Annotated in this window: 52 protein-coding genes and 2 pseudogenes (2 of these 54 cut by a window edge); 26 read left to right on the plus strand and 28 right to left on the minus strand. The window is 72.2% G+C overall.

The window, feature by feature from the left end:
* Positions 1 to 1,075 carry the 5' portion of a cytochrome P450 gene (locus AC3EUV_RS12500; RefSeq protein ID WP_435602905.1) on the minus strand. 350 nt of this gene lie to the left of the window's left edge, so 1,075 of the gene's 1,425 nt are visible here — the first part of the coding sequence; its start codon is at positions 1,073 to 1,075; its stop codon lies off the left edge, out of view.
* Between the two features lie 122 nt (positions 1,076 to 1,197).
* On the opposite strand from AC3EUV_RS12500, the gene AC3EUV_RS12505 reads away from it, so the two are divergent.
* From AC3EUV_RS12505 to AC3EUV_RS12520, 4 genes are all read left to right on the plus strand, one after another.
* Positions 1,198 to 1,599 (plus strand): (2Fe-2S) ferredoxin domain-containing protein, encoded by a 402-nt coding sequence (locus AC3EUV_RS12505; RefSeq protein WP_432144858.1) that lies wholly within the window; start codon positions 1,198 to 1,200, stop codon positions 1,597 to 1,599.
* A 130-nt stretch (positions 1,600 to 1,729) separates the two neighbouring features.
* Entirely contained in the window at positions 1,730 to 2,257 is a 528-nt protein-coding gene (locus AC3EUV_RS12510; RefSeq protein WP_435602906.1) for a DM13 domain-containing protein, read from the plus strand.
* Positions 2,241 to 3,071, plus strand: a complete 831-nt coding sequence (locus tag AC3EUV_RS12515) for a response regulator transcription factor (protein ID WP_435602907.1) — start codon at positions 2,241 to 2,243, stop codon at positions 3,069 to 3,071. The genes AC3EUV_RS12510 and AC3EUV_RS12515 overlap by 17 nt, the downstream gene beginning before the upstream one ends.
* Positions 3,068 to 4,213 carry a sensor histidine kinase gene (locus AC3EUV_RS12520; RefSeq protein ID WP_435602908.1) on the plus strand — a complete coding sequence of 382 codons (1,146 nt, stop codon included), beginning with the start codon at positions 3,068 to 3,070 and terminating at the stop codon, positions 4,211 to 4,213. Before AC3EUV_RS12515 ends, AC3EUV_RS12520 begins: the two co-directional genes overlap by 4 nt.
* Positions 4,214 to 4,236: 23 nt before the next feature.
* Here AC3EUV_RS12520 and AC3EUV_RS12525 read toward each other — a convergent pair whose 3' ends face one another.
* From AC3EUV_RS12525 to AC3EUV_RS12550, 6 genes are all read right to left on the minus strand, one after another.
* A complete protein-coding gene (locus AC3EUV_RS12525) occupies positions 4,237 to 5,538 on the minus strand; it encodes an MFS transporter (protein WP_435602909.1) in 1,302 nt (433 codons plus the stop codon).
* Positions 5,535 to 6,107 (minus strand): helix-turn-helix domain-containing protein, encoded by a 573-nt coding sequence (locus AC3EUV_RS12530; RefSeq protein WP_435602954.1) that lies wholly within the window; start codon positions 6,105 to 6,107, stop codon positions 5,535 to 5,537. The genes AC3EUV_RS12525 and AC3EUV_RS12530 overlap by 4 nt, the downstream gene beginning before the upstream one ends.
* A gap of 139 nt (positions 6,108 to 6,246) precedes the next feature.
* Positions 6,247 to 6,888 (minus strand): cytochrome b/b6 domain-containing protein, encoded by a 642-nt coding sequence (locus AC3EUV_RS12535; RefSeq protein ID WP_435602910.1) that lies wholly within the window; start codon positions 6,886 to 6,888, stop codon positions 6,247 to 6,249.
* Positions 6,872 to 7,624, minus strand: coding sequence for a molybdopterin-dependent oxidoreductase (locus tag AC3EUV_RS12540; RefSeq protein WP_435602911.1), 753 nt, complete (start codon positions 7,622 to 7,624; stop codon positions 6,872 to 6,874). Before AC3EUV_RS12540 ends, AC3EUV_RS12535 begins: the two co-directional genes overlap by 17 nt.
* A gap of 63 nt (positions 7,625 to 7,687) precedes the next feature.
* Complete coding sequence (locus AC3EUV_RS12545; RefSeq protein ID WP_435602955.1) at positions 7,688 to 8,671, minus strand: hypothetical protein; 984 nt, start codon at positions 8,669 to 8,671, stop codon at positions 7,688 to 7,690.
* A gap of 342 nt (positions 8,672 to 9,013) precedes the next feature.
* Positions 9,014 to 10,669 carry an FAD-binding dehydrogenase gene (locus AC3EUV_RS12550; RefSeq protein WP_435602912.1) on the minus strand — a complete coding sequence of 552 codons (1,656 nt, stop codon included), beginning with the start codon at positions 10,667 to 10,669 and terminating at the stop codon, positions 9,014 to 9,016.
* 210 nt (positions 10,670 to 10,879) lie between these two features.
* Between AC3EUV_RS12550 and AC3EUV_RS12555 the strand changes: the two genes are divergently transcribed.
* The 8 genes from AC3EUV_RS12555 (at position 10,880) to AC3EUV_RS12590 (ending at position 17,860) form a co-directional block, all read left to right on the plus strand.
* A complete protein-coding gene (locus tag AC3EUV_RS12555; protein ID WP_432144866.1) occupies positions 10,880 to 11,773 on the plus strand; it encodes a DMT family transporter in 894 nt (297 codons plus the stop codon).
* 187 nt (positions 11,774 to 11,960) lie between these two features.
* The gene (locus AC3EUV_RS12560; protein ID WP_432144867.1) at positions 11,961 to 12,494 is read left to right on the plus strand and encodes an NUDIX hydrolase; all 534 of its coding nucleotides are present in this window, start codon (positions 11,961 to 11,963) and stop codon (positions 12,492 to 12,494) included.
* 43 nt (positions 12,495 to 12,537) lie between these two features.
* On the plus strand, positions 12,538 to 12,948 hold the full coding sequence (locus AC3EUV_RS12565) for a YidH family protein (protein ID WP_432144868.1): 411 nt from the start codon (positions 12,538 to 12,540) through the stop codon (positions 12,946 to 12,948).
* Positions 12,949 to 12,951: 3 nt separating this feature from the next.
* On the plus strand, positions 12,952 to 13,314 hold the full coding sequence (locus tag AC3EUV_RS12570; protein ID WP_435602913.1) for a DUF202 domain-containing protein: 363 nt from the start codon (positions 12,952 to 12,954) through the stop codon (positions 13,312 to 13,314).
* Between the two features lie 122 nt (positions 13,315 to 13,436).
* Positions 13,437 to 14,465, plus strand: a complete 1,029-nt coding sequence (locus AC3EUV_RS12575; protein ID WP_435602914.1) for an MBL fold metallo-hydrolase — start codon at positions 13,437 to 13,439, stop codon at positions 14,463 to 14,465.
* 180 nt (positions 14,466 to 14,645) lie between these two features.
* The gene (locus AC3EUV_RS12580) at positions 14,646 to 15,698 is read left to right on the plus strand and encodes a phosphotransferase family protein (RefSeq protein ID WP_435602915.1); all 1,053 of its coding nucleotides are present in this window, start codon (positions 14,646 to 14,648) and stop codon (positions 15,696 to 15,698) included.
* Between the two features lie 7 nt (positions 15,699 to 15,705).
* Positions 15,706 to 16,920: an acyl-CoA dehydrogenase family protein gene (locus AC3EUV_RS12585; protein ID WP_435602916.1), complete on the plus strand. Its 1,215-nt coding sequence runs from the start codon at positions 15,706 to 15,708 to the stop codon at positions 16,918 to 16,920.
* A gap of 418 nt (positions 16,921 to 17,338) precedes the next feature.
* Entirely contained in the window at positions 17,339 to 17,860 is a 522-nt protein-coding gene (locus AC3EUV_RS12590) for an SgcJ/EcaC family oxidoreductase (protein ID WP_435602917.1), read from the plus strand.
* On the opposite strand, the gene AC3EUV_RS12595 is transcribed toward AC3EUV_RS12590, so the two are convergent.
* Together AC3EUV_RS12595 and AC3EUV_RS12600 are read right to left on the minus strand one after the other, a co-directional pair.
* Complete coding sequence (locus tag AC3EUV_RS12595) at positions 17,823 to 19,214, minus strand: HAMP domain-containing sensor histidine kinase (RefSeq protein ID WP_432144874.1); 1,392 nt, start codon at positions 19,212 to 19,214, stop codon at positions 17,823 to 17,825. The genes AC3EUV_RS12590 and AC3EUV_RS12595 overlap by 38 nt on opposite strands.
* Complete coding sequence (locus tag AC3EUV_RS12600; protein WP_432144875.1) at positions 19,211 to 19,915, minus strand: response regulator transcription factor; 705 nt, start codon at positions 19,913 to 19,915, stop codon at positions 19,211 to 19,213. The genes AC3EUV_RS12595 and AC3EUV_RS12600 overlap by 4 nt, the downstream gene beginning before the upstream one ends.
* A gap of 133 nt (positions 19,916 to 20,048) precedes the next feature.
* Between AC3EUV_RS12600 and AC3EUV_RS12605 the strand changes: the two genes are divergently transcribed.
* Positions 20,049 to 20,288, plus strand: a complete 240-nt coding sequence (locus AC3EUV_RS12605; RefSeq protein WP_488187895.1) for a hypothetical protein — start codon at positions 20,049 to 20,051, stop codon at positions 20,286 to 20,288.
* Positions 20,289 to 20,447: 159 nt separating this feature from the next.
* Here AC3EUV_RS12605 and AC3EUV_RS12610 read toward each other — a convergent pair whose 3' ends face one another.
* The 4 genes from AC3EUV_RS12610 to AC3EUV_RS12625 form a co-directional block, all read right to left on the minus strand.
* A complete protein-coding gene (locus AC3EUV_RS12610) occupies positions 20,448 to 21,068 on the minus strand; it encodes a class I SAM-dependent methyltransferase (RefSeq protein WP_432144876.1) in 621 nt (206 codons plus the stop codon).
* Positions 21,069 to 21,296: 228 nt separating this feature from the next.
* Positions 21,297 to 21,902: a TetR/AcrR family transcriptional regulator gene (locus AC3EUV_RS12615; protein ID WP_387244522.1), complete on the minus strand. Its 606-nt coding sequence runs from the start codon at positions 21,900 to 21,902 to the stop codon at positions 21,297 to 21,299.
* 26 nt (positions 21,903 to 21,928) lie between these two features.
* Positions 21,929 to 23,590 carry an AMP-binding protein gene (locus tag AC3EUV_RS12620; RefSeq protein ID WP_435602918.1) on the minus strand — a complete coding sequence of 554 codons (1,662 nt, stop codon included), beginning with the start codon at positions 23,588 to 23,590 and terminating at the stop codon, positions 21,929 to 21,931.
* A gap of 159 nt (positions 23,591 to 23,749) precedes the next feature.
* Positions 23,750 to 24,520, minus strand: a complete 771-nt coding sequence (locus AC3EUV_RS12625) for an SDR family oxidoreductase (protein WP_435602919.1) — start codon at positions 24,518 to 24,520, stop codon at positions 23,750 to 23,752.
* A gap of 183 nt (positions 24,521 to 24,703) precedes the next feature.
* On the opposite strand from AC3EUV_RS12625, the gene AC3EUV_RS12630 reads away from it, so the two are divergent.
* Positions 24,704 to 25,981 (plus strand): exo-beta-N-acetylmuramidase NamZ family protein, encoded by a 1,278-nt coding sequence (locus AC3EUV_RS12630; RefSeq protein ID WP_435602920.1) that lies wholly within the window; start codon positions 24,704 to 24,706, stop codon positions 25,979 to 25,981.
* 103 nt (positions 25,982 to 26,084) lie between these two features.
* A complete protein-coding gene (locus AC3EUV_RS12635) occupies positions 26,085 to 27,419 on the plus strand; it encodes an MFS transporter (protein WP_432146858.1) in 1,335 nt (444 codons plus the stop codon).
* Between the two features lie 7 nt (positions 27,420 to 27,426).
* Here the strand turns inward: AC3EUV_RS12635 and AC3EUV_RS12640 are convergent, their stop codons facing one another.
* Positions 27,427 to 28,449: a LysR family transcriptional regulator gene (locus AC3EUV_RS12640; RefSeq protein ID WP_432146857.1), complete on the minus strand. Its 1,023-nt coding sequence runs from the start codon at positions 28,447 to 28,449 to the stop codon at positions 27,427 to 27,429.
* A gap of 176 nt (positions 28,450 to 28,625) precedes the next feature.
* Positions 28,626 to 31,445 (minus strand): penicillin acylase family protein, encoded by a 2,820-nt coding sequence (locus AC3EUV_RS12645; protein WP_432146856.1) that lies wholly within the window; start codon positions 31,443 to 31,445, stop codon positions 28,626 to 28,628.
* A gap of 239 nt (positions 31,446 to 31,684) precedes the next feature.
* Here AC3EUV_RS12645 and AC3EUV_RS12650 point away from each other — a divergent pair, with 239 nt between their 5' ends.
* The 3 genes from AC3EUV_RS12650 (at position 31,685) to AC3EUV_RS12660 (ending at position 34,751) form a co-directional block, all read left to right on the plus strand.
* Positions 31,685 to 32,299 (plus strand): hypothetical protein, encoded by a 615-nt coding sequence (locus AC3EUV_RS12650; RefSeq protein WP_432146855.1) that lies wholly within the window; start codon positions 31,685 to 31,687, stop codon positions 32,297 to 32,299.
* A gap of 80 nt (positions 32,300 to 32,379) precedes the next feature.
* Positions 32,380 to 33,123, plus strand: coding sequence for a 3-keto-5-aminohexanoate cleavage protein (locus tag AC3EUV_RS12655; protein ID WP_432146854.1), 744 nt, complete (start codon positions 32,380 to 32,382; stop codon positions 33,121 to 33,123).
* Between the two features lie 188 nt (positions 33,124 to 33,311).
* Positions 33,312 to 34,751 carry an amidase gene (locus tag AC3EUV_RS12660; RefSeq protein WP_432146853.1) on the plus strand — a complete coding sequence of 480 codons (1,440 nt, stop codon included), beginning with the start codon at positions 33,312 to 33,314 and terminating at the stop codon, positions 34,749 to 34,751.
* A gap of 52 nt (positions 34,752 to 34,803) precedes the next feature.
* On the opposite strand, the gene soxR is transcribed toward AC3EUV_RS12660, so the two are convergent.
* A complete protein-coding gene (gene soxR / locus AC3EUV_RS12665) occupies positions 34,804 to 35,355 on the minus strand; it encodes a redox-sensitive transcriptional activator SoxR (protein WP_432146852.1) in 552 nt (183 codons plus the stop codon).
* Between the two features lie 125 nt (positions 35,356 to 35,480).
* Between soxR and AC3EUV_RS12670 the strand changes: the two genes are divergently transcribed.
* The gene (locus tag AC3EUV_RS12670) at positions 35,481 to 35,942 is read left to right on the plus strand and encodes a MaoC family dehydratase (protein WP_387244330.1); all 462 of its coding nucleotides are present in this window, start codon (positions 35,481 to 35,483) and stop codon (positions 35,940 to 35,942) included.
* A gap of 26 nt (positions 35,943 to 35,968) precedes the next feature.
* Here the strand turns inward: AC3EUV_RS12670 and AC3EUV_RS12675 are convergent, their stop codons facing one another.
* Together AC3EUV_RS12675 and AC3EUV_RS12680 are read right to left on the minus strand one after the other, a co-directional pair.
* Positions 35,969 to 36,598, minus strand: coding sequence for a TetR/AcrR family transcriptional regulator (locus AC3EUV_RS12675; protein WP_432146851.1), 630 nt, complete (start codon positions 36,596 to 36,598; stop codon positions 35,969 to 35,971).
* A 129-nt stretch (positions 36,599 to 36,727) separates the two neighbouring features.
* Positions 36,728 to 37,879, minus strand: coding sequence for an acyl-CoA dehydrogenase family protein (locus tag AC3EUV_RS12680; RefSeq protein WP_432146850.1), 1,152 nt, complete (start codon positions 37,877 to 37,879; stop codon positions 36,728 to 36,730).
* A 74-nt stretch (positions 37,880 to 37,953) separates the two neighbouring features.
* Here AC3EUV_RS12680 and AC3EUV_RS12685 point away from each other — a divergent pair, with 74 nt between their 5' ends.
* The 3 genes and pseudogenes from AC3EUV_RS12685 to AC3EUV_RS12695 all read left to right on the plus strand — a co-directional run bounded on the left by AC3EUV_RS12685 (position 37,954) and on the right by AC3EUV_RS12695 (position 39,755).
* The gene (locus tag AC3EUV_RS12685) at positions 37,954 to 38,595 is read left to right on the plus strand and encodes a TetR/AcrR family transcriptional regulator (protein WP_432146849.1); all 642 of its coding nucleotides are present in this window, start codon (positions 37,954 to 37,956) and stop codon (positions 38,593 to 38,595) included.
* A gap of 54 nt (positions 38,596 to 38,649) precedes the next feature.
* Positions 38,650 to 39,492 (plus strand): annotated as a pseudogene (locus AC3EUV_RS12690) (helix-turn-helix domain-containing protein).
* A complete protein-coding gene (locus AC3EUV_RS12695; protein ID WP_398739850.1) occupies positions 39,474 to 39,755 on the plus strand; it encodes a DUF397 domain-containing protein in 282 nt (93 codons plus the stop codon). The pseudogene AC3EUV_RS12690 and the gene AC3EUV_RS12695 overlap by 19 nt, the downstream one beginning before the upstream one ends.
* On the opposite strand, the gene AC3EUV_RS12700 is transcribed toward AC3EUV_RS12695, so the two are convergent.
* The 6 genes and pseudogenes from AC3EUV_RS12700 to AC3EUV_RS12725 all read right to left on the minus strand — a co-directional run bounded on the left by AC3EUV_RS12700 (position 39,752) and on the right by AC3EUV_RS12725 (position 46,501).
* Positions 39,752 to 40,834, minus strand: coding sequence for a Zn-dependent alcohol dehydrogenase (locus AC3EUV_RS12700; RefSeq protein ID WP_432146848.1), 1,083 nt, complete (start codon positions 40,832 to 40,834; stop codon positions 39,752 to 39,754). The two genes, AC3EUV_RS12695 and AC3EUV_RS12700, sit on opposite strands and share 4 nt — an antisense overlap.
* 77 nt (positions 40,835 to 40,911) lie before the next feature.
* Entirely contained in the window at positions 40,912 to 42,309 is a 1,398-nt protein-coding gene (locus tag AC3EUV_RS12705) for an aldehyde dehydrogenase family protein (RefSeq protein WP_432146847.1), read from the minus strand.
* Between the two features lie 127 nt (positions 42,310 to 42,436).
* Positions 42,437 to 43,336 carry an NAD(P)-dependent oxidoreductase gene (locus AC3EUV_RS12710; protein ID WP_432146846.1) on the minus strand — a complete coding sequence of 300 codons (900 nt, stop codon included), beginning with the start codon at positions 43,334 to 43,336 and terminating at the stop codon, positions 42,437 to 42,439.
* Between the two features lie 75 nt (positions 43,337 to 43,411).
* Positions 43,412 to 44,184 (minus strand): annotated as a pseudogene (locus tag AC3EUV_RS12715) (MFS transporter).
* Entirely contained in the window at positions 44,185 to 45,651 is a 1,467-nt protein-coding gene (locus AC3EUV_RS12720; protein ID WP_432146845.1) for a CitMHS family transporter, read from the minus strand.
* 193 nt (positions 45,652 to 45,844) lie between these two features.
* Positions 45,845 to 46,501 (minus strand): TetR/AcrR family transcriptional regulator, encoded by a 657-nt coding sequence (locus AC3EUV_RS12725; RefSeq protein WP_435602921.1) that lies wholly within the window; start codon positions 46,499 to 46,501, stop codon positions 45,845 to 45,847.
* Between the two features lie 137 nt (positions 46,502 to 46,638).
* Between AC3EUV_RS12725 and hmgA the strand changes: the two genes are divergently transcribed.
* Positions 46,639 to 47,964: a homogentisate 1,2-dioxygenase gene (gene hmgA, locus AC3EUV_RS12730; protein ID WP_435602922.1), complete on the plus strand. Its 1,326-nt coding sequence runs from the start codon at positions 46,639 to 46,641 to the stop codon at positions 47,962 to 47,964.
* A gap of 16 nt (positions 47,965 to 47,980) precedes the next feature.
* Positions 47,981 to 48,727, plus strand: coding sequence for a GntR family transcriptional regulator (locus tag AC3EUV_RS12735; RefSeq protein ID WP_435602923.1), 747 nt, complete (start codon positions 47,981 to 47,983; stop codon positions 48,725 to 48,727).
* 277 nt (positions 48,728 to 49,004) lie between these two features.
* Here the strand turns inward: AC3EUV_RS12735 and AC3EUV_RS12740 are convergent, their stop codons facing one another.
* Entirely contained in the window at positions 49,005 to 50,396 is a 1,392-nt protein-coding gene (locus AC3EUV_RS12740) for an MFS transporter (RefSeq protein WP_432145471.1), read from the minus strand.
* Between the two features lie 220 nt (positions 50,397 to 50,616).
* On the opposite strand from AC3EUV_RS12740, the gene AC3EUV_RS12745 reads away from it, so the two are divergent.
* Positions 50,617 to 51,867: a type ISP restriction/modification enzyme gene (locus AC3EUV_RS12745; protein WP_432145472.1), complete on the plus strand. Its 1,251-nt coding sequence runs from the start codon at positions 50,617 to 50,619 to the stop codon at positions 51,865 to 51,867.
* A gap of 292 nt (positions 51,868 to 52,159) precedes the next feature.
* Here the strand turns inward: AC3EUV_RS12745 and AC3EUV_RS12750 are convergent, their stop codons facing one another.
* From AC3EUV_RS12750 to AC3EUV_RS12760, 3 genes are all read right to left on the minus strand, one after another.
* On the minus strand, positions 52,160 to 52,423 hold the full coding sequence (locus tag AC3EUV_RS12750) for a hypothetical protein (protein ID WP_432145473.1): 264 nt from the start codon (positions 52,421 to 52,423) through the stop codon (positions 52,160 to 52,162).
* 271 nt (positions 52,424 to 52,694) lie between these two features.
* Positions 52,695 to 53,501: an SGNH/GDSL hydrolase family protein gene (locus AC3EUV_RS12755; protein WP_435602924.1), complete on the minus strand. Its 807-nt coding sequence runs from the start codon at positions 53,499 to 53,501 to the stop codon at positions 52,695 to 52,697.
* Between the two features lie 255 nt (positions 53,502 to 53,756).
* Complete coding sequence (locus AC3EUV_RS12760) at positions 53,757 to 54,467, minus strand: YoaK family protein (RefSeq protein ID WP_432145475.1); 711 nt, start codon at positions 54,465 to 54,467, stop codon at positions 53,757 to 53,759.
* Positions 54,468 to 54,693: 226 nt separating this feature from the next.
* On the opposite strand from AC3EUV_RS12760, the gene AC3EUV_RS12765 reads away from it, so the two are divergent.
* Positions 54,694 to 55,664: the 5' portion of a DUF5925 domain-containing protein gene (locus AC3EUV_RS12765; RefSeq protein WP_435602925.1), read on the plus strand. Its footprint extends 142 nt past the window's final position; only the first 971 of its 1,113 coding nucleotides appear in the window; its start codon is at positions 54,694 to 54,696; the stop codon falls past the right edge of the window.

Raw genomic sequence — 55,664 nt, forward strand, 5'->3', positions numbered from 1 at the left:
TCTCGGTGGCCGCCACGGCCCGGCGGCTGATGACCGGCGCCGCCGGATACAGCCGCATGGACTCCTTCAGCGCCTGCGTCAGATACGGCAGGCGGTCCAGGTCGGCGGCCGTGGGGGTGCGGTCGCCCAGGACGCGGTCGAGCTCGTCGCGGACCCGCGTCTGTTCCTCCGGGTGCCGGGCCAGGAGGTGGAGGGTGAAGGCGAGGGAGGTCGCGGTGGTCTCGTGCCCGGCCAGCAGGAAGATCAGGACCTGTTCGCGGACCTCGGTCGCATCCAGCGAGCCGTCCTCGTCATTGCCGGCCGCGGCGAGCAGGGACAGCAGGTCCTCACCCGCGCCGTCCGCGTCCCCGGCGCTCTCGTGCGAGGACCGCCTTTCCGCCACGATGCGGTCGCACAGCGCGTTCAGCTCATCGGTGGCGGCCCGGGCCCGCTGGTTCCCGGGGGTGGGCCACTCGCGGGGGATCTTCACGGGGACGTAGGCGCGCCGGACGACATAGGCGTTGATGACCGGGGCGCAGCGGTGGATGGCGTCCACCGCCGCCTCCGCGTCCAGACCGAACAGGATCCGGGAGACGGTGCGCAGCGCCAGCCGGTTCATCTCGGGGACCAGGTCGACGGTGCCGCCGTCCGTGGTCCGCCAGCGGTCGGCGAGGCCGGCGGCCTCGGTGGTCACCGCCGAGGCGTAGCCGTCGACCCGGCGCTTGGTGAACAGCGGCTGCACCAGTCGGCGCTGTCGGAGGTAGTCGGCGTCCTGGCTGGTCAGCAGGCCGTTGCCGAATGCCTGCCGGACCTCCTCGTAAAGCGGGTGGTCCTTACGGAAGTTGGCGGCCTGGGAGGCGAGGATCTGCTGTACGCCCTCGGGCGCGAAGACCGCGTGGAAGACGCTGCGCAGGCCGGGCGGCCCGGCCTCCAGACGGACCACATCGCCGTGCTCCCGCTGGGCCCGTAAGAACGTGCTGAGCGAGTCGCGCCGGAGGTCGAGCATCGAGCCGAGCACGGGAAGTCCGGCCGGGCCGGGGATCGCACGCTCCGGGGCGGAACCGGGCTGAGGGGGAGGGGATTCGGTCAGGGGCATGCCCGATGTCTATCCCGGTGAGGCCGGTGTCTATCCCGGTGGGGCGGCCGGGTTTCTCTCGCGTCGGGCCGGGTTCCTCTCCCGCCGTCGGGCGCCGTCAACGGCCCACGTAGCATGAATCGGTGATCAACAAGCCTGCCGGACGGACCGCCACCGCAGCCCCGTGCCGGGTCACCGTATGCCGCGGCTGCTGCTGCGGCGACGCGGCCAAGATCCCGGGCGTCGACCACACCGGGCAGATACCCCGCCTGCGCGCGGCGCTCGGCGGCGCGGCGCCGGTGCGTGCCTCGGAGTGTCTGGACGTCTGCGACCAGGCGAATGTGGTCGTGGTCCAGCCGTCGGCCGCGGGCCGGGCGGCCGGCGGACGGCCCGTCTGGCTGGGGCTGGTCAACGACGACGAGGCGCTGGCCGACATCGCCGCCTGGATCCGCGCAGGCGGACCGGGGCTCGCCGAACCGCCGGGCGTGCTGGACCTGTACGCCTTCACGGTGTCGCGGCGGGTGCGTGAGGCGCTGGAGGACTGAGGGGCCAGGCGCACCGGCGGCAGAACCCGGCCCTCCCCTCCCGGTACCCCGCCCCGGTACTGATTACCGGAGCCTTACGGAACCCGTCCGCGGCGCGCGCGACGGGCGCCCACCGGGGTTCGCTGGGGACATGAAGATCTCATTGACCCGCCGCACGGTCATCCCGGCCCTTCTGGTCCTCGCTCTGGCCGCCGCGTTCGCGCTCTACCTCTTCCAGCCGTGGCGGGCGTTCACGACCACCACCGTGAACGAGTCACTGCCCTCGGCCGGGTCCGCCGCCTCGGCCCCCGCTGCCAAGACGGACGCGGGCGACAAGGAGCTGGCCCGCGGCCACTTCGTCTCCCACGAGCACGACACCAGCGGCACGGCCCGCACCCTGGGGCTCGCCGACGGCTCGCGGGTGCTGCGGCTGGAGGGCCTCAAGACCTCCGAGGGCCCGGACGTTCGCGTCTATCTGTCGACCCGCAGCGCCGCCGGGGCCGAGCAGGGGCTCGGGGACGGGGCCGTGGAGCTGGGCAAGCTCAAGGGCAACGAGGGCAATCAGAACTACGCCGTCGCCTCCGGTACCGACCTGTCCCGGTTCCACAGCGCCGTGGTGTGGTGCAAGCGGTTCTCCGTCTCCTTCGGTGCCGCGGACCTCGATGCGATGGCACGCTGATCCCGTGCACCGAACCACGCCCCACCCGCCGCCCCCGTCCGCCGCGCCCCGCCGCGTCCTGGTCGTCGAGGACGATCCGACCGTCGCCGAGGTCGTCACCGGGTATCTCTCCCGGGCCGGATACGCGACCGGCCACGCCGCCGACGGCTTCGCCGCCCTGGACCTCGCCGCGTCCTTCCGCCCGCATCTGATCGTGCTGGACCTGATGCTGCCGGGCCTGGACGGTCTGGAGGTGTGCCGCAGACTGCGCCGCCACGAGGCGGGGTCTTCGGTTCCGGTGGTGATGCTCACCGCGCGCGGCGAGGAGGCGGACCGGATCGCCGGACTGGAGATGGGCGCCGACGACTATGTCACCAAGCCCTTCAGCCCGCGTGAGCTGGTGCTGCGCATCGGGTCCGTACTGCGCAGGGCCGAGGCCCCGCCGCCGGCCGCCGCCCCGGCGCAGATTCTGCGGGCCGGCGACCTGAGCGCGGACCCGGGCGGCCGGCGCGCGATCCGGGCGGGCCGTGAACTGACCCTGACGGCCCGGGAGTTCGATCTCCTGCTGCACTTCATGCGGCACCCCGGGCGGGTCTTCTCCCGGGAGGAGCTGCTGCACCGGGTCTGGGGCTGGGAGTTCGGCGATCTGTCGACGGTGACCGTGCACGTACGGCGGCTGCGCGAGAAGATCGAGGCGGATCCGGCGGCACCACGGCTGGTGACCACGGTCTGGGGCGCCGGCTACCGCTTCGACCCCATGGAGGACGAGCCGCCGCCGGAGGACGGGCGGCTGCCGGAGGACGGGCCGCTGCCCGGAGGGGAACTGCGCTCATGACGGACTTCCTGGTCATCGTGGCGCTGGCGGCGCTCGGCGCGGCGCTGGCGGGGCTGCTCGCCGCGCCCGCGGTACGGGCGTTGCGGCGGCGCTCGGTCGCGCTGTCGCTGTTCGCGGTGGCGGCACTGGCGGTGGCCGCGATGGCGGCGGGGACGGTGGCGGTCGCCAAGGCGATGTTTCTGTCCGGGCACGACCTGGGCGTGGTGATGGCCGTGGTGGCCGTCTCCGGGGTGGTGTCGCTGGCGGCGGCGCTGCTCTTCGGGCGGCGGATCGCGGCGGGCAGCCGGGAGCTGGCGCGCTCGGCCCGTACGGTCGGCAGCGAGGGCGGCTTCGTGGCGCCCGCCGAACCGCCCACGGCCGAACTGGCCGCGCTGTCACGGGCGTTGGAGGAGACCAGTGGGCGGCTCGCCGAGGCGCGGGAGCGGGAACGGGCGCTGGATGCCTCCCGGCGCGAGCTGATCGCCGGGATCTCGCACGATCTGCGCACTCCGCTCGCCGGGCTGCGGGCGATGGCCGAAGCGCTGGAGGACGGGGTCGCCGAGGACACCGCGCGCTATCACGCACGGATGCGGATCGAGGTGGACCGACTGGCCGCGATGGTCGACGACCTCTTCGAACTGTCCCGTATCCAGGCCGGGGCGCTGGCCCTGACGCTGTCGCGGGTGTCGGTCTACGACCTGGTGGACGAGGCCCTCGCCGGAGCCGGGCCGCTGGCGCGGGCGAGCGGGGTGCGGCTGGTGGACGGCGGGGTGGTACCGCTGCCGGTGCGGGTGGACGCCCAGCAGATCACCCGGGTCCTGGGCAATCTGCTGGTCAACGCGATCCGCGCCACCCCCGCCGACGGCACCGTCGCGGTCAGCGCCCGGCACGAGGAGGGCCGGGTGGTGCTCGCGGTCGAGGACGCCTGTGGCGGCATCCCGCCGGAGGATCTGCCGCGGGTCTTCGACACCGGCTGGCGCGGCGGTGCGGCGCGCACCCCGCGGGCGGACGGCAAGGGCGGCGCCGGGCTGGGCCTGGCAATCGTCCGCGGCATCGTGGCGGCCCATGAGGGCCGGGCGACGGTACGGAACACCGGGGCGGGCTGCCGCTTCGAGGTCGAACTGCCGGCCGCGGAGGCACCGGCGGAGTCGCCCGCGGCCTGAGCGTACGGGCGCCCGGCGTCGCCTCAGCGGTGCGCGGGCGCCCCGTCCCGCTCCGCCGCCCCGGGGCCGGGTCCGCCGGGCTCCTGCTCCGCCGGGCGCACCGGCAGGTCGCGGACCGTCCGGACCGGCGAGCAGAGCAGGATCAGGGCGGCCAGCGGCACCCCGGCCGTCATGATCCACATCGCGGTGCGGACGCCCAGTGCGGAGCCGAGCGCACCGCCGAGCAGCGCACCCAGCGGCAGGGTGCCGTAGTTGAGGAACGCGCTGCTGGCGACCAGCCGGCCGAGCAGCGGCGGCGGGCAGTAGCCCTGCTGGAAGCCCGCCTTGAGGATGTTGCCGGCCACCACGCCCGCGCTGACGCCGAAGCTGCCCGCCACGTAGAGCAGCGCCCCGGCGCCCGGGAAGGTGAGCGGGATGAGCAACGCCGCGCTGGGGACGCCGAGTTCGAAGAGCAGCATGGCGCGGGCGGTGCCGAGCCGGCCGGCGGTACGGCGCACCACGAAGGCGCCCGCGATACCGCCCGTACTCGCCAGCGCCAGCAGCCCGCCGACCGCGCCGGGCGGCAGACCGACCTCGCGGACCAGGAAGACCGCCGTGAGGGACTGGTACCCCATCAGCGCGAGGTTGGAGGCGGCGGCGAAGAACGTGAGCGTACGGAACCAGCGGTCGCCGACGACCAGCCGCAGCCCCTCGGCGACCTCCCCGGTCAGCGACCGCGACGCGTCCTGCCGGCCCGCCGGGCGGGGTTCGCGGTGCCGGATGCCGAGCAGGCACAGCAGCGCGACGAGGAAGGTCGCGGCATGGGCGAACAGCCCGTTGACGGCGCCCGCCAGTTGGGCGATGAGGCCGCCCGTCCCCTGCCCGGCGATCTGGGCCGCGGAGGCGCTGCCGTGCAGCGTGGCGTTGCCCTCGGCCTGGTCGGCCGGGGCGAGCAGGGTGGGGAGGTAGGCGCTGTACGCGGTCTGGAACAGCACCGCCGAGCCGCCGGTCAGCAGGGCCACGGCGATCAGCAGTCCGAGCGTGAGCCCGCCGGCCCGGGCCAGGACCGGTACGGCGGCGAAGAGCGCCATCGAGCTCCCCGCGGCGGCCAGCATCAGCGGGCGGCGGCGCAGCCGGTCCACCCACACCCCGACGGGGAGGCCGATCAGCAGCCAGGGCAGCCAGCCGCAGGCGCTGATCAGTGCGACCTCGAAGGTGGTGGCGTGCAGGGTGGAGACGGCCACCAGCGGCATCGACACCGTGCTGACCGCCGCTCCGAATTTGCCCGCCGTCTCCCCGCACCACAGCAGCCGGAAGTCCCGGTGGCGGCGCAGCAGTCCGCTCATCGCTCGTCCCGCTCCTTCCGGGGGAAGGACTGGAGCTGGACGATCACGGGCCGGGCCTCCTCGGCACCCGGCGCCGCCCCGTCCCCGTCCCCGGCGGCCGCCGCGCGGTGCCGGACGACCACCGCCTCCAACTCGGCGTTCAGTGCGGCCAGTTGGTCCGGAGTCAGGCGCAGGTCCGGCCAGCGCGAGAGCGTCCCGGCGTCCCGCCACTCCGCGGCCCAGTCCTCGGCGAGGTAGGTGGTGACCTGGCCGAAGTCCCGGTGGACGGTTTCGTGCAGATAGACCGCCAGGGCGCCCCGGCTGTCGGGGTCGTCGCGGAAGTCGTTGGTGTCGAGGCGACGGGCCACCCGCACCGCCCGCCACCAGCGCTCCCGGCGGGTGCCCCGGCCGGTCTCCTCCTCGATGAAGCCGTGGTCGGCGAGGTGGCGCAGATGCCAGCTGACCGTGCCGGTGTTCTCGCCGAGGCGGCGGCCGAGCCCGGTGGCGGTGTCCGGGCCGTCGAGGGCCAGCAGATCCAGGATGCGCATCCGCAGGGGGTGGGCCAGACCGCGCAGACTGCGGGCGTCCATCCGGCGCACCGGAGGGGCGGTGGGCGGCGGCTCGGGCCGGTTCGGCTCAGGGGCATCGTTCATGAGACGCCAGCCTAGGGTTGCAGAGACTCCTCTGCACAGGGTTCTCTGCAAAGGGTCCTCTGCAACTTGCCGCTATCTACCGCGTGTTGTCCTCTTGCCTCCACAACGGATGCTCGCGCCGGGCCCATTGCGCATCGACCGACCCGGTGCGCAGCCCGCGGCGGGACTCGGGGTCGCCGAATGCCTTCCAGACGTGACCGGCGATCACCAGGACCACGGCGAGGGCGAGCCAGTCATGGACGAAGGTGGCGCCGGTCCGCCAGACCAGGGGCGCGAGGTGCGTGAACCACATGAGCAGGCCGGTGCCGAGCATCACGAGGACCGCGCCGGCGATCCAGGCGGCGTAGAGCTTCTGGCCGGCGTTGAACTTTCCGGCCGGCCGGCCACCCCGGCGGCGCAGCGCGGCACGCAACCACTGGCGGTCGTGCGGGCCGTAGCGGTTGAGCCGGGTGAGGTCGGCGCGCAGCGCACGGGAGCCGAGGCCCAGCAGCAGGGGGACGGGCAGCAGGATGCCGGACCACTCGTGGACGGTGACCATCAGGGCGCGGCGGCCGACGAGTTCGGCCAGGAAGGGGAGGTAAAGACAGCCGGCGGTGAGGAGGCAGACGGTCATCAGGGCGGCGGTGGCCCGGTGTACGTGGTGCTCGGCGCGGGTGAAGCGGGGGACGCGGGGGCGCGCGGGGGCCGGCGCGGTGGGGTGGTCAGGTCGTGGGGGCATCATCGCGTCCGTTCGACCGGCCGACCCAGGCGTCGACGTCATATCCACGGTCCTCCCAGTATCCGGGCTCGACCCGGTCGGTGACGGTGATCCCGGCGAGCCACTTCGCCGACTTGTAGAAGTACATGGGCGCGACATAGAGCCGCACCGGTCCGCCGTGCGCATGGGCGAGCGTTTTGTCCTGCATCCGCAGAGCCACCAGGACGTCGTCGCGGCGGGCCTGTTCGAGGGTGAGCGACTCGCTGTAGGCGCCGTCGAAGCAGGTGAAGCGGACGGCCCCGGCCTCAGGGCGGACGCCCGCGGCGTCGAGCAGGTCCGAGAGGCGGACCCCTTCGAAGGGGGTGCCGGGCACCCGCCAGCCGGTGACGCACTGGACATCGCGCACGAGCCGGGTCTGCGGCAGCCGGCGCAGGTCGGCGAGGCGGTAGCTCGCGCGATGGCGCACCAGGCCGTCGACCGTCAGCCGGTAGGTGTGGGCGTCCTTCTCCGGCACGGAGCCGGTCACCGAGTAGTAGCGGAAGCCGCCGCCGCCCGGGAGCAGGCCGGACAGGCCGGTGGGGTCCTTCTGCGCGGCGGCGCCGAGGGCGCTGTCGTAGGCGCGCTGGAGGAGGGGTGCGGTGGCCACTCCGGCGGCGCCGGCCGCGAGCATGCCGAGCACCACCCGGCGGCCCACGGGGGCGCCCTGCCCATCCCTGCCGCCGCCCGCCGCGCGGTCCGGTGTGTCGTCCCTGGTCATGCTTCGATTCGAACACCGGGCGGGCGCCGGGGCCAGCGTCCGGACACCGCCGTCAGACTTTCGTCATCGGCGCCCCCGGGGACACGGCGCGGTGGTGTCCCCGGCCCGGCGCAGTGCGGTGTCCCGGGCGGCCCGGAACGTGCCGTCGGCGTCCCGGCCCGCGTACGACCACGGGGCACGGGTGGGGTGCGGGCCGATGCGCTGGAAGAGCGCGGCGGCCTCGGCCATCCACCCCTCGTGGAAGGTCGCGTGGGCGAGGAAGTTGAGATCGACCTTGCCGCGGGGGTGGTCCTCGCCGCCCCATTCCAGCCACCAGTCGAAGGCGTCCCGCAGGATCTGGTGGGCGCGCCGGGTGGACCAGTGGCCCCGGTCCGGGCGGGACGCCGGGCCCGCGGTGGCCAGGACGCGATAGCGCTCGGTGTGGGCCACCAGGGGGAGGAGGGCGAGCGGCGAGTCGGCGGGGGCGCGGGCCGCGGCGCGGGCGGCGAAGGCATGGGCCGGGTGCCGGGGGTCCTCGCGGGCGCCGGGGTGCTCCTCGGCCAGGGCCGCCGTCATCAGGTGATGGGCGTGGTGGTGGTCGCGGTGCCGGGCGCGGATCTGCTGGAAGGCGTGCGCCCGGGCCTCCGGGGTGCCGGTGCGGCGGGCGAGGATCAGCGCGCCGAGCCAGGGCGTGGGGTCGTCGGGCAGCATCCGGGCGGCGGTGGCACAGGCGTCGGCGGCGGCCTCGGTGCTGCTCTCACCGTGCAGCGCGAGCCGGACGGTGGCGAGGGCCAGGAGGGTGGCGGCGTCACCGCTGTCCGGTTCGGCCAGCCGCCAGTCGCCGGCCCAGGCGGCGCCGCCGGGTGCGGTGGCCAGGACCGTTAATCGGTGGCCACGCAGATCCCAGTCCTGGCCGGTCTCGGCGAGCAGGCTGCGCACCCGGGCCCACTGGCCGAGCGCCAAGGCGTCGGCGGCGAGGGACAGTTGGGCGTCGTCCAGGGCCGGGGCGAGGGCCGGGCCGCCCGGGCAGCGGGCGGGTGCGAGCTGCGGCGGTGGGGAGGGGGAAATGGAAATCACGGGTCAGGGGCTCCATGACGCGCCGCACCGGCCCCGAACAACCCCCTGAGTCGTCCTCAGTGGGGAGGGACCGGATCCGTACGCGCCTCTACAGAGGGTGATGGCTTGGTCCGCACCAGTCATCACGCAAAGCAAAGCGCTACGCAGAGCTCCGCGTCAAGACGCGAAGGGGAATGGCTGGATCCGCCAACCCCCCTTCCGTATCACGGTATTGAGCGGACGGCCAACGGAACGCGGCCGCACCGCGCACCGCCTCCGGCCCCGCCGCCCGTCTCCGCGTCCCCCGTCCCCGTCCGCCGTCCCCGTCCCTCGTCCCCCGCCGCCCGTCCCCCGTCAGGACACCGCCCGCGCCGCCGCCCGCCCCGCCGTACGTCCGGAGAAGAGGCAGCCGCCGAGGAAGGTGCCCTCCAGCGAGCGGTAGCCGTGCACCCCGCCGCCGCCGAACCCGGCCGCCTCGCCCGCCGCGTACACGCCCGGCAGAGGCGCGCCGCCGTCGGCCAGCACCCGCGAGGAGAGGTCGGTCTCCAGGCCGCCGAGCGTCTTGCGGGTGAGGATGTTGAGCCGTACGGCGATCAGCGGGCCCGCCTTGGGGTCCAGCAGCCGGTGCGGGGCGGCGGTGCGGATCAGCCGGTCGCCGAGGTACTTCCGGGCCCCGCGCATCGCCGTCACCTGGAGGTCCTTGGTGAAGGGGTGGGCGATCTCGCGGTCGCGCGCGACGATCTCGCCGCGCAGCGCCTCCTCCGCGATCAGCGGCTCCCCGGTCAGCTCGTTCATCCGCCGCACCAGGTCCGTCAGCGAACGCTCGACGATGAAGTCCGCACCGTGGTCCATGAAGGCCCGCACCGGGCCCGGCGCACCGGCCCTGGCCCGGCCCAGCACCTGACGGATGCTCTTTCCGGTCAGATCCGGGTTCTGCTCGGAGCCGGAGAGGGTGAACTCCTTCTCGATGATCTTCTGGGTGAGCACGAACCAGGTGTAGTCATGGCCGGTCCGCATGATGTGCTCCAGCGTCCCGAGGGTGTCGAAGCCGGGGAACAGCGGTACCGGCAGCCGTTTGCCGCGGGCGTCCAGCCACAGCGGGGACGGGCCGGACAGGATCCGGATGCCGTGCAGCGGCCAGATGGGGTCCCAGTTGTCGATGCCCTCGGTGTAGTGCCACATCCGGTCCCGGTTGATGATCCGGCCGCCGGCCGCCTCGGCGATGCCCAGCATCTTGCCGTCCACATGCGCCGGGACCCCGGACAGCATCCGCCGCGGCGGCTTGCCGAGCCGCTTGGGCCAGTTGGCGCGCACCAGCTCGTGATTGCCGCCGATACCGCCCGAGGTGACGATCACGGCCTGGGCCCGCAGCTCGAAGGCACCGGCCACCTCGCGGCTGCTGGGCCGGCCGCGCGCCACGTCCGACGGCTCCAGGATCTCGCCGCTGACGGTGTCCACGCTCCCCGCGCTGCGCGACAGCCCGGTCACCCGGTGGCGGAAGCGCAGCTCCACCAGGCCACGGGCCACCCCGGCCCGTACCCGGCGCTCGAACGGGGCGACCAGACCGGGCCCGGTGCCCCAGGTGACGTGGAAGCGGGGGACGGAGTTGCCGTGCCCGGTCGCGTCATAGCCGCCGCGCTCGGCCCAGCCGACGACGGGGAACAGCCGTACGCCCTGCCGGTGCAGCCAGGAGCGTTTCTCACCGGCCGCGAAGTCGACATAGGACTCGGCCCATTTGCGCGGCCAATGATCCTCGGGCCGGTCGAATCCGGCCGTGCCCAGCCAGTCCTGCCAGGCCAGCGCGTGGCTGTCGCGGATCCGCAGCCGGCGCTGCTCGGGCGAGTCGACCAGGAAGAGGCCGCCGAAGGACCAGTGCGCCTGTCCGCCGAGGGACTGCCCGGGCTCCTGGTCGAGCAGGATCACCTTGCGTCCCGCGTCCACCAGTTCCGCGGTGGCCGCCAGGCCCGCGAGCCCCGCTCCGATCACGATCACATCAGCGTCGTACGCCATCTCTGCTCTCCTCAACGGGGCACGTGGGGCGCCCCGGCCGCAACGGTGGAACGATCCTCAGCGCACCCGACTGCCGCGTCAACCATGGGGTTACCGGGTGGTACACCGGAGCGCGCGGGAGAATGGGGGGTGACGAGGGCCACCCCACGCCCGACGCCGGATGACTATCCTCAGGCGCATCCCCCCACCCCGCGCGATACGAGGTGCGACGTGACGGTGATATTGCTCGCCCTTGGCGCGGCCTGCTGCCTGGGACTCGGATTCGTGTTTCAGCAGGCCGCGGCGCAACACGCCCCGATGAAGGACTTCCTCTCCGTCCGTCTGCTGCTGGACCTGGTGCGGATGCCGCTGTGGGTGGCCGGTATCGGTCTGATGGTGGTCGGGATGGCGCTCGGCGCGGTGGCGCTGGGGATGGGCGACATCACCCTGGTGGAGCCGCTGCTCGCGACCAATCTGCTCTTCGCGATGGCGCTGTCCCGACGGCTGACCCGGCAGCGGCTCGGCCGGACCGGCTGGGCCGGGCTGTGGCTGCTGGCGGGCGGGGTCACGGCCTTCATCGTGGCCGGTCAGCCCCAGGGCGGGCGCAGCAACGCCGACCCGATGTGGCAGTGGCTGATCATGGGCATGGTGCTGGGCGCCGCCCTGCTGCTGGCGGCGGTCGCCAAGCGGGAGCGGGTGCATGTGAGCCTGGAGGCCGCGCTCCTGGGTATCGCCGCGGGGCTGCTCTACGGGCTCCAGGACGCGCTGACCCGGATCAGTGGGGAGCGCTTCGGCGCCGGCGGCTGGACGGGGCTGCTCACCAGCTGGCAGCCGTACGCCATCGTCGTGCTCGGGGTGCTGGCCCTGGTGTTCGTGCAGAGCGCCTTCGAGTCGGCGCCGCTGCGGCTGTCGCTGCCGGCGCTGACCGCCGCCCAGCCGCTGGCCGGAATCCTCTGCGGGGTGGGGTTCCTCGGCGACCAGCTGCGGGTGACGCCCGGGGCGCTGGCCACGGAGGTGATCGGGATCATGGCCGTCGTCGCGGGCATCGTGCTGATCGGCAGCCATCCGGCGATGCCGCCGGGCGCCGGGCAGCGGGAGAACGCCCGGGAGCTCCAGCCGCACTGACGGGCCCCTCGGGGGCGGCGCGCCGCCCGCCGCCGTCGCCTCGCGCCGCCCGCCGCCACTCCCCCGTCCGGCCCTGCGCGACTCCCTCGTACGGGCCTTCCTCGCGTCCCGCTCCCCCGGCCGGGAACCGCCGTGCGCGCCCCGCCCCGGCGGGTGCGGCCCCCGCCCGTGGTGATTGCATGGCTCCATGACCGATCAGCAACCGCTCAACGCGGACGAGATCCTCGACGTCGTCGATGAGAACGATCAGGTCGTGGGGCAGGCCCCCCGCGGTGAGACCTACGCCCGCAGGATGCGCACCCGCTCCGCCTTCGTCCTGGTCCGGGACGCCGAGGACCGGATCTTCGTGCACCGCCGCACTCCGCAGAAGCTCGTCTTCCCCGCGCACTACGACATGTTCGTGGGCGGGGTGGTCGGCGCCGGTGAGACCTATGACCAGGCGGCGCTGCGGGAGGCCGAGGAGGAGCTGGGCGTGCAGGGGCTGGCGCCGCCCGAGCCGCTGTTCAAGTTTCTGTACGAGACGGCCGAGCACAGCTGGTGGTCCGCGGTCTACCAGGTGCGCTGCACCCTGCCGGTCGCCCCGCAGGAGTCGGAGATCGACTGGTCCGCGTTCCTGACCGAGGAGGAGCTGAGCCGGCGGCTCGACGAGTGGCCGTGGACGCCGGACGGCCTGGCCGCCTACCGGCAGGTGCTCGCCCGGCGGGAGGCGGGGGAGATCTGATGCCACCGCTGTACGGGACGGGCCGCGGGCCCGGGTACCGGCCATGATCCGCACGGACGGACTGCGGTCGCTGCGCGCGGCCGTACGGCTGTGGGTCTCGCCCGCGCGGGTCCACGAGGAGGGGACGACCCCCGACTACCGCTTCTCGCTCGCCAATGAGCGCACCTTTCTGGCCTGGCTGCGGACCGGGCTGGCGCTGGTCGGCGGCGGGTTCGCGGTGGACCAGTTCCTGCCCCGGCTGCACGAGACGCTGCGGCTGACCTTCACCGTGGTGCTGCTGGTGGGCGGCGCGCTGTGTGCGCTGCGGGCGGTCAACCACTGGGTGCGCTGTGAGCGCGCGATGCGGCGCGGTGAGGATCTGCCGGTCAGCCGTTTCCCCAGTGCGCTGGCGCTGGGCGTCGGCCTCCTGGCGGTGGCGATGGTCGTGCTGGTGCTGCTGGGCCGGACCGGCTAGCCGATGGCGGGCGGACAGCCGCCGGGCGCGGGATCGCCGCGTCCGGCCCCCGACCGGGACCCCGGGCTCCAGCCGGAGCGGACCCGGCTGGCATGGCGGCGCACCACGCTCTCGGCCACCGCGATGGCGGTACTGGCCGGCCGCCAGCTGCTGCGGAGCGATGCCCCGGGAGCGGTCGAGGTGACGCTTTCGGTGCTGATGGGCCTGCTGTGGGCGGCCTTCGTGGCTCTGTCCCACCGCCGGATGCGGGCGATGGCCACCGGCCGCCCGCCGAGCCTGCCCCCGCGGACCGCGCTGCTGCTGGTCGGCTGCACCCTGGCGCTGGCGCTGTGCGGCGCGGTGATCCTGGTGCGGCCGGGGCCCTGACGCCGGCGTACGGGACGCCAGCCGGCCGGGGCGGCGGTACCGTGACACGACCTCGCACACGCCGAGCGGGCCCCGGCCCGGCGGCGTGGAGTGACGGGCCATCGGACGAAGGGCACCCCCTCATGGACGACGCGACGGCACGGCGCACGGCGGCACAGCACCCGGCAGCACCGCCCGCGACACCGGCCACCGGCCCCGGCGCGGCCGGCCCGGACACCACCGAGCCGCCTGGCACCGGGACCCCCGTCCCCGAGCCCTACCTCACCGAACTGGCCGCCGGGGTCCATGCGTTCATCCAGCCGGACGGCGGCTGGTGCCTGAACAACGCGGGCTTCGTCACCGACGGGGACGCCACACTGGTCGTGGACACCGCCGCCACCGAGCGCCGGGCGCGCCTGCTGCGCCGGCGGATCGCCGAGACCGGCGCACCGGCCCCCCGCACCGTGGTCAACACCCACCACCACGGCGACCACACCTACGGCAACGGCGTCTTCGCCCCCGAGGCGACGGTCATCGGCCACGCCTCCTGCCGCCGCGAACTGCTGGCCGCCGGACATCAACTGCACGCCGTCTGGCCGGAGGTGGCGTACGGCGACATCCGCCTCACCCCGCCCGAGGTCACCTACACCGACGAGCTGACCCTGCACGTCGGCGACACCGAGGTGCGGCTGATCCACCCGGGCGTCGCGCACACCACCGGCGACACCATCGTCTGGCTGCCCCGGGAGCGCATCGTCTTCGCCGGCGATCTGGTCTTCCACGGCGGCACCCCGTTCCTCTTCATGGGGTCGCTGGCCGGCTCGCTGCGCGCCCTGCGGACGCTGCGGGCCCTGGACGCGGTCACCGTCGTCCCCGGGCACGGACCGGTGACCGGCCCCGAGGTCTACGACGGGATCGAGCGCTATCTGCGGTTCGTCGGCCGGCTCGCGGAGGAGGGCCGGGCGGCCGGGCGCACGCCGCTGGAGACCGCCCAGGAGGCGGATCTCGGCCCGTTCGCCGAGCTGGCCGAGAGCGAGCGGCTGGTGGCGAATCTGCACCGGGCCTACGTGGAACTGGCCGGCGCCGCACCGGGCGTCCCGCTCGACCCGATCGCCGGATTCGGCGATATGGCGGTGCTGAACGGCGGGGTTCCGATGGCCTGTCACGCATGAGCCCGCCCAGGGCTGTCCCGGGCCCGCGCTCATGAGGGGCAGCGGACGGACCGGGCGGCACATACGGCGGAAAACCCTCGCGTGACGGACGCCCCACGCTCCGGCACTGGACTCCATACCGACTAGTCGGCATGATCGTGCCAGCGACCGATGGACGTCCACTCCGTACGGAGGAGCACGATGAGCAAGGGCACCCCTCCCCCGCAGGACCGGGACCGGGAGGACCCTCCCGGCCTCGACCTGACACGATTGCGTGCGCATCTGGACCGGGAGCGGCCGGGGCTGGCCGGCGGGCCGCTGCGGGCGCAGCTGATCGAGGGCGGGCGGTCCAATCTCACCTACCGCGTCACCGACGGCGCCGCCTCCTGGGTCGTCCGCCGGCCGCCCCTCGGCCATGTGCTGGCCACCGCCCACGACATGCAGCGCGAGCACCGGGTGATCAGCGCGCTGCACCGGACGCCGGTACCGGTGCCCGAGACGCTGCTGCTGTGCACGGACGAGGCAGTCATCGGGGCACCCTTCTATGTGATGGAGCTGGTCGAGGGGACCCCGTACCGCACCGCCGCACAGCTCGCCCCGCTCGGCCCGGAGCGCACCCGCGCCGTGGTGCTGTCCCTGGTCGACACGCTCGTGGAGCTGCACGCGGTGAACCCGGAGGCCGCCGGACTCGGCGACTTCGGCCGCCCCGACGGCTTCCTGGAACGCCAACTACGGCGCTGGGGCAAGCAGTTGACCGCGTCGAAGAACCGCGAGCTGCCGGGCATCGACGAGCTGCACGAGGCACTGGGCCGGAAGCTGCCCGCCTCCCCCACGCCCACCGTCGTGCACGGCGACTACCGCCTCGACAACGTCCTGGTCGGCGACGACGACGCGCTCAAGGCCGTACTGGACTGGGAGATGTCCACGCTCGGCGATCCGCTGACCGACCTCGGGCTGCTGGTGATGTACAGCTCGGACCTGGGCCTGCCGGAGTCGCCGGTGAGCACCACCAGCGGCGCTCCCGGGCACCCGTCCCCGGCCGAGCTGATCGAGCGCTATGCCGCCCGGTCCGGCCGGGACACCTCCGCGATCGCCTGGTACACGGCGTTCGCCTGGTTCAAGCTCGCCGTGATCCTCGAAGGCATCCACTACCGCTTCACGCTCGGCCAGACTGTCGGCGCCGGGTTCGACCGGATCGGCGAGCTCGTTCCCGTCTTCATCGACCGCGGACTCACCACCCTCAAGGAAGGCTGAGGCACCCATGGACTTCGCATTCGACGCCCGGACGGAGGAGCTCCGCGAGAAGCTCCTGGCCTTCATGGCCGAGCATGTCCACCCGGCCGAGCAGACCGCCCATGAGCAGCGGGCCGCGCTGGCCTCCCCGTGGGAGACCCCGGCGGTCGTCGACGAGCTCAAGGCCGAGGCCCGTAAGCAGGGGCTGTGGAACCTCTTCCTCCCTGATGAGGAGTACGGTGCCGGGCTCACCAACCTCCAGTACGCGCCGCTGGCCGAAATCACCGGCCGCAGCCCGCAGTTGGCGCCCACCGCGCTGAACTGCGCGGCGCCGGACACCGGCAACATGGAGGTGCTGGCGCAGTTCGGCAACGAGGCGCAGCAGAAGCAGTGGCTGGAGCCGCTGCTGGCCGGCGAGATCCGGTCGGCCTTCGCGATGACCGAGCCGGAGGTGGCCTCGTCGGACGCCACCAACATCGAGACCCGGATCGACCGTGAGGGCGACAGCTACGTCATCAACGGCCGCAAGTGGTACATCTCCGGGGCGATGAACCCGCAGTGCCAGATCTTCATCGTGATGGGCAAGACCGACCCGGACGGCCCGGACATCCGCCGCCAGCAGTCGATGGTCCTGGTGCCGCGCGACACCCCCGGCGTCGAGGTCAGGCGGGCGATGCAGGTCTACGGCTTCGAGGACCACTGGCACGGCGGCCACGCCGAGGTGGTCTTCCACGACGTACGGGTGCCGGCGGGCAACCTGATCGGCGAGGAGGGCGGCGGTTTCGGTATCGCCCAGGCGCGGCTCGGCCCCGGCCGGATCCACCACTGCATGCGGCTGATCGGGATGGCCGAGCGCGCCATCGAGCTGATGTGCCGCCGCGCGGTGAGCCGTACGGCCTTCGGCAAGCCGCTGGCCCAGCAGGGCGTGGTCCAGGAGTGGATCGCGGACGCCCGGGTGGCGGTGGAGCAGCTGCGGCTGCTGGTGCTGAAGACCGCCTGGCTGATGGACACCGTCGGCAACAAGGGCGCGCACACCGAGATCCAGGCCATCAAGATCGCCACCCCGCGCACGGTCGTGGACATCCTCGACAAGGCGGTGCAGCTGCACGGCGCGGGCGGTGTCAGCCAGGACTTCCCGCTGGCCGAGCTGTGGGCCGGGGCCCGTACGCTCCAGCTGGCCGACGGTCCGGACGAGGTGCACCAACGGTCGCTGGCGCGCCGGGAGTTGAAGCGCTACCTGTAGGGCGCCTTCGACTCTGTCAGCGTCAGGGCGGCAAAAGCGGGCCTCTGACGGGACGGAATCCGACCGACCGTGGCAAGCCGGGATCGACTACGACCACCTGCGCCGATGGCTACGCAAGGGAGGCAACTGCCACCGCATCGCCCGCAAGGGCATCGAGTCCTCGACACGGCTGGGCCCGATCGTGGTCTCGATTCGGGTCCGCCTCCTCGTCGGCCGGCCCCGCCCCGTGGGCGTCGCCGATGACAAGGTGCGGCTCTGGGGGCGTGACGTAGGAGTCGCCCAGCGTGAATTGGGTGTGTCCTATACGCCCCCTGTACGTCCCTTGGCTCACCGCTAACCAGTGCTCCGCGAATCTGGAGTCACTCCCGCCGCAGAGGAAGCGAGCGGAGTAACCCACCCCCACCGCACTGGAGTTGCGATGTCCCGTAATCCCCGCATACGCACCGCCCTGGTCACCGCCGGCGTCCTCGTCACCACTGCCGTGGGGACCGTGGGAGTCAGCGCGGCCACCTCCGGCGGCGATGCCAAGGCGTACGCCAAGCCCGCCAAGCCCGCCAAGGAGCAGATCGCCGCGCTCTTCGACGGATGGAACGAGGCCCTGCAGACCAACGACCCGGAGAAGGTCGCCGCGCGGTACGCGGAGGACGCGGTGCTCCTGCCCACCGCTTCCCCGGAGATCCGCACCGACCGTGCCGGGATCGTCGACTACTTCGAGCACTTCATGGAGGGCAAGCCGAAGGGCGAGAAGGTCCGTAGCATCATCAACGTCCTCGACGAGAACTCGGCGATCGACGCAGGCATCTACAAGTTCCACCTCACCGACGCGAAGACCGGCAAGTGCCGCACCGTCGAGGCCCGCTACACCTACGAGTACGAGAAGCGGGACGGCAAGTGGTTGATCGTCAACCACCACTCCTCTGTGCTGCCGCCCGCAAGCTGATTGCCAAGCACAGCCCGCCCCCGGGCGCGTCCCGCAGGCTCACGGTTCCGCCGTCGTCCGTCACCAGCTGTTTGATCACGGCGAGACCAAGGCCGGAGCCGACGCGCCCGGTGAGGCCCTGGCCGCGCCAGAAGCGGTCGAAGGCGCGGGACTTCTCGGCATCGGACATGCCGGGGCCCTCGTCCAACACCAACAGCTCCACCTCGTTGCCCCGGCGCTCGACCCGCACGGTGATCGTCCCGCCGTCCGGTGAGACCTCCAGCGCATTGGAAAACACGTTGTCCAGGACCTGGTCCAGGTGGCCAGGGCTGACCAACACCAGCAGCCGGTCGTCGGCATCCCCCTTGAGCGCGATGGTGACTCCGCGCTCGTCGGCGGCCGGCCGCCACACCGAGAAACGCTCCTCGATCACGTCCCGGAGCGAGAGCGGCTCCACCGCCGTCACCTTCGCCTCCGCCCGCGCCAGCACCAGCAGGCCGTTGACCAGGCGGCTCATCCGGACCACCTCGGCCGTCGCCTGCTCCACGTCCTCCTTGACGAACTCGTCAGCCACACCGTCCGCGATGTTGTCCAGCGAGAGCCGCAGCGCTGTCAGAGGGGTCCTGAGCTGATGGGACGCGTCTGCCACGAAGATGCGCTGCGCGCCGATCAGGGTGTCGAGACGTTCCGCGCCCTGGTTGAGCGTGCGCGCCAGGGTTTGTGTCTCCTGAGGCCCGGTCACAGGGGAACGGGCGGTCAGGTCGCCGTCGCTGAACTTGCTGGCCATGTCGTTGAGCTGGCGCAGGGGACGGGTCAGCCGGCGGGCGGCAATCACACCAATTCCGGCCGCCGTCGCCAGGACGATGGCGGCCAGCGCCGCCCGGAAGCCCCAGATCGTCCACAGCCGGTGGGTGAGGTTGCTGGTCGAGTACACGATCCGCACGACGCCCACGACCGCGCCCTTGTCGTTGTCGCCGCCCGCCGCGCGCTCATGTGCGGGGACGGTGATCACCAGCTGCGGCCCCCAGATGAAGGAAGAGCCCCAGTCGGTCGTGGCGGCGCCGTCCTCCAGAGCCTTGGTCAGTGCCGCGTCCCGTTCCGGCCGGGGCAGATCCGCCGCGCACTTCCTGGGGGCGGCCACCTGAACCTCGCCGGGCGTCTCGTCGCCGTACGCCTTGGCCATCTCCTCCAGTGCCTGGCACGAGGCGTCGTTGCCGTTGCCCAGCAACAGCGCCATGGTGGTGGCCTCACGGTGGACGGACAGCCGGGTGTCGTCCCGCAGCTGGGCGGTGAGCGTGAAGGCCACCGGGACGGTGAACAGGGCGACGGCGACCGCTACGAGCAGTACGTAGCTGCGGACGAGCTGGCGGATCATGAGGAATTGCCGCCGCCCTTGCCGCCGTGCTCGTCGACGATGAGCCGGAAGCCGACCCCCCGTACCGCCTCAACCGTGATGGCCCCCACCAGCTTTCGACGTATCGCGGCCACATGAACGTCGAGCGTCTTCGTCGGCCCGAACCAATTGGCGTCCCAGACTGCCTCCATGATCTGCTCGCGTGACATCAGCGCGCCCGGCTCCTCGGTGAGGAAGGCGAGCAGGTCGTACTCCTTGGGCGCGAGCGAGACCTCCGCGCCGTCCAGTCGTACGCGCGCGGCCTTGCGGTCGATGATCAGGCGCGGCCCATAACGGTCAGGGCCGGCCGCCGGGCCGTCGGGGGTGCGCGGTCGCGTCCGCCGCATCACCGCCCTTATGCGCGCGATGACTTCCCGCACGCCGAAGGGCTTGGAGACATAGTCGTCGGCGCCCAGCTCGAGGCCGACCACCCGGTCCGTCTCGTCGCTCCGCGCACTGATCACGATGATCGGTACGTCACCGCGGTCGCGGAGGGCCTTGCAGACGTCGAGGCCGTCGGTGTCGGGCAGGCCGAGGTCGAGGAGTACGACGTCGTACGGTCCCTCGTAGGCCAGTGCCGCCCCGCCCGTGCCGACCCATTCCACCTCGAAGCCGTACCGCTGCAGGCCTCGTCGGAGCGACTGGGCGACCGGCTCGTCGTCTTCCACCAAAAGTACGTGCACGAATCGAATCGTAACCTTCGCGTTTTGGACAGTGGCTTGATGTGCACGATGAGGTACGACCTGCCGAAAACCTGGCCTGCCAGGTCAGGGTGAGCTGCGGCGGCACCGCACCGGACGCCAGTCACGGGAGCGGCTGGCCGTCCTGCGGCCGAGGAACGGAATCCTGGTGCTGCACACGCTGCATTGGCCCGAGGAGATCCGTGACCCGGGCGACCTGTCCAGCCCTGCACCGACCACTGACCGGGAGCAGCTCCACTCCGCGATCCCAGTGATGTCGCCGGTCCACGTTGTCTCCGCGTGGGCGTTGGAGGACGGAGCCGCTGAGACCGACTCCTTGACCGGGGTGTTCTTAAAGCCCGTGGCAGGCACGTAGTTGAATACGAGGCGGCCGGAACCGGCCGGCCGCCTTGGGACGGAGCCGCCGAGCGCCGCACCCGGAGGACGGTGCGGCGCTCGGGCTCCTACGGGCGATGCCGTGATGCCTGTCCGGCACCGCCCGGGGGAACGTCTGCGGGTGGGTGGGGGCGCGGCGTCAGGCCGGGTGAACGGGGGCGCTGACCGGTGCCAGGTGGTGCACCCGGGCCGGTGGCAGGTTGCCCAGCACCAGTTCCGTACGGAAGGTGTGCCGCTCCAGTATGCGGCGCAGGGTGTTCTGCCCGTCGAGGACGTGTTCGCGCCCCGCCCGCCCGGTGAAGGTGCGGCGCATGCGCGCCCCTCCCACGTAGCCGAAGAAGGACAGCGTGCCGCCGGGCCGCAGGGCGCCGAGCAGCCGGTCGAAGATGTCCGCGGTCGTCGGGGCGTCGAAGTTCGCGAACGGCAGACCGCAGACGATGGTGTCGTAGCTGCCCAGGTCGTGGTCCTGCACCAGGCCGGTACGGAACTGGAGCCGCGGGTCGCTGCCGTAGGCACCTTGCAGCAGGTCGACGAAGCGCGGGTTGGCCTCGACCAGGTCGAGGGTGTCCAGCCGGCCGAGCGAGCCCGCGATATGGCGGGTCACCGCCCCGGTGCCGGGCCCGACCTCAAGGACCGCGCGGGCACTGCCGGGGCTGGGGATCACATAGCGGGTGAGGGCCCTGCCGAGCCGGGGGCCGCTGGGAGCGATCGCCCCGACCTCCCGGCTCGTCCGTGCGTACTCCCGGAGAAAAAGTGTCACTTCAGGCAAAGGGCACCCACTCGATAGATAGCAGTACTATCCATACCTTAGGTTACGGGTGCGGGATGAGGACAGCCCTTGACCGTGACCGCCCCCTGAGTCTCATGGCCCCGGGGCGCATGCCCACTGGTCTTGCGCGCAATCCAACAAATTCATGGAGATGTGGTCAAGGCCCGCTGCGCGATCAGGTGCACCTGTGTGAGCAGAACCGCACCCCGGCGCCGCGGCTCACGGCCGCAGGGCCCGCAGCAGCAGATCGGCGAGGTGGTCGGCGACCTGCTGCGGGCTGAGCGGCCCGTTCTCGCGGTACCAGGTGCCCAGGTGGTGCACCGAGCCGAAGTGGTAGTCCACGACGAGGTCGGCGGGGATGTCGGCGGCGAACACGCCGGTGCGCTGCCCTTCCTCGATCAGGGCCCGGAACCGCTCGTGGTAGCGCCGCCGCTCGGCGCGTACCTGCTTGTCCTTCTCCGGGCTCAGCTGGTGCATCGAGCGGAAGAAGATCTTGGTGTCGTCGAGGTTCTCGATGGTGGTGACGACGACATCGGCCGCGGCGTCCCGCAGCCGCTGCTCCACCGGCGCGTCGGCGTCCGCGAAGTGGTCGAGCCGCTCCTGCTGGAGCCGCAGCACCCGGCCGTAGACCTCGTGCAGCAGATCGTCCTTGGAGCCGAAGTAGTGGTAGAGGGCGCCCTTGGTCACACCCGCCGCATCGACGATCTCCTGGACGGAGGTGCGGTCGTAGCCCTGCTCCGCGAAGAGCCTGGTGGCGGTGGCCAGCAGCCGCTGGGCCACCGGCTTCGCACCGCCGTTGCCGTTGCCGTCCTTCGTGCCGGCCATCGCCCTCACCTGTCCTTCGTGCTTAGTCATGCGCGGTGGCGCAGCTCCCGTCGGAGGATCTTGCCACTCGTGGTCTTCGGAAGCTCGGCCAGGATCTCCACCGCGCGGGGATATTTGTACGCGGCCAGCCGTTCCTTGCAGTAGGCGGCCAGCTCGGCGGGTTCCGGGGAGGCGCCGGGGCGCAGGCTGACATACGCCTTCACCGACTCACCGCGGTAGGCGTCGGGCACCCCGACCACCGCCGCCTCGCGCACCGCGGGATGGCTGTAGAGCACGTCCTCGACCTCGCGCGGCCACACCTTGAAACCGGAGGCGTTGATCATGTCCTTCTTGCGGTCGACGACATAGAGCCAGCCCTCGCGGTCCATGAAGCCGATGTCGCCGGTCCGCAGCTCGCCGTCCGGGAAGCCCTCGGCGGTGGCGTCGGGGCGGCGCCAGTAGCCGGGGACGACCTGCGGGCCGCGCACCGCGATCTCGCCGGGCTCGCCGAACGGCAGCTCCCGGCCGTCCTCGCCGATGATCCGGACGACGGTGTCGGGGCCGGGCACACCGACGGCGAGCGTGCCGGAGACCGCGTCGACCGGCGCCACCCGGCCCGGCGGGACGCTGGCGCAGGGCGCGGTGCACTCGGTCAGGCCGTAGCCGTTGTGGACGTACGGCCCGAAACCGGTACGGAACTTCTCGACGAGGGCGGACGGCAGCGGCGCGCCGCCGGAGGACATGGTCCGGAAGGACGCGAAGTGGTCGCGGGTGACCTCGGGGTGGGCCATCAGCGCCATATAGGCGGTCGAGGGGCCGACCGTATAGGCGGGGCGGTGCTCCAGGAAGGCGTCCAGGACGACGCCCGCCTCGAAGCGGTAGGTGAGCGCCAGGGTGCCCTGGTTGGCGATACAGGCCGCCAGTTCGCAGACCATGCCGGTGATGTGGAAGAGCGGGGCGAGGGCGAAGTAGGTGGCCCCCGCGGGCAGGCCCAGGCCGGTGCGCTGGCGTTCGGCGTTGTAGGTGATGTTGCCGTGGGTGTTGGTGGCGCCCTTGGGGGTGCCGCTGGTGCCCGAGGTGTAGCTGATCAGCGCGAGGTCCCCGGCGGTGAGCTCCGGGTCGGCGGGCGCCACCCGTATCGGGCCGGCGGTGCGCGCCACGGTCAGCAGATCGTCGGCGTCCTGCTGCGGCCCGAGCCGCTCACCGTGCAGCACCCGCCGGTCGTCGCGGGTCTGGAGATCCCGTTCGTGGGCGGTGAGCACGATCCGTACGGACGGCGCCCCGGCGGCGGTGGCCCGCAGAAAGCCGTCCCAGGTGCGGTCGGCGCAGATGACGGCGGTGACCTCGGCGTCGTCCAGGATGTGCCGCATCTCGGCGGACTTGTACATGGGGTTGACGGGCACCACCACCCCGCCCGCCTTCCACACGCCGAGCAGCGCGAGCACGAAGTGCGGAGTGTTCTGGAGCATCACCGCGGCCCGGTCACCGCGCCGGAAGCCGCGCTCGGCGAGGTGGGCGGCGATGCCGTCGGAGAGCGCATCGGTCTCGGCGTAGGACAGCCGGCCGTCGAAGTAGGCCAGCGCCGTACGGTCGGGGACGCTGCCCACCGCGGCCCGGAAGGCGTGCAGCGTCGAGGGAGGCGGCTGCACGGGGGCGCGCTGGGCATCGGTGAGCTGTGCCAGCCACGGCTTGTCCTGGTAGGAGGTCATCGAGGTGCGGCCCTTTCTTCCTGATCGCCCGATCATCCCTGCGGGGAAACGGCTGGGTGAGGTGGGGTGGCCGCCCGAGGCCGCCACCCCACCTGCTAGGTCCTGTAGTCAAACTCCCGTCGTCTGCCCGGAGGGCAGGCGGGAGTTTGACGACAGGACCTAGGAGCGGCCCTCGGCCTGCTCCAGCTTCTGCTGGAGGTGGTTCATCCCGCCGAGCCAGCGGTCGGGTTCGGCGGCGCGCGCGGTGTAGTAGTCCGCGACCTCCGGGTGCGGCAGGACCAGGAAGCGGCCCTCCGCCATGGCCGCGAAGAGCGCCTCGGCGACGTCCTCGGGCTCCACGGCGGTCGGGGTGAGCACGAGGTCCCCGGCGGTCCCGGTGGCGGCCAGCATGTCGGTGCGGACGCCCTGGGGGCAGATGGCGTGCACGTCGATACCGCGGTGCCGGTAGGTCAGCGAGAGCCACTCGGCGAAGGCGTAGGCACCGTGCTTGGTGACGCTGTACGGGGCGGCGGCGACCATGGTGAGCAGACCGGCGGCGGACACCGTGGAGATGAAGCGGCCGCTGCCGCGCGCCAGCCACTCCGGCACCAGCTCACGGGCCGCCCGGACATGCGCCATGACATTGACGTCCCAGGCCAGCGCCCAGTCCTCCTCGGGCGCGTCGGGCCCGCCGCCGGTGCCGACCCCGGCGTTGGCGCAGAAGATGTCGATACCGCCGCCCAGCGCCTCGCGGGCGGCCGGGACGACGGCGGAGGCGTCCCCGGCGACCGCGATCGCCCCGATCCCGTCGGCGGTCCGCTGCGCCTTGGCCTCGTCCAGATCGTTGACCACGACCCGGGCGCCCTCGGCGGCGAACCGGCGGGCCAGCGCGGCGCCGATCCCCCCGCCCGCCCCGGTCACGACCACGGTCTTGTCCCGTACGGCTGCCACGCTGGATCTCCCTCGGTCAGGTCGGTTCGGCTGACGGCAGACTAACCAGTCGGTATGTCCTGACGGAAGAGTCCTTTCCGCCTCGGCCCGCCCTGTTCCGGGATGCCCCGTGCCGGGCTAGGGTCCAGCCTCAGCGTGCGCACGACAGGTACCCGGTGGATTTCTGATCACGGAGGTGTGCGGATGGCTCTGTCGAGACGACTGTTGCTCGGGCGGCTGGCGGCGACGGGTGCGGCCGGGGCGGCCCTGGCCGCGGGGGCCGAACCCGCCGGTGCCGCGCAGCCGACACACGGCGGCGGGCGGCGGGTGCACACCGGCTTCGACCGGCTGGCCGCCGACGGCTACCGCCTCCTGGACGGCCAGCGGGTCGGCATCGTCACCAACCCCACCGGCGTCACCCCGGATCTGCGGCACATCGTGGATGTGATGCACGCCGACGACCGGGTGCGGCTGACCGCCGTCTTCGGCCCCGAGCACGGCTTCCGGGGCACCGCACAGGCCGGCGGCTCCGAGGGCCGTTACGACGATCCGGCCACCGGCCTGCCGGTCTACGACACCTACAACAAGAGCGGCCGGGCCCTCGCCGACATCTTCACCGCCTCCGGCGTGGACACCGTCGTCTTCGACATCCAGGACGTCGGCGCCCGCTTCTACACCTACATCTGGACGCTGTACGACTGCATGGTGGCGGCCGTCCTGGCCGGCAAACGCTTCCTGGTCCTCGACCGCCCGAACCCGGTCACCGGCCGCGCGGCCACCGGCCCGGTGCTCGACAAGGCGTATGCCTCGTTCATCGGCCGGGAGCCGATCGCGCAGGCGCACGGGATGACCGTGGCGGAGCTGGCGCTGCTGTTCAACGGCGAGTTCGTGCCGCAGGCCGCCGGGCGCCCGGTGGAGCTGGAGACCGTGCGGATGACGGGCTGGCGGCGCACCGACTTCTTCGACGCCACCGGGCTGCCCTGGGTGCCGTCGAGCCCCAACATGCCCACCCCCGACACCGCCCTGGTCTACTCCGGCACCTGCCTCTTCGAGGGCACCAACCTCTCCGAGGGACGCGGCACCACCCGCCCCTTCGAGCTGCTGGGCGCCGACGGCATCGACCGCCGCTGGGCCGCCGCCGCCACCGAACTGGCCCTGCCCGGCGTGCACTTCAGGGAGGGCTACTTCGCCCCCACCTTCTCCAAGTTCCAGGGCAAGACGATCGGCGGCGTCCAGCTGCACGTCCACGACCGCGCGGCCTTCGACCCGGTGCGCACCGGTATCGGCCTCCTGGTGACCGCGAAGCGGGTCTGGCCCGGCTTCACCTGGCGGCCGGACCACGGCATCGACCGGCTGACCGGCTCCGCGGTGGTCCGGACGATGATCGACGCGGGCGCCGGAGCGGACGAGATCGTGGCCGCCTGGCAGCAGGACCTGAAGCGCTTCCGTACGGTGCGGCGGCGGTATCTGCGGTACTCGTAAGGGCGTTGAGCCGGTGCCGTCGCGTGGCCGGTCCCGGTCCCCTGAACCGGGACCGGCCCTTCGCCTCTTGACCGGCTCCGCCACCGGGCCGGAAAGTGCGCTGGTGAGCAAAGACGCGACAGCAGCACAGCGACCGGACGACGCTCCGGCGCAGACGAACGGGGCGGCCGCCGGCGGCGAGAGCCTGCGCCGGGTGGCGGTGGCCTCGTTCATCGGGACAGCCATCGAGTTCTACGACTTCTACATCTACGGGACGGCCGCCGCGCTCGTCCTCAACCAGGCGTTCTTCCCGACCCTCGACCCGGTCAACGCCACCCTGGCGTCGTTCTCCACCTATGCGGTGGCGTTCGCCGCGCGGCCGCTCGGCTCGGTGGTTTTCGGCCACTTCGGCGACCGGGTGGGCCGTAAGTCCGTGCTGGTCGCGTCGCTGCTGCTGATGGGGCTGTCCACGGCGTGCGTCGGACTGCTCCCGGGATACGGCACCTTGGGCATCTGGGCGCCGCTGCTGCTGATCGCGCTGCGTTTCCTCCAGGGCATCGGGCTGGGCGGGGAGTGGGGCGGGGCGGCACTGCTCGCGGTCGAGCATGCGCCGCGCACCCGCCGGGGACTGTATGCGGCGTTCCCGCAACTCGGCCCGTCCGTCGGGTTCTTCGCGGCGACCGGGGTGTTCTGGCTGCTGTCGTCCGCGCTCGACGACGCGGCGTTCCGCTCGTGGGGCTGGCGGGTGCCGTTCCTGCTGTCGTTCCTGCTGGTCGGCGTCGGGCTGTTCGTCCGGCTGAAGATCAGTGAGACGCCGGTCTTCACGAAGGTGCTGGACGCCCAAGAAGCGAGCAAGGCCCCCGCCGTCGAGGTGCTGCGCCGGCATCCGCGCGAACTGCTGCTGGGCGCGGGCGGGATGATCGTGGCGTACGGCCTCTTCTACACGGCGACGACCTACTGCCTCTCCTACGCCACCGGCACCCTCGGCATCTCCCGCAACACCATGCTGGGTCTCTCCCTCGTCGCCTGCCTCTTCCTGGCGGCCGGCACCTGGCTCGCCGCCACCCGCTCCGACGGCGCCGGCCGCCGCGGGCTGATCCTGGCCGGCAGCGTCCTCTCGGCGGTGTGGGGGCTGGTGCTCTTCCCGCTGCTGGACACCGGACAGCCGGTGCTGATCGCCCTCGGCATCGGGGGCGCGCTGTTCTGCATGGGCGTGGTGTACGGCCCGATGGGCGCCTATCTGCCGGAGCTGTTCAGCGCGCGGGTGCGGTACTCGGGCGCCTCGCTGGCCTACAACCTCGGCGGCGTCCTGGGCGGTGCGGTGGCTCCGCTGGTCGCCACCCGGCTCCAGTCGGCGTACGGCTCGGCGTCGGTGGGCTGGTACGTCAGCGCGATGGCGGCCGTCTCGCTGCTGTGCGTGCTGGCACTGCCGGAGACCCGGGAGCGGGACCTCGTCTGAGGCCGGCTCACGAGCTCAGCCACCACCGCCCGCTCTCCCGGGAGAGTGCGTCCCACAGGAGGTTGAGGGGATGGCCGGGGGCGTAGGAGTCCCGCTCGCCGCGGCGGGTGAACACGCCGACCAGTACCTCCGTTTTGGGACCCACCTCGCCGACGAGTTCCAGGGTGCGCAGTCCGCCGGCCTCCGGGAGGCGGCCGTCCGCGGCCGCCTCCCCGATGCCTCGGGTGACCAGCATCGCGCCGCTCACCACCCCGGACCGCAGCAGCTCGAAGCCGTAGTGCGCGGCCTCGATCTCGGCCGCGATGGAGAGCCGCTGGCGGTAGTCGGGGCCGTACCAGGCGGTCAGGAAGCGGCCGATCAGCCCGCCCGCCGAGACGACCAGCGGCAGCCGGGGCAGGTCCTGGGCACCGAAGGAGGTGCCGGGGAGCCGTTCCGGCGGGAGGTTCGTCAGCAGCGACAGCCCGCTGCGCCGCCACTCCATCACCTCGTACGGAGCCAGCAGTTCCGCTTCGTCCCGCTCGGTGACCACGACGCTGCCGCAGACCAGATCGAGCTCGTTGGAACGCAATTTGGTGAAGAGGTCGCCGGTGCGGACGTGGGTGACCTTCAGATCGACATCGTCGCGCTCATAGTCCTCGGTGACCCGTTCCACCGCGTCCAGCAGAAAGCCGAGCGTATAGCGGGTGGTGCCGACGGAGAGCGTCCGGCCGAGCCGGCGGCGGGCGTCATGCACCCCGTCCGTCCACTCCCCCAGCGTGCGGCGGGCCAGCCCGACCAGCGCCTCCCCGGTAGCGGTGAACAGGGCGTCCTGGCCCCGCCCCTGCTTGAGGACCAGTTCCTCGCCGCACAGCGCGGCGAAGGTGCGGTTCATGGTGTCCAGTTGCTTCTGCACGCTGGACTGTTCGCGGCCCAGCCGGCGGGCGGCACCCAGCGCGGTACCCGCCTCGTGGACGACGATCAGCGTGCGCAGCTGGTCCATCGTGGTATCCAGCAGCTCCGTCGGGTACTGCTGCGGACCTGACAAGGCCATGCCTCGCTTTCCCCTCCCCTGAAGTTCAGAACCCTGAAGCATAACCCCAAGGGAAGTCCGCCCCGAGGGCAGTCGGCGTTCCTGGCACGGGAGTTGGGCCCGCGAAGGCACCCGGCGGGCGCGCACGAAGGCCCCGGGGTCATCCGCCCCGGGGCCTCGCTGGTGCCGCCTTCCGTCTACCGGTGTGCGGGGAACTCCACCACCTGCTGATAGGTGGGCCGGTTCTGCCAGCTGATGGTGGCGTGGGTCAGGCCGCCCACCGTGCGGTGGATGATCGCGTCCGCGCACCACTGGTCGCCGGCCTTGCAGCTGTCATCGCCGGGGTAGACCTGCTCGGCCGTCTTCCCGCTCGCCTGCTGGAGCGTGGTCAGCAGGGTGTCGCGGCAGGCGGACAGCTCACCGCTGCCGCAGAACTTCTCGCCGAGCGACCCTGCCACCTTGTCACCGAGCACCGCCCGCAGATCCTTGTCCGCGTAGCTCCACCAGCCGTACTGGAAGGCCGATCCGGCGTGCGCCCCGGTCGGGCCGTGGCCGGCCGACGGTGATTCGTCGATGCCGAGGTTGGCGCGCAGCGCGTCGTAGAGGTCACCGCCGAGGCCCGGCTTGAAGACGGCCTCCGTCATCAGCGGCCACCAGGCGTCCATCAGGCGTACCGCGTCGGGGTGGGTGTAGGTGTGCGATCCCGCGGCGGTCTCCCGGCGCTGGGCGCCGTCCTTGCGCCAGGCCTCCAGCTGCTGGATCGCGGTCTTCAGCTTCGGGTCGGTGACGGGCTTGCTGCCCAGGACCCGCAGGAGTTCGGGCAGCACGTCCTCACCGCGCAGATCGGTGACGGCGGCCTCCCCCATGGCACGGGTCAGCGACGCCCGGGTCACCCCGCCGTCCTTCGTCAGCGCGCGCACCCGGTCGTCCAGCAGATTGCCGCGGTGCACCGAGCCGTTGCCGTAGCCCGCCGAGTCGTAGTCCTTGGCCTGCTTGTTGTTCCAGGAGATGTAGTAGTCCTGGTTGACGGACTGCGGGTGCTGGGCGGGCGGGGTGTACTCGGTGGTGTTGGTCGCGGGGTCGTAGCCCTTCCATTCGTAGGCGTCGTCCGCCTTGACGGGCAGGGCCGGATCGACCTCGGGGTTGCGGACCGGGTTGAGGCCGCTGTTGTAGTACGCGATGTCGCGGGAGTCGGCGTAGAACCAGTTGAAGGCGTAGCCGATGTGCTCGGCGGCCTGCTGGAACGTCTTGGCGTCCCGCACGTACGACGGGTCGTTGAACATCTGGAAGCCGATGATCGAGTCGGCCTCGTGGCGGTAGGTGGAGCGCTGTGCCGTGTAGGCGACGGGCTTGCCGTCGACGGTGGCGCGGTGGGTGACGGTCCCGTACTTGGTCCGGAAGACCTGCATCCGGTACGAGCCGGCCGCCGTGGGGTCGGCGATGGTGGGCTTCCAGGAGTTGGTGCGCTCCAGCTTCTCCATGGGGACGCACTTGCCGCGGTAGCGATAGGCGGTGGAGTCCTTGGTGGGCGCCGAGCCGTCCGCGTTGCACAGCTCGACCGCGAAGGTGTCGGTGATGTCCTGGCCGGCGGAGGTGGCGCTCCAGGAGTAGTCCTGGCCGCGGCCGAGCTGGACGTACATCCCGACGCCCGCGAAGGAGGCGCCGCGGGCGCTGATGCCGGGCCCCTGGATCTCCTGGAGCATCAGCAGCTGGGGTGCGAAGTAGCCGGTCTGCGGGCCGAACACGGCGACGGGGTGGCCGCTCGCGGAGTGTTTGCCGGACACCAGCAGGGCGTTGGACATCCCTCGGTGCTGGGTGGGATCGAAGCTCCCGTCGGGCAGCACCCCGTCCTTGAAGAGGCCCTCCAGCTTCTTGTACTTCTTGGGCGCCTTGACCGGGTCCCGGGGCGGCGTCCCGCTCTTGGTGGTGGCCGCGCCGGTGCGGTCGAAGACCAGCGGCTCGGGGGTGACCGAGCCGCGGTCCGGCAGCGCGGTGCCCTTGGCCTTGGCGGGCTTCACGGCGTACGGGAAGCTGCTGCCGTCGTGCAGCGTCTTGGCGGCCTCGGGGTCGTTGCGCTCCCGGAAGGACTCCCAGACCTCGGTGCCCTTCTCGACGCCGTACTTCTGCTGGGCGGAGAGCAGCGCCAGGGCCGAGGGGACCTCGCCGCCACCGCCGTTGCCGAAGAGACCGCCGACGACGGAGGCCAGGGCTATCAGGTCGGTGAGCTTGAAGGGCTGGATCTCACCGGCGTTGGTAATGGCGTCGACATGACCGGTGAGCACGTACTCGCCGGGGAAGTAGCGGCCGTTCTTGGACTGTTCGCGGTAGGCGTTGATCCCGTCGACATAGGCCTGGGCGTCCTGCATGGCCAGCTTGCCGCGCTCACCGTTGGTGTCCCGGATGCGCTCGACCTGGGCCTGGAGGTCGTCCTCGGTGTACGGGGCCTGCGGCCAGAACTGCTGCTCCAGCCCCTGGTTGGCGAGCGCGCCGCCGGCGAACGAGGTCAGTTCGCCGCGGCCGATGTGGCGGAAGAGGTCCATCAGCCAGAGCCGGTCCTGGCCCGCGGCGTAGCCGGCGCCGAATTCGGTGCCGTAGCGGGTGGTGCCCTTGATGTGCGGGACGCCGGTCTTCTTGTCGCGAGTGATGGTGACATCATCGCGGGGCGTGCTGACCTTGCCGACCTGGTCCGCGGGGACGCCGAAGGAGGCGTCGTTGAAGAAGTTGCCGAGGGTGTCGTCGGTGAGCGAATGATAGCCGCTCGCCATCGCGCCGTACGGGGCGAGTTGGTCCGTGGAGTGCTCGGGGTGGGTGCCGAACAGCTTGTTGCCGAGGATCTCCACCAGGGTGGCGTTGCCGGTGGCGCCGGGCGGCAGGATGTCGCCGCACTGGCCCTGGCAGTAGTCCTGGGCGTCCGGCGGCGCGGCGGCCGCGGTGGGGGGCGGTGCCAAGAGCGTGGCGCCCAAGGCGAACAGGGCTGCCGCGGCGGCAGTCCTGAACCTTCCGGTACGTCGTCGCATTGCAGCTCCTCGATGGGGGTCCCTTTGGGGAGGGCGGGCGGGACGTTACCGGCGGTTACCTCCGGCCGGAAGATGAACAACAGTCAACTTTTGCTCTTCCGGCCGAAGATCGGGACGACGCCGCGGCGACACCTCGGAACATCACCAACAAAGCCGCAAAAAAGTTCGATGGATCCAAGTGGGGGCAGGCTACGTCTCATCCCCGTTCAGTCGGATCCTCCCCACGGAGGTGGGAAGAAATGGCCGGTTTCAGAGCCCTCGCAGAGCAGGTCCGCAATCCACGACTCGTCGCGACACAGCGACGCACCGCCCTGCGCAAGTGCCTTGAACGCTTCGCCCCTTACGGGCACCGGGCGACCTGGCACCATCTGTGCACCCGGGCCGGTATCGCGACCCAGGACCGCGATCCCGATCCGGAGCGGCTGATGGCCGCGCTCGCCGAGCTGGAGGAGGCCCGCACTCTCTGGCTCGCGTACGAGGAGGAGTGCGCCACCCGGCGCCGCAAGGAGAAACACCACGGCATCCGCCAGCCCGGCGCCCTCGACGAGTGGCACCGGCGGACCTGGGGCGGCTGCGACATCGTGCCGTGCGAGTCACCGCAACGGCACCCCGCGGCCCGTCTCTCGGTGGTGCTGCGCCGCATGATCGCGGCCATGGAGGCCGGCCGGCCCCGTCGCGACTGCCCGGTGTGCGGCAGCACCCGCTTCGCCTGGCTCCCGGAGTCCGCGGACTCCCCCGCCACCGGCCCGGCCTGCCGCCAGTGCGGCGTCCTTGCGCCGGTGTCCGTGCTCACGCCCGAGGTGCTGGTGGCCGCGGACCGGGTCCACAGCGCGGGGGCGTTCGCGGCGGCCTGAGCAAGCCGGGGAAGCCGCACCAGGCACAGGAGGAAAGGCCGGGTCCGGGCGCTGTCAGACCCTGCTGCCATCATGAGGGCATGCTTCAGGTATGTCTCAACGGCCCCCGGACCGCGGCCGATTCCGGCGCCTTACCGATGTCACCGGCCGCCCTGGCCGCTGCCGCACAGCAGGCAGTGGCGGCCGGTGCCCAGGATGTCCATGTCCACCCCAAGACCCCGTGCGGCCAGGATTCGCTCTCACCGCGGGTGGTGGCCGCGGCCCTGGAGGCGATCCGGGCGGTGGTGGACGTCCCGGTGGGGGTGACGACCGGCGCCTGGGCCGAGCCGGATCCCGAGCGTCGGCTGGCGCTGATCAGATCCTGGACGGTGCTGCCCGATCACGCGTCGGTGAACTGGCACGAGCCGGGCGCCGACGCGCTCGCCGCGGCCCTGCTGGAGTGCGGCGTCGGCATCGAGGCCGGCATCTGGGCGGGCACCGCCGCCGCGGGGCTGTTCGCCCGCTCCCCGCTCGCCCCCAGGGTGCTGCGGGTGCTGGCCGAAGTGATCAGCACCGACGCCGGCACCGACGCCTCTTCCGGGCCGGCCACCGCGCGCGAGCTGCTGGCCGAGCTGGCCGGTGCCGCGCCCGGCCGCCCGGTGCTGCTCCACGGAATGGACGGCGGAGCCTGGCCGGTGCTGCGGCTGGCCGGCGCACTGGGTCTGGACACCCGGATCGGCCTGGAGGACACCCTCCATCTGCCCGACGGCCGGCCGGCCCGCGACAACGCCGAGCTGATACGCGCCGCAGCGGCCGCGATGAGCGGACCTCCCGGCGGCGCATGAACAGCCCGTTCCTATGCGGCCTTTACGCCCCGGCCCGGAAACTGAAACAACTGTGCACGGGCTGACCACCCGCACCGGCATCGCGCCCGGCGGGCACCGGCCCCGCCCGTACGGCACCAGGCCGCACGAGCGCCCTCCCCTCATGCTTTGAGGGCACGAGAGGTACTCCCAGGAGAAGGTGGACGTCCATGGCCGAACTGCACGATCTGACCGCGCTGGAGCAGGCCCGGGGAATCCGGTCCGGGGAGCTCTCCCCCGTGGAACTCACCGAGCACTATCTCGCGCGGATCGAGCGGCTCGACGACACACTCGGCGCCTTCCTCACCCGTACCCCCGACATCGCCCGCAAACAGGCCGCGGACGCGGAGAGCGAGGCCGTCACGGCCCGCCGTGAGGGCCGCGAACTCCCGCCGCTGCACGGCGTTCCGGTGCCGGTCAAGGACCTCAACCAGGTCGCGGGGGTGCGCTGCACGATGGGCTCCCGGGCGCTGGCCGAGCACATACCGGCCGTCGACGACCATCTGGTCGGCAAGCTGCGGGCGGGCGGCACGGTGCTGCTCGGCAAGACCAACACCCCCGAATTCGGGCTGCCCTGCTACACCGAGAACGGCCTCGCCCCGCCCGCCCGCACCCCGTGGGACCTGGCGCGCTCGGCGGGCGGTTCCAGCGGCGGGTCCGCCGCGGCCGTGGCAGGGGGCCTGGCGCCCGTCGCACACGCCAGCGACGGCGGCGGCTCGATCCGGATACCGGCCTCGGTCTGCGGACTGTTCGGCATCAAGCCCAGCCGCGGCCGGATCAGCGGCGGCCCGCTGCTGCACGATGTCTCGGGCCTGGCCACCTCCGGCCCGCTGGCCCGTACGGTCGCCGACGCGGCCACCCTGCTGGACGTCCTGGCGGGGCCGATGCCCGGCGACCCGTTCGCGGCGCCGTCGCTGCCGCCCGGAGAGACCTTCGCCGATCACGCCCTCCGCGACCCGGGACGGCTGCGGATCGCCTGCCTCACCCAGGCGCCCGTCCCCGGCATCGAGGTCCACCCCGACTGCCGAACCGCCACCACCGACACCGCCGCCCTGCTGACCGGACTCGGCCATGAGGTCGAGGAGTTGACGCTGCCCGCCGACGACGGCATCCTGCTCGCCTTCACCCGCGTCTGGTCGGTGCTGGCCGCGAGCCGCCCCGTGCCGCCGGGGGGCGAGGAGCTGCTGATGCCGCTCACCCGCTATCTGCGCGACCGCGGCGCCGAGGTCTCCGGTCCGGACTTCGCCCGCTCGCTGTACGCCTTCCGGATGCTCGCCCAGTCGCTGGCCGACGGCCTGATGCCGCCGGGCGGCTATGACGTGATCCTCTCGCCGACCCTGGCTGCGCCGCCGGCCGAGGTCGGCGCGCTGCGCAACGACACCGACCCGCAGGCCGAGTTCGAGGCCCTCGGGGCGTTCACCCCGTTCACCGCGCTCTACAACGCCACCGGCCAGCCCGCGGTGAACGTCCCGTTGCAGTGGAACGCCGCAGGGCTGCCGATCGGGGTGATGCTGGCCGGCCGGTACGGCGACGAGGCCACTCTGATCGCACTGTCGGCGCAGCTGGAGCAGGCCCGCCCGTGGGCGGGACGGACCCCGTCCGTGTGGTGACGCACGCCGCAGTGCGCGCGCTCGTCCCGCCCCGGGACGGGCGCGCCCGCGGTCAGCTCTCGCCCGTGCAGCACTCCTGCTCGTCCGGCTGCGCCGGGCCGGGCTCGCCGCCGGCGGCCCGCTGTGCCCCCTCCGGGTCCCTGGCGCTCCGGTCGACCCGCAGCCGCCGCGCGCCGGGCCCCTGCTCGCCGAGGTTGTCGTACGGATTCGACAGCGCGCACTTCTCCAGCGAGAGGCAGCCACAGCCGATGCAGTCGGTCAACCGGTCGCGCAGCTCGACGAGTTGACTGATCCGCTCGTCCAGTTCGGAGCGCCAGACCTCGGAGAGCCGGGCCCAGTCGGCGCGGTTGGGGGTCCGCTCGTCGGGCAGCTCCGCCAGCGCGTCGCGGATCACCGCGAGCGGGATACCGACCCGCTGCGCCGCCCGCACGAAGGCGACCCGGCGCAGCGCGTCACGGCTGTAGCGGCGCTGGTTGCCCGCCGTCCGGGTGCTGCTGATCAGCCCCTTGGACTCGTAGAAGTGCAGCGCGGACACCGCGGCGCCACTACGCGCGGAGAGCTGCCCTACGGAGAGCTCATGAACCTTGTACGGAAGCTGGGGCACGGTTCAACCCTAGTCGCCCGGCCATTGACAGCGGGGGCTCGCACTCCGCATTCTGAGCAAGCGCTTAGTAAGCGTCGGCCGATGCGCGCCAACGGCGGACGGACCCCCGAGGAGGCAGACGAGAGATGGCAGAGCCCCGAGTGTTTGGATCGCTCGACGAACTGCGGGCCGCGGTCGGCGAGGAGCTGGGCACCAGCGACTGGCTGGAGATCGACCAGAAGCGGATCGATCAGTTCGCGGAGGCCACCGGCGATCACCAGTGGATCCATGTGGACCCGGAGAAGGCCGCGGCCGGCCCGTTCGGCACCACCATCGCGCACGGCTATCTGACGCTGTCGCTGCTGCCCGCCCTCGTCCCGCAGCTGATGCGGGTCGAGAACGTGAAGATGGGCATCAACTACGGCACCAACAAGGTCCGCTTCCCCGCCACCGTGCCGGTCGGCTCGCGGCTGCGTGCCACGGCCAGGATCGCGGAGGTGACCGAGGTGTCCGGCGGCGTCCAGCTGGCCACGGTCGTGACGATCGAACGCGAGGGCGGCGACAAGCCGGTATGCGTCGCGGAGACGGTCAGCCGCTTCTACCTGTGAGCGATCTGTGAGCGGGGCGCGGCCGTCTAGGACGCCGGCGCGCCCACCATGCGCAGGACGAGGTCGGCGTACAGCGTGCCGACCTCGTCGGGCGTACGCGGGCCGTCCGCGGTGAACCAGCGGGCGACGTCCACACACAGCGACAGCACCGCGAGGGTGGTGCCCGGCACGTCATCGGCCCGGAACTCGCCGCTGTCCGCGCCGTCCTGGATGATCTGCCGCAGCAACCGGTCGGTCCGGCGGCGCAGTCCGGCGATCTCGGTGTAGTGCTCGGGGCTCAGCGCCTGGAGTTCGTACTGGATGACCCGGGCGGTGGTGTGGTGCTCCGCGTGCCAGCGGGCGAAGGTGCGGACGGCGTCACGGAGCCGGTCGGCGGCGCTGCCCGGGGCCTCGGCGGCGGCGCCCATGATGCGCAGCGCCTTCTCGTGGCCGATGCCGCTGATGCGGTAGAGCAGCTCTTCCTTGGTCTTGTAGTGGATGTAGAGGGCGGCCGGGCTCATCCCGGCGCGGCCGGCGATGTCACGGGTGGTGGTGGCGTGGTAGCCGCGTTCGGCGAAGGCCTCGACGGCGGCGCTCACCAGCCGTCGCGCGGCGTCCGGGGTCACCCCGGCCCACTCCTCGTTCTCCTCTTTGGCCCGCTCCGCCGCCGCACCCATCGCGCACCCCGCTCCTCGACCCACCAGGGACCCTCCTCTGACGGATCGAACACCATATCGCGCCGCTGAGCAAGCGCTTAGGGCCCGGCGGGCGGGCGGCGACCCCGTCGGCATACGGGCCGGAGGGCTTCAGAAGGCGGAAACCCCCGTCAGCGCCCGCCCGATGACCAGCTTCTGTATCTGGCTGGTGCCCTCGTACAGCGTCATCACCCGCGCGTCCCGCAGCAGCTTGCCGACCGGGTACTCGTCGATATAGCCATAGCCGCCGAACACCTGGAGGGCGTTGTTGGCGGCGCGCACCGCGGCCTCGGAGGCGAAGAGCTTGGCCTGGGACGCCTCGGTGGCGAACGGCTCGCCGCGGTCGATCAGATCGGCGACCCGCCAGGTCAGCAGCCGCGCGGCCGCCACGTCCACGGAGATATCGCTGATCAGCTCCTGCACCAGCTGGTGCCGGGCGATCGGCTTGCCGAACTGCTCGCGCTCGCCCGCGTAGCCGAGCGCGGCGTCCAGGGCGGCCTGGGCGATGCCCACACAGCCGGCGGCGACCGACATCCGGCCCTTGGCCAGCGCGGACATCGCCACCGAGAACCCCTTGCCCTCGGGCCCCAGCAGGGCGCCGGCCGGGACCCGTACGCCGTTCAGGACCAGCTCCGCGGTGGCCTGGCCGCGCAGTCCCAGCTTCCCGTGGATCTCCCGGCGCTCCAGACCGGGGCTGTCGGCCGGTACGAGGAAGGCGCTGATGCCCTGGTGGCCGGGGGCGCCGCCGGTGCGGGCGAAGAGCAGCACCACATCGGCCCAGGTCCCGTTGGTGATGAACATCTTGCTGCCGTCGATGACATAGGAGTCCCCGTCACGGACCGCCCGGGTGGCGAGGTTCGCGGCGTCGGATCCGGTGCCCGGCTCCGTCAGGCCGAAGCAGCCGACCGCCTCGCCGGAGGTGAGCCGCGGCAGCCATGCCCGCTTCTGCTCCTCGTCGCCCCATGCCGCGAGGGTCTTGGCCACCAGCCCCAGGGAGACCGAGACGATGCCGCGCACCGAGGAGTCGCCGCGGCCCAGTTCCTCGGTGACCAGGACGTAGGAGAGGTGGTCGCCGCCCGAGCCGCCGTACTCCTCGGGGACGGTGAGCCCGAGGAAGCCGAGGCCGCCGAGCTTCTTCACGATGGCGCGGTCGACCTGTTCGGCGCGGTCCCAGGCGGTGACGTACGGAGTGATCTCGCGGTCGGTGAAGTCCTTGGCGAGCTGCCGTACCGCGGTCTGCTCCGCGCTGAGCTCCAGGTTCATCTCGGGCCCCTTGTGGACGAGAACAGTTAATTAGCACTGCTAGTTTTTGGTCGGCAGCCTCTACTATGTGCGGCATGGCCCGACCCCGCAAGCCCCTTCTGAGCCGCGAGCGCATCGTCTCCACGGCGCTGGCGCTCATCGACGCCGAGGGGCTCCCGGCGCTCTCCACCCGGCGGCTGGCGGCGGAGCTCGGGGTGAGCGGACCCTCGCTCTACAACCACTTCACGACCAAGGACGAGATCCTCGACGCGGTGGCCGACACGGTCATCGCCAAGGTCGATGTGTCGGCGTTCGAGACGGGCACGGACTGGCGCGCCGGGCTGCTCGACTGGGCCCGCTCCTACCGCGCGGCGCTCGCCGCCCATCCGCACATCGTGCCGTTCCTGGCCCAGGGCCCCGGCCGCCGCCCCGCCGGCCTGAAGATGGCCGACGCGGCGTTCGGCGGGATGGTCGAGGCGGGCTGGCCGCCCGCCCAGGCCACCAGGGTCTGCGCCATGGTCCGCTACTTCGTGGCCGGCTCCGCCCTGGGCTCGTTCGCCCGCGGCTTCGTCGACGACCCGGGCGCCTACGACCCCGCCGACTACCCCCACCTGGGCCAGGCGCATCTGCTGGCCGAGCATCAACGCCAGGTGGACGAGGGCGCGTTCGAGGCGGGACTGCGGGCCCTGGTGGACGGCCTGGCGCTGCAATTCCCTGCGCGGCCCGCCAAGGGCTGACTACCGTAAGTGTTCTGGCCATTACGGGAATGGGCCGGTCGTGGAGGAGCTCCCATGCCGCCGAGAAGGGTCGTCACCGGACGGAGCAAGGAGCCGCGCAAGCGGTTCGCGGAGGAACTGCGCTTACTGCGTGCGCAGAAGGGCGACAGCCTGCGCAAGCTCGGTGAGGTGCTCGGCTGGGACGCGTCGCTGTTCGGGAAGATGGAGAGCGGGAAGACCATCGGCAGCCCGGAGGTGGTGGAGGCGCTCGCCCAGCACTACGGAACGGAGGAATGGCTGCTGACGCTGTGGGAGTTGGCGGTGGGGGATCCTACGCAGTTCAAGGCGCAGTACCGCCGCTATATGTCGCTGGAGCAGGAAGCGATGAGTCTGTGGAAGTACTCCGTGAGCAGGCCGCCGGGACTGCTTCAGACGGCTGCGTACGCACGCGAAGCGCTTGCGGCGGGCGGCCTCAAAGGCGAGGAGCTGGACCAGCAGGTGGACGCGCGGGTGGGACGGCGGAAACTGCTGGAAGGCGATGACCCACCGCCGTTCCGCGTCATCCTCTGCGAAGCCGTGCTGCGGAACTCGCTGCGCGATCCTCGGGAGTGGCGGGAACAGTTGCACCACCTGGTGGAGGCATCGGAGCGCCCGAACATCACGCTTCATGTGCTGCCGTTCGGCACTGGCCTGCATGGCCTGGACAGCACGGACGTGATGTTCCTGCGGCTGCTGGACGGCAGTACCGTGGCCTACGCCGAGGACGACGTGCGCGAGGAACTGATCGAAGAAAACGGCAGGGTTGAGCCTTTGCAGCGCACATAGGATGCGGTGCGCGACCTGGCGTTGTCCCCGGCCGAGTCCCAGAAGTTCATCACGCGATTGTTGGAGGAAATGCCGTGCGAGCCATCGACCTGAGCAGCGCGACGTGGCGTAAGAGCTCCTACAGCAACTCGAACGGGGGCAACTGCATCGAGGTCTCCGACGACTTCCTCACCGCCGCCAACTGGCGCAAGAGCAGCTACAGCAACTCCAACGGCGGCGAGTGCATCGAGATAGCCGACAACCTCCCCGCCCTCGTCCCCGTACGTGACAGCAAGAACCCCCAGGGGCCCGCGCTCGTCTTCAGCGCCACCGCCTGGGGGTCCTTCGTTGCCGCCGTGAAGAACAGAGCCGTCTAGAACACGACCAGCGCCCGCCCGCCCTTCCCCGCCAGCATCGCGTCGAAGGCGGCCGGGATGTCGTCGAGGGTGATGCGGTCGGTGACGAGCGTGGCGAGGTCCAGGGCTCCGGAGCGGATGTGGGTGGCGATCAGCGGGAGGTCGCGGGCGGGGTCGGTGTTGCCGTAGACGCAGCCGGAGAGGGTGCGGCCGAAGTAGAAGAGTTCCAGGGCGGAGAAGGACACCTGCTGGTCCTGGCCGCCGATGCCGACGACCGTCGTGCGGCCCCCGCGGCGGGTCGCCGACCAGGCCGTACGGATGGTGTCGGCGCGGCCCACGCACTCCACGGCGACATCGGCGCCCAGGCCGCCGGTGAGCTTGCGGATGCGCTTGGCGGTGTCGTCGCCCGCCACCACGAACTCGGTGGCCCCGGCCGAGCGGGCCAGCTCCTCCTTCTCCGGCGAGACATCCACGGCCACGATCGGGCCGGCGCCCGCGATCCGCGCCGCCTGAAGCGTGGCCAGCCCCACCCCGCCCACGCCGAAGACCACGACCGACTCCCCCGCCCGCACCCGGGCGCTGTGGTGCACCGCGCCCCAGCCGGTGAGCACCGCGCAGCCGAGCAGCGCGGCATCGGCGAGCGGCACCCCCGCCGGCAGCGGCAGCGCGGCCCGTGCGGAGACCACGGTCTCCTCGGCGAACACGGCGGTGCCCAGGCCGGGGTAGAGCTCGGTGGCGTCGTCGGCGCGCCGGGCGTACGGGGCGTTCGCGGCGAGGCCGGAGTGGGCGCACAGCCAGGGCTCGGACAGTCCGCAGAAGTGGCAGTCGCCGCAGGACGGCGCCCAGTTGAGGACGACCTGGTCGCCGGGGGCCACCGTCGTCACGTCCGGGCCGACCGCGGTGACGGTGCCCGCGCCCTCGTGCCCGAGGACGGCCGGGGCGGGCTGGCGCAGGGTGCCGTTGGACAGCGACAGATCGGAGTGGCAGACCCCGGCGGCGGCGAGCCGGATACGGACCTGGCCGGGGCCGGGCTCGGGCAGGTCGATCTCGGTGATCTGGAGCGGGGCGTTGACGGCGGGCAGTACGGCGGCGCGGACCACAAGGACTCCTCGTGCGCAGGACGGCGTAGCGGGGGCGGCAGCGGCCGCCCCCACCTGCCGGACGGATCAGAAACGGATCAGAACTGGAGGGACTTGGTCTGGAGATACTCGGTCAGGCCGTGCGGGCCCAGTTCCCGGCCGATGCCGGACTGCTTGTAACCGCCGAACGGGGCGAGGGGGTTGAAGCGGCCGCCGTTGATGTCGACCTGCCCGGTGTGCAGCCGGCGGGCGAAGGCGACGGCCTCGGCCTCGTCGGCCGCCCAGACCGCGCCGGCCAGGCCGTAGACGGTGTCGTTGGCGATCCGGGCGGCGTCGTCCTCGTCCTCGTATTTCAGGATCGACAGGACCGGGCCGAAGATCTCCTCCCGGGCGATGGTCATCTCCGGGGTGACCTCCGCGAAGACGGTCGGCGCGACGTAGTAGCCGGGGCCGGCGTCGGGTGCCTCCGGGCCGCCCGCCACCACCCGCGCCCCCTGGGCGATGCCCTGCTCGATATAGCCGCGCACCCGGTCCCGCTGGGCGGCGTTGACCAGCGGGCCGATCTTCTCGCCGGGGACGTACTTCGCGGCGGCCGCCGTCGCCAGCTCCACCGCCTCGGCGTAGTGGTCCCGGTGGACCAGCATCCGGGTCCAGGCGCTGCACGTCTGGCCGGAGTTGGCCATGACGTTGGCGACGCCGACCGCGACCGCCTTCGGCAGATCGGCGCCGGGCAGGATGACATTGGCGGACTTGCCGCCCAGCTCCAGCGCCACCCGCTTGACCGCGGCGCCCGCCAGGGCACCGATCCGCTTGCCGACGGCCGTGGAGCCGGTGAAGGAGACCAGATCGACCCCGTCGTGCTCGGCGAGCGCCTGCCCGGCGACCGGTCCGAGGCCGGTGACGAGGTTGAAGACCCCCGCGGGTATCCCGGCCGCGTCCACACACTCCGCGAACAGCTGGGCGACCAGCGGGGTGTCCTCGGCGGGCTTCAGCACCACCGTGCAGCCGGCCGCGAGCGCCGGGGCGACCTTGGCGACGATCTGGTGGAGCGGGTAGTTCCACGGTGTGATCGCGCCGACCACGCCGACCGGTTCGTGCAGCACGGTGGAGTTGCCGATCGTCTCCTCGAAGGAGTACGTACGGGCCAGTTCGGCGTAGGAGCCGCAGACCGCGAGCGGCACCCCGGCGTGCACCGCGGTGCTGAAGGCGAGCGGTGAGCCGAGCTCGGCGGTGACCGTCTCGGCGATCTCCCCGGCGCGGGCGGCGAGTTGGTCGCGCAGCGCGGCCAGCCGGTCCGCCCGCTCCCCGGGCGGGGTGGCGGCCCAGCCCGGCAGGGCGGCGCGGGCGGCCCGCACCGCGGCGTCCACGTCCTGCGCGGACCCGGCCGGGACGGTGGCGATGACCCGCCCGTCGGCCGGGTTGACGACCTCGATCGTCCCGCTGCCCTCGGCGGGCCGCCAGCTTCCGTCGATGTACATCGCGTCGTGCTGCTTCACGTCGTGGTCCTCCCGCGCCGGCCGATGGTCATCGCCCCAAACTAGCGCCGGTAGTTTTCCGCCGCCAGGGCTCCCCGCCGCCCGCTGGGGGTGACGGTGGCCACGAGCCTAGGAGATGCCCCCGCCCTCACCTCTTGGCGGACGGCTTGCGCATTTCCTCGATGATGCTGAGGAATCCCGCCTTGCCATGGCCCGCGGCGATGGTCCGGTCGGCGAGGCCCTTGACGGCGTCGAGCACCTCGGTGTTGATGCCGCGGTCCACGGACGCCTCGATGATGTGGCCGATGCCCGCGGCCTCCATGACGATGTTGTCCTGGTCGCCCGGGAAGACCCCGCGGTCCGCATCCCGTGCCCAGCCCGCGGCGAGCGGCGACAGGATGCCGACGATCGCGTCCGTGAACGGCACGAACTTCCCGGCCGCCACGCCCTCGGCGCCGGCCAGCGCGAAGGCGTGCACCAGGCCCGCTATCGCGGAGAAGAAGAAGCCGAGCAGGGCGAGGTCGTACACCGCGGCCGCGCCGTGGTCGTCGCCGAGGTAGGCAGCCTGACCACCCAGCACCTTCAGCGTCTCCTCGTACGTCTCGAACGCCTGCCGCGAACCGCTGTAGAGGAGGGTCGCGCCGGGGGTGCCGACGTCCGGGGTCGGCACCATGACCGCACCGTCCAGGTAGTCGATGCCGTGCCCGGCGGCCCAGGCGGCGGCGGACCGTGCGCGCTCCGGGGTGTCGGAGGTGAGATTGACCAGGACCCGGCCGGACAGCCCGGGGCCGGCCGGTTCCAGGAGCTCCCGGGCGGCGGCGTAGTCCAGTACGCACACGATCACCAGCGGACTGGCGGCCACCGCTTCGGCCACCGTGTCCGCACGGACCGCGCCGCGCTCCACCAGGGCATCGGCCTTGCCCGGCGTACGGTTCCAGACCGTCGTGGGGTGCCCGGCCCGGATGAAGGCGCCGGCCAGCGCACTCCCCATGGCGCCGAGGCCGAGCACGGTCACCGGGGTGCGGGGGTCGTTCGGGGTGCTGCTCATGGTGTGCTCCTCATCCGCTGCGCGGGCCCGGCCCACTGCCCGGCCCGCTGTGCACACCACCCTGCCGAGCTGCGCTTATGGTTCCCTTCGGGTCTGCTTACGGTCTCTTCGGGCGGGGTTACGGTCCGTTGGAGCCTCGGGGCGGGCCGACGGATCCATGGGTCCCTCGGGACGGGCGACGGCCCCTTGGAGCGGTCCGGTTCCGCCGCCCCGCGCCCGGCCCGTGCGGGCGGCCATCGCGGCGGAGGACAGCAGCAGCGCGCCTAGCAGGACGAAGGGCGCGGCGGTGCCCGCGACTCCGGCGAGCAGTCCGGCGCCGGCCGGGGCGGCGACCTGGCCGGTGGGGGTCCCCCCGCGTCCTTTAGACGTGGGGGAGGTTTCCGGTGAGGCGGAGCGCCAGCGCCGTACTGCGGGCCCGTTCGGGGGCGGCCTGGACGACCGTCGTCATCGACAGCGGCCGGCCGACGCCGAGACAGAAGCCGAGGGCGAGCAGCATCGCGGCCAGCGCCCACACCGGCACCGGCAGCACCAGACCGCCGCAGAGCACACCGGCCAGGGCGCAGCTGACGACCAGCAGCGGGGCGCAGCGCCCGTGATCGGTACGGCGTCCGAGCGGTACGGCGACGAGCAGCGGCAGCAGGGCGTAGACGGCCGTGATCACGCCGACGGCGCGTTCTTCCCCAAGCTCTCAACTACGTTCGAGCAGGGGAGACCCCAATCCCCAGGGCGAGGGCCCGGTAGGAGACGGCCGGCCTGGCCATGCTCACCGCTCCTTGTGCGAAGGAGAAGGTGAGGACCAGACGCAGCAGCCAGCTCCTGCCGGGCCTCGCGGTGGTGGTGACGGTCATCTAGATGATGCCGAAGAGCACACCGGCGCACAGGACCACCAGGGAGGTCAGTGCGGCCCATTTGACGGTGAATTTGGTGTGGTCGCCGAACTCGACCTTGGCCATCCCGACGAGGACGTAGACGGCGGGGACCAGCGGGCTGGACATGTGCAGGGCCTGGCCGATGAGGGAGGCGCGGGCGATCTCGATGGGCGCGACCCCGTGGGCGGCGCCGGCCTCGGCGAGGATCGGCACGATGCCGAAGTAGAAGCCGTCGTTGGACATGAAGTAGGTCAGCGGGATGCTGAGGACGCCGGTGACGATGCCCATGTGCGGGCCGAGCGCGTCGGGGATGCCGCTGACCAGCCAGCGGGCCATGTGCTCGACCATGCCGGTGCCGGTGAGCACACCGGTGAAGACGGCGGCGGCGAAGACCATGCCGGAGACGTTGAGCACGTTCTCGGCGTGCGCGGCGACGCGGGCCTTCTGGTCCTTCATGTGCGGGAAGTTGACGGTGAGCGCGAGGGCGGCGCCGAGCAGGAAGAGCACCGGGATCGGCAGCGTCTGAAGGATCAGCAGGGTGAGCAGCGCGAGGGTGAGCGCGGCGTTGAACCAGTAGAGCTTGGGGCGCAGGGTGGCCCGCTGCGGGTCCAGGACCTGGAGGCCGTCGTCGTCGGCCGGCTCTCCGGAGCCGGCGGCCGGCTCGTCGTCGGAGCCGGTGCCCGCGCCGCCGGTGGTGCGCCGCGCCCCGGCCGGGCCGCCGCCCGTGCCACCGCTGCCCGCGCCGACCAGGACCTGCTCGGCCTCGTTCGCGGGCACGGCCTCGTTCGCGGGCACGGCCTCGGTCACCGGCCCGGTGTCGCCGAGGGTCAGCACGCCGAGCCGCTTGCGCTCACGCCGGCCGAGGACGTAGGCGAGGGCGAAGACCGCGACCAGGCCGACGGCCAGGGCGGGGATCATCGGGACGAAGATGTCACCGGCGTCGAGCTTGAGCGCGGTGGCGGCGCGGGCGGTCGGGCCGCCCCAGGGGAGGGTGTTCATCACGCCGTTGGCGGTGGCGGCGACACCGGTCATCACCACGAGGCTCATCTTCAGCCGCTTGTAGAGCGGGTAGAGCGCCGAGACGGTGATCATGAAGGTGGTGGAGCCGTCGCCGTCCAGCGAGACGATCGCGGCGAGCAGGGCCGTGCCGACCACCACCCGCACCGGATCGGCCTTACAGAACTTGAGGATGCCGCGAACGATCGGGTCGAAGAGACCGACGTCGATCATCACCCCGAAGTAGATGATGGCGAACATCAGCATCGCGGCAGTGGGGGCCAGGTCACCGATGCCCTTGAGGACATAGTCGCCCAAGTGCGCGCCCTGTCCGACCAGGACGCAGAACAGCGCGGGAATCAGCACCAGCGCGGCCATCGGTGACATCTTCTTCATCATGATCAGCACCAGGAAGGCGGCGATCATGACAAATCCGAGGATTGTCAGCATTAGGGGTTACCTCACGTTCGCCCTTGAACATCTGCCGGGGGTGGCGGTTCAGGCGACGTTAGGTCCCGCAAAGTTTTGTTAACAAGGTCTTGACGCGCGAGCAATAAGAGCAAAACCCCAGGTCAATAGGGATGTCACCGGACGGTCGTGCGCACAACCGGCACACCGCACCCGCGCCGCCCGCCGCCGGCGCTCACTCCTCCCCCGCGCCCGCCCCGTCCAGATACCGCGCCAGATAGGCCCGCAGCAGCAGCTTGGTCTCGGTGACGAGGGCCGGGTCACCGGCCGGATCCGTACGGAAGGCGAGCTGGAGCAGTGCGTCGGCCGTCTCGACCCCGACCAGGAAGGCGGTGCGCAGCCGTTCGTCGGCGGCGTCCAGACCGAGCGGACCGGCGAAGAGGGCCAGCAGCCGGTCGGCGACCTCGTAGTTGGCCTGCCGGGAGGCGCTCGGGGCGGGGACGGTGAACTCCACCAGGGCGAAGCCCGGCACCGTCCGCTTCATGGCGAGGTACTCGTCGACCACCACATCCATCGCATGGCGCCACTGGAGCGGGGTGTGCGCCGGGGCGGTCAGCCGGGCGGTGATGCGGTCCGCGTAGGCGTCGAGATTGCGCCGGGCGAGGGCCTCGGCCATGGCGCGCTTGTTGGGGAAGAAGCGGTAGAGGGAGCCGATCGGGACCCCGGCACGACCGGCCACGACCCGGGTGCTCAGGTCCTCGTACCCGGTCTCCTCCAGCACTTCGGCACAGGCATCGAGAATTCTGGCCAGGCGCTGGGCGCTGCGCCGCTGAACGGGGGCGCGGCGCAGAGCGGCGGACGGCGGGTCGGGGCGGGGGGTCGACTGCGGCACCCGCCCATCCTGCCCGCCTGACGGGCGGCGGTACATGAGCGCGTGATCCGGCCGACGCGGCGGAGACTCTCCGTTGACGGCCCCCGACAGCAATCCTAAGGTCATGCATAGGATTCCTTGAGCGGCGGGAGCACGCGATGGCAGGTACGGGCAACGAGCAGGCGAGGAAGACGGCCGAGGGACTGGCGTACCACACCGGCTTCGGCAACGAGCACAGCTCGGAGGCCGTCCCCGGCGCGCTGCCGGCGGGCCGCAACTCCCCCCAGCGCGCACCGCTCGGCCTGTATGCCGAGCAGCTCAGCGGGTCGGCGTTCACCGAACCGCGCGCCCACAACCTCCGCTCCTGGCTCTACCGCATCCGCCCGTCGGCCGCGCATCCGCCGTTCGTCCGGGCCGAGCGGCACGCGCTCCGCTCGGCGCCGTTCACCGACTGCACCCCCGACCCCAACCGGCTGCGCTGGAACCCGCTGCCCGAGCCCGCCGGTCCCACCGACTTCCTGGACGGCCTGTGGACCCTGGGCGGCAACGGCGACGCCACCCAGCGCACCGGTATGGCCGTCCACCTCTACTACGCCAACACCTCCATGGACCGGCGGGTGTTCGGCAACGCGGACGGCGAGCTGCTGATCGTGCCGGAACGGGGCGGGCTGCTGCTGCGCACCGAACTCGGCCTGCTGCACGCCGAACCCGGCGAGGTGGCGCTGATCCCGCGCGGCGTCCGCTTCCGCGTCGAGCTGCTGGACGCCACCGCCCGCGGCTATGTCTGCGAGAACTACGGCCGGCCCTTCCAGCTGCCCGACCTCGGCCCGATCGGCGCCAACGGCCTGGCCAACGCCCGGGACTTCCGTGCCCCGGTCGCCGCCTACGAGGACGTCGAGGGCCCCGTCGAGGTCGTCAACAAGTTCTGCGGCCACCTCTGGACGGCCACCTACGACCACTCCCCCCTGGACGTCGTCGCCTGGCACGGCAACCACGTGCCGTACGTCTACGACCTGCGCCGCTTCAATGTCATCGGCTCGATCAGCTACGACCACCCCGACCCGTCCATCTTCACCGTGCTCACCTCCCCCTCCGACACCCCGGGGCTGGCCGGTGTGGACTTCGTGGTCTTCGCACCGCGCTGGCTGGTCGGCGAGGACACCTTCCGGCCGCCCTACTTCCACCGCAATGTGATGACCGAGTACATGGGCCTGATCGAGGGCGCCTACGACGCCAAAGCGGAGGGCTTCGTCCCGGGCGGCGGCTCGCTGCACAACATGATGTCGGCGCACGGGCCCGACCGGGAGACCTTCGACCGGGCCAGCGCCGCCGAGCTGCCGCCGCAGAAGATCGACGACGGTCTGGCCTTCATGTTCGAGACCCGCTGGCCGCTGACGCTCACCGAACAGGCCCGGGACGCCGGCCATCTTCAGCGCGGCTACGACGACGTATGGCAGGGTCTCCAGCGCCACTTCCGCCCGTGACACCGGGGAACGCCTCGTGACCACCTTCGCTCCCGACTCGCTCGCCCTGAACCGCAAGCTGCCGCTCTGGTATCAGGTCTCGCAGTCGTTGCGCGCCTCCATACTCGGCCGCTCCCCGGAGGCGCCGCTGCGGCTGCCCACCGAGGACGCGCTCGCCGCGCACTACGGCGTCAGCGTGCTGACCATGCGCCAGGCCCTCAAGGAGCTGGAGACGGAGGGCCTGATCAGCCGGCACCGGCGCCGCGGCACGTTCATCGAGCCGACCGCCCGGCGTGCTGCGCCGGTGCGGCTGCTGGGTTCCGTGGACGCGATCGTGGTCCAGCAGTCCGGGATGACCACCGAACTGCTGGAGCACGGCCCCACCCCCGTGCCGTCCGAACTGGCCGAGTTCTTCCCGGACCTGGCGGAAGTGACCGGCTTCCGCCGGCTGCGCAGCGACGAGGAGTCGGGCGAGCCGACGAACCACGCCTGCAACTACGTCCGCCCCGACGTCGCCGCGGCGATCGATCCGGCGGATCTGCTGCGCTGGCCGATGACGAAGGTGCTGAGGGACGCCGTGGGCGTCCGGATCAGCCGGATCACCGACACGGTGGAGGCCCGACTGGCCGACCCGGAAACCGCCCGGCTCCTCGAGGTCCCGCTGCTCAGCCCGATCCTCCACTACACGGGCGTCAGCTACGACGCGGACGGGCGCGCGGTCGATGTCACCCGGATCCACTATCGGGGAGACCGCTTCTCCTTCACGGTGACCATGGATTCCTGACCACGTTTTCGGCTGCCCCGCCGTGTGGGACCTCGCCGTTGCGCCTGCGGCGGGCGGGGTTGTTGTCGGGTGCGGTGACGGACCTCGGGGGCCGGTGTGTGGGACTGCTTCGTAGCCAGTTCACTGCGACCGACGAGGCGCACCGGCCCACCTACGCAAACCCCCACCGGCCTTCTTCCCACCCCTCAACGGGAGGGGACGGGCCTGCGCAGCGGCACCGCCCGCCGCAGGCGCAACGGCGAGCAACAACCATGGCGGGCACGACAAAAACGCGGGCCTAAATCCTCTCAAGGCTCCGGCCCGTGCTACGCGGCCCCAGCAAGGCCACATCCACGCACAGCAGCAGCATCAACGCTGCCGAGCCCATGAAGACCGCCGCCGAGCCGAAGGCACTTAGCACGGGCAGGGCGATGAACGGCAGGGCGACCGACGTGAGCCGGGACAGTGAGTAGGCGATGCCGATGGCGCTGCTGCGCAGGCCGGTCGGGAAGAGCTCGGTCTGGTAGACGTGGAAGGCGTTGGAGAAGACATTGCTGCATACCGTCAGCAGGAAGCCGAAGGTGACGATGGCCCAGGGGGCGGTGGCGAAGCCCAAGGCCAGACCGCAGGCGGCGATGCCGAGCGCGGCGGCGATGATCAGCGTGCGGCGCTCGATCCGGTCGATGAGCGGGAGGGACAGCGCGGAGCCGAGCGGATAGCCGCAGAAGCTGAGCGCCGCGTACAGCAGTGAGTCGGTGACGGTGTGGCCCTTCGCGGTGAGCACCACCGGCGCCAGCGACCCGAAGCCGTAGTAGCCGACGGTCTGAAGTACCTGGAAGATCCACCACATGAGGGTGCGCCGCCGCTGCTCGCCCCGGAACATCTCCGCCAGCGGAACCTTCCGCTCCGGGACGGTCTCCGCCTCCGGGACGGACGGCAGGCTGCCTCCGGTCTCCCGGGCCACCCGCTTCTCCAGCCCGGCCACGATCCGTTCGGCCTCCGCGCCGCGCCCCTGCACCGTCAGCCACCGTGGTGATTCCGGCAGACGGCGCCGCATCAGCTGGAGGAACCCGGCGCCCAGCGCACCGGCGACCAGCAGCCAGCGCCAGCCCTCGATGCCGAACAGCTGGTGCGCGGCCACCAGCCGGGCACCGAGCAGCGCGGCGACCGGAACCCCGACAAAGCCGAGGGTGTACGCGTAGGCGATATAGCGGCCCCGTACCGCGCGGGGCAGGAACTCCGCGAGATAGGTGTCCACCAGCACGAGTTCGCCGCCGAGCCCGAGGCCGGCCAGAAAGCGCAGCACCAGCAGCCAGGACAGGTCCGGGGCGGCCGCGCACAGCAGTGAGAAGAGGGCGTAGCCGGCGAGGTTGACCAGGAACATCCGGCGCCGCCCGAAGCGGTCGGCGAGCACCGACAGCACATTCGCGCCGACGAACATGCCGAGGAAACCGGCGGCGATCACCCAGGACTTCGCGGTGGGCCCGAGGTGCCACTGGTCGGCGAGGACCGCGGCCAGCACCCCGCCGAGGAAGATCTCGTAGAGGTCGAAGAAGGCGCCGACGCCGACGAGGAGGGTGAGGCGGCGGTGCCACCGGGACGCCGGCAGCCGGTCCAGCCGTGCCGCGGCCCGGGCACCGATGGGGGTCCCCCCGCGCCGTTCAGGCGTGGAGGAGGTGGTGTCCGTCATGACGGTCCTCCCCTGAAGCAGGTCCCGGCGCGCGCGGGACGGAGCCGGGTCCGCACCGCGTGGTCGGGCGTACGGCGAGGACCGTACTCCGTCAAGATCAGCAAGCGGAAGACCGCCTGCCTCCGTCCTGGAAGAGTGGTATGGCCTGCGGATTCGGTGCGGCCGCGGGGGCGCTGGATACCATGCCGGGGTCAACCGAACGGTCCGGGAGGGGCTCCGCGTGACGGCGAAGCAGGACGCGCCACGGCTGTCCGATCTCATGCCGTGGTCCGTGGCGCCGCTGCGGCTCGGCCGTTCCTGGGTGCGGGCGCCGGATCCGGCCACCCTGCGGGCCCGTTGGGCGGCGCTGGTGGCCGCCGAGGACGCGGCGGAACGCGAGCGGCTGTTCCGGCCGTCCCGGGCCCGGACCCTGCACTCCGCCGTCGGCCAGCTGCCGGGCCAGGCCACCCCGACCGGGCGGCTGTACCGGGCGAGCGGACCGTGCCCCGAACCGGTGCGGATCCTGCACGGCCCGTTCGACCAGCAGTGGCTGCTGCCCGATCACCGGCTGCTCGACGGGGCGCGCCCGGAGCTGTGGCGGGTCGCGGACGCCCGGCAGCTGTTCGCGGTCGAGTGGCCGCAGGTACCGCAGCTGCCCGGCCCGGCCGTGCTGTGCTCGGCGCTGCTGCCGGACGGACGGTCGCCGGCCGGCCGCCCCGGCCGGATCCACCCCCTCTACCGGCGGCCCGGTGGGCAGGAGCCGAACGTCGCCCCGGGCCTGCTCGCCCTCCTCGGCCGGCGCCTGGACCGCCCGGCGGGCCCGACGGACCTGCTCGCCTGGCTCGCCGCGAGCGCTCACCACTCCCCCGACGGCTGCACGGTCCCGCTCACCACCGACCCGGAGCTCTGGGACCGCGGCGTCGCGCTCGGCGCCCGGCTGCTGTGGCTCGGGACCCGGGGCGCCTACGAGCACGGGGCCGACGGCGGACAGGCCGGCGAGCGGCCCCGGATGCCGGGCGGCCGGCGCCCGTATGTGCGCTCCGCGCTGCCCGCCCGTGGACTGCCCGAGGCCCTCGGCTACGACCCGGAGGAGGAGGCGCTGCTCCTCGGCAGCGGCCGGATCTCGCCGGTGCCGCCGGGCGCCTGGGACTTCCACGCGGGCGGCGTCCGGGTCCTGGAGGCGTGGTACGCCGAGCGCACCGGCGGGGGCACCGAACCGCCCGAGCCCGGTTCGCTGGCCGCGCTGCGCCCCGCCGGCTGGCCCCAGGAGTGGACCTCGGAGCTGCTGGAGCTGATCACCGTACTGGCCCTGCTGTCCGAACTCGCCCCGGAGTGCGCGGAGTTGCGGCGGCAGACGGCGGGGTCCGCACAGCTGACGGCGGGGGAACTACGGGCGGCCGGCGTTCTCCCGGCGCCGGTCTCCGCACACCGCCCGGCCTCCGTGCTCGACCATCACGAGGAGGGCCCGGAGGGGCAGTTCGCGCTGCTGTGAGCGCCGGACACCCGACGCGGCGAAGGAGCGCGGCGAGGCGCTGGGGCCGCGGGGCCGCGCACAGCAAACCACCCGTCGCTGTAGGAGCGACGGGTGGTGGGGAGTGGTGCAACCGGCCGGGCGGGGACGGGGCCGGGCGAAGAAGTGAGCGGCTCACAGCACCTCCGGGGCGAGGGATCCCACCCCGGCGAACACACCGACGTACTGCTGACGCCGCCGGCCTGATGAGCGATCGGACCGCAGTGCCGCGCCGGGACGGTGTGATCGCCCGAGATGCCGCTTCAGAAACGGGTCAGCCGTGCCCGCCGAACAGCGAGCGCCGCAGCCTGCGCAGCGGTGCGAACAGCGACACCCTGGCGCCGCGGCCGTTCCTCGTACGCGAGTGATCGCGCGCGGTGAGCTCCTGCATCAGTGACGTCGCGCCCTCCACCTCACGCTGCGGGAGGGCAGGGCCACCCAGCACCGCGAGATGGCGGTCGAGACGCGCACTGGTGGCGCCGCTCCCGCATTTGATGGCAGGGACTCGCGCCCTGCTACGCACTGTTATCTGTTCCATGACTCTCCCCACCCTATGAGGGCACCCCGGCCCGGGCAGGGTAACCCTATCTCTCTTGGAGGACACGCGTGCAGACCGGTCACCGGATTCACCTGCCTCGCTCGGACGTTGACGAACACCATACGGAATGTCACGTACAAGGCTTGGATCAGGGCGAGTTGAGCAACCGTCGGGTATCGGAGCGGGCCGTGCGGGGGGTCTGACGGGCCGCCGGAACGCACAAGGAGAGACCGGGATCACGGCCTCTCCCCGGCGCCCGGCGTACGGGTCGTCACGCAGCGGAGCTGAACACCGGCAGATAGCCGCCGGACTGGCCGGTGGCGGTGGGGTGGTAGGACTCCAGGACGGGGAAGGTCACGCTGTGCAGCCAGGCGCTGCCGGAGCACAGCTCATGGCCGGAAAAGGTGGCGTTGACATCGGCGAAGGTGAAGCCGTGGTCGGCGGCCCGCTTGGCGGTGACGCCGTTGATGTGGTCGGCGGCGGCGTTGATCGCGGCGCGGGACTTCTCGGAGAGACCGGCGATACAGGTTCCCCGGAGCTTGTAGAAGCGCGGGTAGCCCAGGACCACCACGTGCGCGTCCGGGGCCTTCTGGGAGATGGCGTCGTACACCTGGTCGAGCCGGCCGGGCAGGGTGGTGTCGATGTAGGTCCGGGCCTGGGCGACCCGGGCCAGACAGGCGCTCTCGCCCTGGAGCGCACAGGTCGTCATGGTGTCGGCGAATCCGGCGTCGTTGCCGCCGATGGAGATGCTCACCAGGCCGGTGGAGCTGTTGAGCGGGGCGAGTTGTCCGCTGAGAACATCACCCGTTCGGGCGCCCGAACAGGCGGTGAAGCCGAAGGAAGAGGGGGAGTGCGCGGCGGCCCAGAGGGCCGGGTAGGACTTGGTGCTGCGCTTGCAGGAGCCGCTGGCACTGTCGTAGCTGCCGGCTCCCACGCCGGAGGAGTAGGAGTCGCCGAGGGCCACATAGCCGGTGGCGGTGGGGAGTTGGGCGGAGGCGGCGGCGCTCGCGCCGGTGAGCGCGAGCGCCGTGGTGACGAAGAAGGCGGACGTCAAGGCCGCACATCGGGACAGTTTCATGGAACCTCCCTTAGCAGGAGCTCTGCCCTCTCTGTCGTAGCAAGACTCGCGGGTAGCCGGAAGTGTCCATGCCAAAAGTGGTGTCTGTGGTTCACGGTAAATCTGCCGATGTGGGGGGATGTTCACCGCCATGTCATCGCCTCGACGCGAGGTGCCGATGACACCCGGGAGAGGCCCGGGGGCCGCGTTCGACCTGCGCTCGGCCTGTCTTCGGCGCCCGCGCGGACTTTTGACGGTCCCTCGGCACCGTTGGCGTCACTCCTCGCTGTTGCGGCGACGGCGGGCGAGGCCGGGCACGACAAAGGCGGTGGCCGCGACGAAGGCGGCCACCAGCAGGAGCACCAGCGTCGGACGGGTCCCCAGGCCGAGCAGCCCGGCCCCGAGGAGGCCGCCGGCGAACATGCCGACGACCGACAGCAGCCGGCGGCCCGCGCTGTGCCCGCCGTACCCCAGTCGCGCGTCCCGCCCCAACGGCGACGCGCTGACCAGCGCCGTCATCGCCCGGGTCTCCACGGTCGTGGTGAGGTCGGGCGGCGCGGCCCGCATGGCGGTGACATTGCGCATGCCCATCGCCACCGCCATCAGACCGATGACGACATCGCGCCGGCCCTGCGGCAGCCCCGGGAGCGGCCCCGACTCCCAGGCCACCGCCGCGGCCGCGATCAGCAGCGCCGCCTCCACGGCCAGCGCCACCGGGAACCACTGGGAGGCCCGGGCGGCCAGAAGGGACTCCATCCGCGCCCCGAGGACCGCGCCCAGCGCGAAGGCGCCGAGCGAGATCGCCGTCGCCACGACCGGGAGCCCGCCCTGTCCGGCGATACCGAAGCCGAGGAAGAGCAGATTGCCGGTCTGGGTGGCGGTGAAGACCTGACCGAGCGCCAGGAAGCTGACGGCATCGAGCATCCCGGTGGCCACGGTCAGACCGACCATGACCACCGTCAGCGGGGTTCCGCTCGGTGGCTCCACGGACGCGACTCCTTCCCGCGGTCACCTCACCTCGCGGCACGTCCTCCCAGTCTCCGGGCGGCCCGCCCGACGGACCGTCATTGCGCCGTCTGTGGGCGGCCCGTCACCACCGGCCCCGGGCCCGGCCGCCGCCTGGCCCCGGCCCTCTCCGCCGCGGCGCACGGCTCCGGGGAAACGCCGGGATAATCCGTGTACGCGGTGGCCCGCCGTGACGGATCATGGCCGCATGTGTGCCGATCACGTCCAGCCGTCCGCCGCCGAGGAGTCCCTTCCGCTCCGGCTGACCATGGACGACAGCGATTCGCCCGCCGATGTCGTCGACGCGCTCTTCCTCGGCCGGTTCGCCAGGGGAGAGCAGCCGTACGCCCGCAGCCGGTCCGTCGACCGGGTCCGGGCCGGACTGACCCTGCTGCCCCCGGGCGCCCGGGTCCTGCGCTCGGCGAAGGACGAGGACCGCAGCGCCCTCCTCGCCGAGGGCGACGGCTTCACCCTGCTGGTCTCCCGCTGGAACCACGGCGCCGATGTGACGGTCACCGCCGTCACCGACGAGCTCGCCGAGAAGGTGCTGGGACAGGCCACGGACGGGGCGGAGGACGAGCCGGAGCCACAGCCGGAGAACGTCCCGATGGGCTTCTGGTACTTCTCCCCGCGCCGCGGGCCGCACCGTACGTCGCGGCAGATCTCGGCCGGCACCTGGGAAGAGATCCGCCCCAACTACACGGCGCCGGTGGCCGACGCGATGGACCGGCTGATGAAGGTGGCGCCCGAGGAGATCTCCGGCCGGCTGCTGTTGCTGCACGGCCCGCCCGGTACGGGCAAGACCTCCGCACTGCGCACGCTGGCCCGCTCCTGGCGGGACTGGTGCCAGGTGGACTGCGTCCTGGACCCGGAGCGGCTGTTCAACGACGTCGGCTATCTGATGGACATCGCGATCGGCGAGGACGACAGCACCGGCAAGAGCCGCTGGCGGCTGCTGCTCCTGGAGGACTGCGACGAGCTGATCCGCGGCGAGGCCAAGCACGCCGCGGGCCAGGCCCTGTCGCGGCTGCTCAACCTGACGGACGGTCTGCTCGGCCAGGGCCGGAACGTCCTGGTCGGGGTGACCACCAACGAGGACCTGGAGCGCATGCACCCGGCCGTGGTCCGCCCCGGCCGCTGTCTGGCCCGTATCGAGGTCGGCCCGCTGAGCCGCCCCGA

This window comes from Streptomyces sp. bgisy130, from assembly GCF_057708345.1.

What these genes read in the sequence shown, in the direction of transcription:
- AC3EUV_RS12515 (WP_435602907.1), top strand. Translation starts at nt 2,241, where the DNA reads ATGCGATGGCACGCTGATCCCGTGCACCGAACCACGCCCCACCCGCCG.
- AC3EUV_RS12615 (WP_387244522.1), bottom strand. Translation starts at nt 21,902, where the DNA reads ATGGCCGGCACGAAGGACGGCAACGGCAACGGCGGTGCGAAGCCGGTG.
- AC3EUV_RS12660 (WP_432146853.1), top strand. Translation starts at nt 33,312, where the DNA reads ATGGCCGAACTGCACGATCTGACCGCGCTGGAGCAGGCCCGGGGAATC.
- AC3EUV_RS12595 (WP_432144874.1), bottom strand. Translation starts at nt 19,214, where the DNA reads ATGATCCGCCAGCTCGTCCGCAGCTACGTACTGCTCGTAGCGGTCGCC.
- AC3EUV_RS12560 (WP_432144867.1), top strand. Translation starts at nt 11,961, where the DNA reads ATGACCGATCAGCAACCGCTCAACGCGGACGAGATCCTCGACGTCGTC.
- AC3EUV_RS12590 (WP_435602917.1), top strand. Translation starts at nt 17,339, where the DNA reads ATGTCCCGTAATCCCCGCATACGCACCGCCCTGGTCACCGCCGGCGTC.
- AC3EUV_RS12585 (WP_435602916.1), top strand. Translation starts at nt 15,706, where the DNA reads ATGGACTTCGCATTCGACGCCCGGACGGAGGAGCTCCGCGAGAAGCTC.
- AC3EUV_RS12530 (WP_435602954.1), bottom strand. Translation starts at nt 6,107, where the DNA reads ATGGACGCCCGCAGTCTGCGCGGTCTGGCCCACCCCCTGCGGATGCGC.
- AC3EUV_RS12740 (WP_432145471.1), bottom strand. Translation starts at nt 50,396, where the DNA reads ATGACGGACACCACCTCCTCCACGCCTGAACGGCGCGGGGGGACCCCC.
- AC3EUV_RS12645 (WP_432146856.1), bottom strand. Translation starts at nt 31,445, where the DNA reads ATGCGACGACGTACCGGAAGGTTCAGGACTGCCGCCGCGGCAGCCCTG.
- hmgA (WP_435602922.1), top strand. Translation starts at nt 46,639, where the DNA reads ATGGCAGGTACGGGCAACGAGCAGGCGAGGAAGACGGCCGAGGGACTG.
- AC3EUV_RS12680 (WP_432146850.1), bottom strand. Translation starts at nt 37,879, where the DNA reads ATGAACCTGGAGCTCAGCGCGGAGCAGACCGCGGTACGGCAGCTCGCC.
- AC3EUV_RS12650 (WP_432146855.1), top strand. Translation starts at nt 31,685, where the DNA reads ATGGCCGGTTTCAGAGCCCTCGCAGAGCAGGTCCGCAATCCACGACTC.
- AC3EUV_RS12510 (WP_435602906.1), top strand. Translation starts at nt 1,730, where the DNA reads ATGAAGATCTCATTGACCCGCCGCACGGTCATCCCGGCCCTTCTGGTC.
- AC3EUV_RS12670 (WP_387244330.1), top strand. Translation starts at nt 35,481, where the DNA reads ATGGCAGAGCCCCGAGTGTTTGGATCGCTCGACGAACTGCGGGCCGCG.
- AC3EUV_RS12685 (WP_432146849.1), top strand. Translation starts at nt 37,954, where the DNA reads ATGGCCCGACCCCGCAAGCCCCTTCTGAGCCGCGAGCGCATCGTCTCC.
- AC3EUV_RS12675 (WP_432146851.1), bottom strand. Translation starts at nt 36,598, where the DNA reads ATGGGTGCGGCGGCGGAGCGGGCCAAAGAGGAGAACGAGGAGTGGGCC.
- AC3EUV_RS12520 (WP_435602908.1), top strand. Translation starts at nt 3,068, where the DNA reads ATGACGGACTTCCTGGTCATCGTGGCGCTGGCGGCGCTCGGCGCGGCG.
- AC3EUV_RS12565 (WP_432144868.1), top strand. Translation starts at nt 12,538, where the DNA reads ATGATCCGCACGGACGGACTGCGGTCGCTGCGCGCGGCCGTACGGCTG.
- AC3EUV_RS12630 (WP_435602920.1), top strand. Translation starts at nt 24,704, where the DNA reads ATGGCTCTGTCGAGACGACTGTTGCTCGGGCGGCTGGCGGCGACGGGT.
- AC3EUV_RS12535 (WP_435602910.1), bottom strand. Translation starts at nt 6,888, where the DNA reads ATGCCCCCACGACCTGACCACCCCACCGCGCCGGCCCCCGCGCGCCCC.
- AC3EUV_RS12580 (WP_435602915.1), top strand. Translation starts at nt 14,646, where the DNA reads ATGAGCAAGGGCACCCCTCCCCCGCAGGACCGGGACCGGGAGGACCCT.
- AC3EUV_RS12655 (WP_432146854.1), top strand. Translation starts at nt 32,380, where the DNA reads ATGCTTCAGGTATGTCTCAACGGCCCCCGGACCGCGGCCGATTCCGGC.
- AC3EUV_RS12710 (WP_432146846.1), bottom strand. Translation starts at nt 43,336, where the DNA reads ATGAGCAGCACCCCGAACGACCCCCGCACCCCGGTGACCGTGCTCGGC.
- AC3EUV_RS12720 (WP_432146845.1), bottom strand. Translation starts at nt 45,651, where the DNA reads ATGCTGACAATCCTCGGATTTGTCATGATCGCCGCCTTCCTGGTGCTG.
- AC3EUV_RS12575 (WP_435602914.1), top strand. Translation starts at nt 13,437, where the DNA reads ATGGACGACGCGACGGCACGGCGCACGGCGGCACAGCACCCGGCAGCA.
- AC3EUV_RS12640 (WP_432146857.1), bottom strand. Translation starts at nt 28,449, where the DNA reads ATGGCCTTGTCAGGTCCGCAGCAGTACCCGACGGAGCTGCTGGATACC.
- AC3EUV_RS12755 (WP_435602924.1), bottom strand. Translation starts at nt 53,501, where the DNA reads ATGAAACTGTCCCGATGTGCGGCCTTGACGTCCGCCTTCTTCGTCACC.
- AC3EUV_RS12525 (WP_435602909.1), bottom strand. Translation starts at nt 5,538, where the DNA reads ATGAGCGGACTGCTGCGCCGCCACCGGGACTTCCGGCTGCTGTGGTGC.
- AC3EUV_RS12540 (WP_435602911.1), bottom strand. Translation starts at nt 7,624, where the DNA reads ATGACCAGGGACGACACACCGGACCGCGCGGCGGGCGGCGGCAGGGAT.
- AC3EUV_RS12550 (WP_435602912.1), bottom strand. Translation starts at nt 10,669, where the DNA reads ATGGCGTACGACGCTGATGTGATCGTGATCGGAGCGGGGCTCGCGGGC.
- AC3EUV_RS12570 (WP_435602913.1), top strand. Translation starts at nt 12,952, where the DNA reads ATGGCGGGCGGACAGCCGCCGGGCGCGGGATCGCCGCGTCCGGCCCCC.
- AC3EUV_RS12750 (WP_432145473.1), bottom strand. Translation starts at nt 52,423, where the DNA reads ATGGAACAGATAACAGTGCGTAGCAGGGCGCGAGTCCCTGCCATCAAA.
- AC3EUV_RS12620 (WP_435602918.1), bottom strand. Translation starts at nt 23,590, where the DNA reads ATGACCTCCTACCAGGACAAGCCGTGGCTGGCACAGCTCACCGATGCC.